This window comes from Helicobacter pylori (genome assembly GCF_003636935.1).
GTDB lineage: Bacteria > Campylobacterota > Campylobacteria > Campylobacterales > Helicobacteraceae > Helicobacter > Helicobacter pylori_CH.
On sequence record NZ_MVVH01000010.1, the window covers coordinates 1 to 56,628 of the forward strand.

General features: G+C 39.0%; 41 protein-coding genes and 8 pseudogenes. 12 read left to right on the forward strand and 37 right to left on the reverse strand.

Annotation, left to right across the window (positions count from 1 at the left end; translation table 11 throughout):
• Positions 1-349: 349 nt before the first annotated feature.
• From EAL87_RS06195 to EAL87_RS06270, 16 genes and pseudogenes are all read right to left on the reverse strand, one after another.
• A pseudogene (locus tag EAL87_RS06195) lies at positions 350-1,133 on the reverse strand (hypothetical protein).
• 73 nt (positions 1,134-1,206) lie between these two features.
• Positions 1,207-2,352 (reverse strand): transcriptional activator FlgR, encoded by a 1,146-nt coding sequence (gene flgR / locus EAL87_RS06200; protein WP_120913744.1) that lies wholly within the window; start codon positions 2,350-2,352, stop codon positions 1,207-1,209.
• The gene (locus tag EAL87_RS06205; RefSeq protein ID WP_162972671.1) at positions 2,349-2,822 is read right to left on the reverse strand and encodes a hypothetical protein; all 474 of its coding nucleotides are present in this window, start codon (positions 2,820-2,822) and stop codon (positions 2,349-2,351) included. The genes flgR and EAL87_RS06205 overlap by 4 nt, the downstream gene beginning before the upstream one ends.
• Positions 2,822-5,302 (reverse strand): DNA topoisomerase (ATP-hydrolyzing) subunit A, encoded by a 2,481-nt coding sequence (gene gyrA, locus EAL87_RS06210; protein WP_120913748.1) that lies wholly within the window; start codon positions 5,300-5,302, stop codon positions 2,822-2,824. Before gyrA ends, EAL87_RS06205 begins: the two co-directional genes overlap by 1 nt.
• A 15-nt stretch (positions 5,303-5,317) precedes the next feature.
• Entirely contained in the window at positions 5,318-5,704 is a 387-nt protein-coding gene (locus EAL87_RS06215) for a diacylglycerol kinase (protein WP_120913750.1), read from the reverse strand.
• On the reverse strand, positions 5,697-6,725 hold the full coding sequence (locus tag EAL87_RS06220; RefSeq protein WP_120913752.1) for a hypothetical protein: 1,029 nt from the start codon (positions 6,723-6,725) through the stop codon (positions 5,697-5,699). Before EAL87_RS06220 ends, EAL87_RS06215 begins: the two co-directional genes overlap by 8 nt.
• 20 nt (positions 6,726-6,745) lie before the next feature.
• Positions 6,746-6,928, reverse strand: a pseudogene (locus tag EAL87_RS06225) (DUF262 domain-containing protein); the annotation flags it as partial.
• A gap of 186 nt (positions 6,929-7,114) precedes the next feature.
• Positions 7,115-7,615: an acetone carboxylase subunit gamma gene (locus EAL87_RS06230; protein ID WP_001846809.1), complete on the reverse strand. Its 501-nt coding sequence runs from the start codon at positions 7,613-7,615 to the stop codon at positions 7,115-7,117.
• 16 nt (positions 7,616-7,631) lie between these two features.
• Positions 7,632-9,929 carry a hydantoinase B/oxoprolinase family protein gene (locus tag EAL87_RS06235; protein ID WP_120913756.1) on the reverse strand — a complete coding sequence of 766 codons (2,298 nt, stop codon included), beginning with the start codon at positions 9,927-9,929 and terminating at the stop codon, positions 7,632-7,634.
• An 11-nt stretch (positions 9,930-9,940) separates the two neighbouring features.
• Entirely contained in the window at positions 9,941-12,082 is a 2,142-nt protein-coding gene (locus EAL87_RS06240; RefSeq protein WP_120913758.1) for a hydantoinase/oxoprolinase family protein, read from the reverse strand.
• A 230-nt stretch (positions 12,083-12,312) separates the two neighbouring features.
• Positions 12,313-13,314 (reverse strand): lipid A deacylase LpxR family protein, encoded by a 1,002-nt coding sequence (locus EAL87_RS06245; RefSeq protein ID WP_000465207.1) that lies wholly within the window; start codon positions 13,312-13,314, stop codon positions 12,313-12,315.
• Positions 13,315-13,439: 125 nt separating this feature from the next.
• Positions 13,440-14,804: a TIGR00366 family protein gene (locus EAL87_RS06250; RefSeq protein WP_120913760.1), complete on the reverse strand. Its 1,365-nt coding sequence runs from the start codon at positions 14,802-14,804 to the stop codon at positions 13,440-13,442.
• 20 nt (positions 14,805-14,824) lie between these two features.
• Positions 14,825-15,448 (reverse strand): 3-oxoacid CoA-transferase subunit B, encoded by a 624-nt coding sequence (locus tag EAL87_RS06255; RefSeq protein WP_120913762.1) that lies wholly within the window; start codon positions 15,446-15,448, stop codon positions 14,825-14,827.
• Positions 15,445-16,143: a CoA transferase subunit A gene (locus tag EAL87_RS06260; RefSeq protein ID WP_041051366.1), complete on the reverse strand. Its 699-nt coding sequence runs from the start codon at positions 16,141-16,143 to the stop codon at positions 15,445-15,447. Before EAL87_RS06260 ends, EAL87_RS06255 begins: the two co-directional genes overlap by 4 nt.
• 18 nt (positions 16,144-16,161) lie before the next feature.
• Positions 16,162-17,337 (reverse strand): acetyl-CoA C-acetyltransferase, encoded by a 1,176-nt coding sequence (locus EAL87_RS06265; RefSeq protein ID WP_120913814.1) that lies wholly within the window; start codon positions 17,335-17,337, stop codon positions 16,162-16,164.
• A 270-nt stretch (positions 17,338-17,607) separates the two neighbouring features.
• Positions 17,608-18,420, reverse strand: coding sequence for a 3'-5' exonuclease (locus EAL87_RS06270; protein ID WP_120913764.1), 813 nt, complete (start codon positions 18,418-18,420; stop codon positions 17,608-17,610).
• A gap of 136 nt (positions 18,421-18,556) precedes the next feature.
• Here EAL87_RS06270 and feoB point away from each other — a divergent pair, with 136 nt between their 5' ends.
• Both feoB and EAL87_RS06280 read left to right on the forward strand, forming a co-directional pair.
• Positions 18,557-20,485, forward strand: a complete 1,929-nt coding sequence (gene feoB / locus EAL87_RS06275) for a ferrous iron transport protein B (protein ID WP_120913816.1) — start codon at positions 18,557-18,559, stop codon at positions 20,483-20,485.
• Between the two features lie 250 nt (positions 20,486-20,735).
• Positions 20,736-23,039 (forward strand): TonB-dependent receptor family protein, encoded by a 2,304-nt coding sequence (locus tag EAL87_RS06280; protein WP_120913766.1) that lies wholly within the window; start codon positions 20,736-20,738, stop codon positions 23,037-23,039.
• A gap of 38 nt (positions 23,040-23,077) precedes the next feature.
• On the opposite strand, the gene fliP is transcribed toward EAL87_RS06280, so the two are convergent.
• The gene (gene fliP / locus EAL87_RS06285; protein WP_001210302.1) at positions 23,078-23,824 is read right to left on the reverse strand and encodes a flagellar type III secretion system pore protein FliP; all 747 of its coding nucleotides are present in this window, start codon (positions 23,822-23,824) and stop codon (positions 23,078-23,080) included.
• 35 nt (positions 23,825-23,859) lie between these two features.
• A pseudogene (locus EAL87_RS08390) lies at positions 23,860-23,955 on the reverse strand (flagellar biosynthesis protein flip); the annotation flags it as partial.
• Between EAL87_RS08390 and glmU the strand changes: the two are divergent.
• The 7 genes from glmU to EAL87_RS06325 all read left to right on the forward strand — a co-directional run bounded on the left by glmU (position 23,912) and on the right by EAL87_RS06325 (position 32,924).
• Entirely contained in the window at positions 23,912-25,213 is a 1,302-nt protein-coding gene (gene glmU, locus EAL87_RS06295; RefSeq protein ID WP_120913768.1) for a bifunctional UDP-N-acetylglucosamine diphosphorylase/glucosamine-1-phosphate N-acetyltransferase GlmU, read from the forward strand. The pseudogene EAL87_RS08390 and the gene glmU overlap by 44 nt on opposite strands.
• Before the next feature lie 186 nt (positions 25,214-25,399).
• A complete protein-coding gene (locus tag EAL87_RS06300; RefSeq protein WP_162972673.1) occupies positions 25,400-25,750 on the forward strand; it encodes a pantothenate kinase in 351 nt (116 codons plus the stop codon).
• Between the two features lie 23 nt (positions 25,751-25,773).
• Entirely contained in the window at positions 25,774-26,244 is a 471-nt protein-coding gene (locus EAL87_RS06305; protein ID WP_120913772.1) for a hypothetical protein, read from the forward strand.
• 170 nt (positions 26,245-26,414) lie between these two features.
• Positions 26,415-28,781 (forward strand): ribonucleoside-diphosphate reductase subunit alpha, encoded by a 2,367-nt coding sequence (locus EAL87_RS06310; RefSeq protein WP_120913774.1) that lies wholly within the window; start codon positions 26,415-26,417, stop codon positions 28,779-28,781.
• A 61-nt stretch (positions 28,782-28,842) separates the two neighbouring features.
• Positions 28,843-29,790 carry a Gfo/Idh/MocA family protein gene (locus EAL87_RS06315; RefSeq protein WP_120913776.1) on the forward strand — a complete coding sequence of 316 codons (948 nt, stop codon included), beginning with the start codon at positions 28,843-28,845 and terminating at the stop codon, positions 29,788-29,790.
• Positions 29,791-29,904: 114 nt separating this feature from the next.
• Positions 29,905-30,672 carry a sulfite exporter TauE/SafE family protein gene (locus EAL87_RS06320; RefSeq protein ID WP_120913778.1) on the forward strand — a complete coding sequence of 256 codons (768 nt, stop codon included), beginning with the start codon at positions 29,905-29,907 and terminating at the stop codon, positions 30,670-30,672.
• Positions 30,673-30,734: 62 nt separating this feature from the next.
• Positions 30,735-32,924: an HsdM family class I SAM-dependent methyltransferase gene (locus tag EAL87_RS06325; RefSeq protein ID WP_120913780.1), complete on the forward strand. Its 2,190-nt coding sequence runs from the start codon at positions 30,735-30,737 to the stop codon at positions 32,922-32,924.
• 12 nt (positions 32,925-32,936) lie between these two features.
• Here EAL87_RS06325 and xerH read toward each other — a convergent pair whose 3' ends face one another.
• The 19 genes and pseudogenes from xerH to mqnE form a co-directional block, all read right to left on the reverse strand.
• Positions 32,937-34,004: a tyrosine recombinase XerH gene (xerH, locus tag EAL87_RS06330; protein WP_120913782.1), complete on the reverse strand. Its 1,068-nt coding sequence runs from the start codon at positions 34,002-34,004 to the stop codon at positions 32,937-32,939.
• A gap of 200 nt (positions 34,005-34,204) precedes the next feature.
• Positions 34,205-35,377 (reverse strand): pyridoxal phosphate-dependent aminotransferase, encoded by a 1,173-nt coding sequence (locus EAL87_RS06335; RefSeq protein ID WP_120913784.1) that lies wholly within the window; start codon positions 35,375-35,377, stop codon positions 34,205-34,207.
• A 158-nt stretch (positions 35,378-35,535) separates the two neighbouring features.
• Positions 35,536-36,348 (reverse strand): outer membrane protein, encoded by an 813-nt coding sequence (locus tag EAL87_RS06340; protein WP_000714970.1) that lies wholly within the window; start codon positions 36,346-36,348, stop codon positions 35,536-35,538.
• 53 nt (positions 36,349-36,401) lie between these two features.
• Positions 36,402-36,612, reverse strand: a pseudogene (locus tag EAL87_RS08395) (hypothetical protein).
• Positions 36,569-39,067 (reverse strand): annotated as a pseudogene (locus EAL87_RS06345) (SIR2 family protein). The pseudogenes EAL87_RS08395 and EAL87_RS06345 overlap by 44 nt, the downstream one beginning before the upstream one ends.
• A 34-nt stretch (positions 39,068-39,101) precedes the next feature.
• Positions 39,102-39,353 (reverse strand): annotated as a pseudogene (locus EAL87_RS06350) (restriction endonuclease); the annotation flags it as partial.
• A 77-nt stretch (positions 39,354-39,430) separates the two neighbouring features.
• Positions 39,431-40,720 (reverse strand): (Fe-S)-binding protein, encoded by a 1,290-nt coding sequence (locus EAL87_RS06355; protein ID WP_120913786.1) that lies wholly within the window; start codon positions 40,718-40,720, stop codon positions 39,431-39,433.
• Positions 40,717-42,090: an oxygen-independent coproporphyrinogen III oxidase gene (hemN, locus tag EAL87_RS06360; RefSeq protein WP_120913788.1), complete on the reverse strand. Its 1,374-nt coding sequence runs from the start codon at positions 42,088-42,090 to the stop codon at positions 40,717-40,719. The genes EAL87_RS06355 and hemN overlap by 4 nt, the downstream gene beginning before the upstream one ends.
• On the reverse strand, positions 42,090-42,605 hold the full coding sequence (locus EAL87_RS06365; RefSeq protein WP_120913790.1) for a DUF2603 domain-containing protein: 516 nt from the start codon (positions 42,603-42,605) through the stop codon (positions 42,090-42,092). Before EAL87_RS06365 ends, hemN begins: the two co-directional genes overlap by 1 nt.
• A 37-nt stretch (positions 42,606-42,642) precedes the next feature.
• Positions 42,643-43,740 carry a chorismate synthase gene (aroC, locus tag EAL87_RS06370; RefSeq protein WP_120913792.1) on the reverse strand — a complete coding sequence of 366 codons (1,098 nt, stop codon included), beginning with the start codon at positions 43,738-43,740 and terminating at the stop codon, positions 42,643-42,645.
• Positions 43,737-44,456, reverse strand: a complete 720-nt coding sequence (gene rnc / locus EAL87_RS06375; protein ID WP_162972676.1) for a ribonuclease III — start codon at positions 44,454-44,456, stop codon at positions 43,737-43,739. Before rnc ends, aroC begins: the two co-directional genes overlap by 4 nt.
• A pseudogene (gene rnhA / locus EAL87_RS06380) lies at positions 44,413-44,899 on the reverse strand (ribonuclease HI). Before rnhA ends, rnc begins: the two are co-directional and overlap by 44 nt.
• Positions 44,900-45,910 (reverse strand): hypothetical protein, encoded by a 1,011-nt coding sequence (locus tag EAL87_RS06385; protein WP_120913798.1) that lies wholly within the window; start codon positions 45,908-45,910, stop codon positions 44,900-44,902.
• 10 nt (positions 45,911-45,920) lie between these two features.
• Positions 45,921-47,165: a peptidylprolyl isomerase gene (locus tag EAL87_RS06390; protein WP_120913800.1), complete on the reverse strand. Its 1,245-nt coding sequence runs from the start codon at positions 47,163-47,165 to the stop codon at positions 45,921-45,923.
• Positions 47,165-48,589, reverse strand: coding sequence for an Asp-tRNA(Asn)/Glu-tRNA(Gln) amidotransferase subunit GatB (gatB, locus tag EAL87_RS06395; RefSeq protein WP_162972677.1), 1,425 nt, complete (start codon positions 48,587-48,589; stop codon positions 47,165-47,167). The genes EAL87_RS06390 and gatB overlap by 1 nt, the downstream gene beginning before the upstream one ends.
• Positions 48,589-49,890, reverse strand: coding sequence for a M16 family metallopeptidase (locus EAL87_RS06400; RefSeq protein WP_120913804.1), 1,302 nt, complete (start codon positions 49,888-49,890; stop codon positions 48,589-48,591). Before EAL87_RS06400 ends, gatB begins: the two co-directional genes overlap by 1 nt.
• 5 nt (positions 49,891-49,895) lie before the next feature.
• Positions 49,896-50,957 (reverse strand): dehypoxanthine futalosine cyclase, encoded by a 1,062-nt coding sequence (locus tag EAL87_RS06405; RefSeq protein WP_162972683.1) that lies wholly within the window; start codon positions 50,955-50,957, stop codon positions 49,896-49,898.
• A 1-nt stretch (position 50,958) separates the two neighbouring features.
• A complete protein-coding gene (gene bamA, locus EAL87_RS06410) occupies positions 50,959-53,718 on the reverse strand; it encodes an outer membrane protein assembly factor BamA (RefSeq protein WP_162972679.1) in 2,760 nt (919 codons plus the stop codon).
• Positions 53,719-53,755: 37 nt separating this feature from the next.
• Positions 53,756-54,838, reverse strand: a complete 1,083-nt coding sequence (mqnE, locus tag EAL87_RS06415; RefSeq protein WP_120913820.1) for an aminofutalosine synthase MqnE — start codon at positions 54,836-54,838, stop codon at positions 53,756-53,758.
• Between the two features lie 299 nt (positions 54,839-55,137).
• On the opposite strand from mqnE, the gene EAL87_RS06420 reads away from it, so the two are divergent.
• From EAL87_RS06420 to EAL87_RS06430, 3 genes and pseudogenes are all read left to right on the forward strand, one after another.
• On the forward strand, positions 55,138-55,641 hold the full coding sequence (locus EAL87_RS06420) for a ferritin (protein WP_120913808.1): 504 nt from the start codon (positions 55,138-55,140) through the stop codon (positions 55,639-55,641).
• 14 nt (positions 55,642-55,655) lie between these two features.
• On the forward strand, positions 55,656-56,279 hold the full coding sequence (gene serB, locus EAL87_RS06425; RefSeq protein WP_120913810.1) for a phosphoserine phosphatase SerB: 624 nt from the start codon (positions 55,656-55,658) through the stop codon (positions 56,277-56,279).
• Positions 56,280-56,316: 37 nt separating this feature from the next.
• Positions 56,317-56,628 (forward strand): annotated as a pseudogene (locus EAL87_RS06430) (glycosyltransferase family 10 domain-containing protein); the annotation flags it as partial.

A 56,628-nucleotide genomic window follows, 5' to 3' on the forward strand; every position in this document is an offset into this window, starting at 1 on the left:
AACGATCAAAGCGTATATAGAAAATCAAGGTTAGTTTCACTTAAGGTTTTTATATAGTTCCTAGCGGAACTAAAGCATTCATCCCAAACACTAAAGATATTTGGGATTTCTGCTTGGGGGGTTTAAAGCCCCTAAACTCACTATTTTTAGTCCCACACCAAAATTATTAATAAGGCTTTACTATCATTAAGTGTTAATCATAAATTATAAAAAATACTAAAAAGTATTTTTAATAATCAATAGTAAAGAGCCTGATTTTAATGGCACGATAATTTTTGTAGCGCGATTTTAGGGGTTAAAAAATGACTTTTAATTTAAAAAAATAAGAAGATTAAAACCCAACAAGATTTTATTTATTATTGTTTTCCTTCCACATGATAATCGCCCAAATGGGATCTTTGCCGAGGAGGTTGCCAAACAAAGGCCCTCTCAACAACTCGTAAAACACCTTGCTTGTTATTTTAACGGCTGTCTTCTTTGAGTCTTTAAGATATTTGGGGAATTGCATTTTAACTTCTCTGTCAATCATAGAACCCCACTTTTTATAGCGGAATTTGGTTACAAATTCCGTTCCTCGTATCCGCTCTATTTTGTAACTCCTAAACCCAACCCCCAAATACTTCCCCATCAACCACTCAATGTTGTAAGGCTCTCTATCCAAAAAACGCCTGATATTTGCAGAATTGGTTTCATAATATGTTGTAGGCTCGCCATTTTCAAGCAAATCAGCAAGAGTGGTGTTGTTATTGTCAATCATAGGGGGCGCATAAAACCCTAAACACTCATCAACCCCTAATTCCTTAACGATAAACAATCTGCAACTGATAAAATCACCATCCTTATCGTTAAGAACATCAATGATTTTATAAGAGCTGCCATACCCGTAATAGATCGAGTGAGGTTTTTGTGGTTCTTTATTAGCCTTTAATCCATTAAATTCATCAAAAATACCCGCCATGAGATCACCATCATTTGCTAAAGCGGTTTTTGCTATTCAATCTAACCATCGTTTCCTTATTCAACTGAACAACAACTCCGTTAGTCTCTTTATCCACTCCAACACCAATCACTCTATAGCCAAATCTATCCACTCTTTCACTCAATTTGTTACACAACAAACCATGCAATTCCATGAAATTATAGCATGATCACTAAAACTTATTAAACTTATCTGGTTGCAGATGATTTATAAAGAAGCCCTACAAACTACCTTTCCAAAAACAAATCTTTCTCTTGGATTTCTGCTCCTTCGCTTAAAATCGCCGCTCTTTCCACGACGCCTAAAAGCTCTCGCACATTCCCATGCCAAGAGTATTCTAAAAGGCGTTTTGCGGCGTTTTTTGAAAAAGATTTTGGCCCCAAATGATAAGCCTCGCACACTTCTTTAAGCTTGATTTCAGCAATGGGTAAAATCTCTTCTGTCCTCTCTCTTAAAGGCGCGATAGTTATAGGCACGATTTGCAAGCGGAAAAACAAATCTTCTCTAAATTCTTTTGAAGCGATTTTTTCTTTCATGTTAGCGTTGGTGGCGGAAATAAAACGAACATCAATTTTAACGCTCTTATTATCCCCAAGGCGCGTGATTTCTTTTTCCTGAACCACTCTTAAAAGCTTGCTTTGCAATTGAACGGGCATTTCAGCGATTTCATCTAAAAAGATCGTGCCTTTATTAGCGCTTTCAAAAAGCCCCATTTTAGGAGCTGTGGCGTCCGTGAACGCCCCTTTTTGATACCCAAAAAGCTCGCTTTCTAATAAATGCTCTGGGATAGCGGACATGTTGATCGCTATAAAAGGGTGTTTAGAGCGCTGCGAATGCTGGTGGATGAAATGAGCAAAAATCTCCTTACCCACCCCGCTTTCGCCTAATAGCATGACATTAGCGTCCGTGCTTGCGACTTTTAAGGCTTGCCGTTTGCTTTCTTCTAACGCTTTTGAAGCGGCTAAAAAGCTGTGTTTGTGTGGTTTTTTTAAGGGTTTTTCTAAAGGGTGTTTTTTTTGAAATTCTAAAACTTTTTTGGTGCGATAGATGGACTCTAAAAGCAATTCTGGTTTAAAAGGCTTTTGGAAAAAGTCTTTCACGCCTAAACGAATGGAATCAATGGCTTTATTCAAAGTCGCGTTACCGGTAATCACAATGGATTCGTATTTGCCTTCTAAAAGGCGTAAAAATTCTAAGCCGTCCATATGGGGCATGTTAATATCCGTGATGACTAAATCAAAGCTTTCATCAAGTTTCGCTAAAGCGTCTTTAGGGTTTTTAAAACTCACAATCTCTAAATCGTCTTGAAGCTCAAAAAAAAGCTCCAGACTTTTACGCATGTTAATATCATCTTCTACAATGGCGATTTTCATTCTTCTTCCTTTCTAAAAATATCTAAAAACAGTGCATCTCCCACTAAACTCGCTCTAACGCTTAAGGCTTTGAGGTCAAGAATGCTTGTGGTAGTGGTGCCGTTTTTATAGCTGTGATCATAATGCGTGATAATAACTTGGCTTTTTAAAATGCAGTCTATGACTCGCTCTTTTTCTTTTTTTAACGCTATTTCTAAAAGGAAGCGTTCTGATTGTGTTTTAAGTAGGGGGTCTTTCAAATTAGGTAAGTTGCGAGTAATAATAGAGCAATGATAATCTAAAACATAGGGGGCTGTTTTGATGCGGCTAATTATAGGTTTAGAGATGGAATACTCTTCGCCCATCACTCTAGAATCAACGATTTTCAAGCGATACGAAATTAAAAATTCTTGATCTTCTAGGGGGCTGAGAGCATGCAAAGAAACCCCTAAAAAATAAAATAAAAAATAAAAGAATGAAAAGAAACGCATCACTCAAATAATTGTGTAGGAGGGTTTTCTAAATTTTCTGGCTCTTCTTCTTTAGGGCAAGAATTGACATACATGACTTTATCGGCGGTGTTTATGAGTTTTACCCCACTAGCGTTTCTTCCGGTTTCTCTAATGTCTTTAATGGAAACTCTAATCATTTTCGCACTCGCAGTAAGGATCATCAAATCCAGGTTCTCATCATCCACGCTGATAACGCCCACCAAATTACCGGTTTTTTGAGTGAGCTTCATGCCAATGACCCCCTTACCTCCACGAGATTGCTCTCTATACGCTTCGGCTAGAGTTTGCTTGCCAAGCCCGTTCTCGCTCACGCTCAAAAGCTTGTTGCTATCATCGTTAATAACGACCGCACTGACAACAAAATCATTTTCATTCAATTTAATACCCCTAACCCCATGAGCGCTTCTTCCCATTTCGCGCACATCTTCTAAAGGGAATTTAATGAAAGTGCCCAAATGCGATGCGATGAGCAAATGCTTAGCGTTTTTATCCACTATTTTTGCACTCACTAATTCATCATCTTTATCTAAAATAATCGCTCTGACACCACAACTCCTGTTGCTCCCAAATTCGCTCAAATTGGTGCGCTTCACCACGCCATTTTTCGTGAAAAAAGCTAAAGAGCGTTCATCGCTAAAGTCTTTGGTGCTTAGAGTCGCCATGATCTTTTCATCCGGAGCGAGCGAGATTAAATTCACAATAGCTTTACCCATAGCGATCCGGCTCGCTTCTGGGATTTTATAAACTTTCAAATGATACAACTGACCTTTATTAGTGATAAAGAGCAAAATATCATGCGTGTTAGCCACAAAAAAGCTTTCAATGAAATCGTCTTCATAAGTGCTGCCTGAAAGCTTGCCCTTACCGCCACGACTTTGCTTTTCATAGGCTTTTAAATCCACTCTTTTCACATAGCCTTTATAGCTCATGCTCACCACCATAGGCTCATTAGCGATCAAATCTTCTATATCAATATTTTCATACGATTCTTGAATTTCAGTGCGTCTTGGAGAAGAAAATTGCTCTTTGACTTCTAAAAGCTCTGTTTTGACGACTCCATTCAGGCGATCTTCGCTCTTTAAAATGCCATTGAGATCATCAATAAGTTCTAGCAAGTTTTGGTATTCTTCTTTGACTTTATCCCTTTCAAGGCCTGTTAAGCGTTGCAAACGCATTTCTAAAATGGCTTTGCTTTGGATTTCACTCAAAGTAAAACGCTCCATTAAGGCGTTTTTAGCCACTTCTGGGCTTTGGCTTGTTTTAATGAGCTGCACGATTTCATCAATATTGTCTAATGCGATCAAATAGCCCTCTAAAATATGCGCTCTGGCCTTAGCCTTTTCCAATTCAAAAATCGTGCGTCTTATAATAATGGTTTTTCTGTGGTTTAAGAAAAGGCGCAACAACTCTAAAAGCGTGAAAATCTTAGGCTCTTTATTGTAAATAGCGAGTAAAATGATGCTAAAAGTGGTCTCCATGGTGGTGAGTTTGTAGAGGTGGTTTAAGACAATTTCACTCATCGCGTCTCTTTTTAATTCAATCACCACTCTAATGCCCTCTCTATCGCTCTCATCGCGCACTTCACTAATGCCTTCAATTTGTTTTTCTCGCGCTAAATCGCTGATTTGTTCCACTAATTTGGCTTTATTGGTTTGAAAAGGCATTTCATCTAAAACGATGATTTCTTTATTTTTCGTCTTTTCCACATGCACTTTGGCCCGCACTTTCACGCGCCCTCGCCCCATTTTATAGGCTTCAATAATACCCGCCTTGCCATAAATGATCCCACCAGTAGGAAAATCAGGCCCTTTGACAAATTCTAAGATTTCATCTAATCCAGCGTTAGGGTTTTCTAAGACATGCGCTAAAGCGTCTATGATTTCATCAATCCTGTGAGGGGGGATAGAAGTCGCCATCCCTACAGCGATCCCATTAGCCCCATTGACTAAAAGGTTAGGCAGACGGCTTGGTAGAATATCTGGCTCTTTTAAGGTGTCATCATAATTAGGCACAAAATCAATGGTGTCCTTATCAATATCCCTTAAAATTTCTTCACTCGCCTTAGTCATTCTGGCTTCAGTGTAACGCATCGCTGCAGCGTTATCGCCATCAATAGAGCCAAAGTTGCCCTGCCCATCCACCAATTCCAAACGCATGGAAAAATCTTGCGCCATTCTCACTAGTGCATCATAAACCGCATTATCGCCATGGGGGTGGTATTTACCAATCACATCACCCACGATCCTAGCGCTTTTTTTGTAAGCGACTTTGGAAGTAAGGCCTAATTCATGCATCGCATACAAAATACGCCTGTGCACTGGCTTTAAGCCATCTCTAGCGTCTGGTAAAGCGCGCCCTATGATCACGCTCATGGAATAAGCTAAATAGCTCTCTTCAATAGAAGAATCAATCCCCACTTCTACAATATTTTTTGTTTCATTGACTAAACGATCTTGCATGTATCTCCCTAAAATTTAATTAAAATAAAGCGTTAAAAGATAACGCCCCCAAATCAAAGCCCAAAAAATAAGCCCTATCAACTGGGCTGAACTGGCCATGTCTTTAGCCTTTTTGGCTAAGGGGTGGAACTCTGTACCAGTGAAATCCACAGCCTTTTCAATAGAGCTATTGATTAGTTCAATCACCACTGATAAAAAACAAGGCAAAATCAATAGCCCCCATTCTAAAAAATCTTTAGCTAAATAGCTCGCTAGAACGATGCAAAAAAGAGCCAAAATGACAATTTGCCTGAATGCACCCTCTTCAATCCATGCGCATTTAAGCCCGTCTTTAGAATAAAAAAGGGCTTTAAAAAGGCGTTTAAACCCTTTAGCTTTGGGCGGGACTTTGAAATCACTCATGGCTTATTTTGTAAGATTGAAAGAAATTCACGCTAAGGTTTTCTAACAGGGCGTTAAAAGTCAGCTTGGTGTTGTCTTGAGCTTGGGCGTTAAGAGCGATTCGGGATCGTTTGTCTTTAGCCATAGAAACAAAGGCTTGCAACAATCCTTTAAAATTTTGTTGGAGCTCTGCATCGTCTTTAAAACGGGATTGGAACAAGGCCATAAAATATTTTTCTAAAGAAGCTAACGCGCTTTCATAAGAGACGCTAGGGGTTTGAGAACGCAAGCTAAAATAAGGGGAAAAAAAGCCCAAACTCTCTTTATTTTGGTGATAAAAAGACTCTAAAACATTTTTAAGATGGCGTGCTTGGATAGAAACACTCAACTTTGGCGCTGAAAAACGCAGTTTGTCTTGCAACTCTTCTATGGCCTTAGCGTCTTTAGAATTTAAGGTTTTAAAAATATTTTTAAGGGAGAGATTTTCTTGCGCCTCCATTAAACCCTCTTGAAAAAAAGTGTAAGCAAGGATATTCTCTGCATTAGTCAAATCGCATTTTAAATTATCGTTTAGGGTTTTTTCATCTAAAGCGTTGAATTTTAAAGAGCAATTCAAGCGCGTGGGTTTCATTTTTTCCAATAAGGCATTCAAGTCTTTTAGGGGGATTTGATGGATTTTTTGCTGAATATCTTGTTCTAAAATAGGGGATTTGATTTGAGAATGGATAGAAAGAATAAGAGAGCTTTTATCCAAAGAATCGAGCTTAATACTCAAATTTTTAAAATCCATAATAGGGGAGTTTTGAGAATCTAAAAAACTCAGCTCTTTAGAAACGCATGCAATTTTAAAAAACCCTTCACATTCAAAAGGAGCGCCCACAATCCCCATGCCCTTGATATGGGGGCGTTGATCCAAATAAGCGTTAAGATAAGCGGTTAAAGATTTTTTAACCGACATGCTAGTAAAGAAGATAAACACCCCCAAAAGCACGCAAATTAAAGCCCCGATAACCACCATCCAAGACATGAATTTTTTAGTCAAAAATACCCTTTATTTTATTGAAGCATAGTGATGGAACCCATAAAATGCGTTTTCTTGTTTTGAAAGATATTGACAATATCTTGCAGTAATTTTTCACGATTTCCTCTCTCCCAAGTAGTGTAATTTCGCTGGTATAAAGAGACAGAAAATATCACACTTGTTAGGGCAACAAAGTCGTTAGGGGTGCCTTGTGTTATTTTCATAGCTTTTCCTTTTGAGTGTGATTAAAATTATACCGAGTATTAAACCAAAAAAAAAGAAAAAGAGCTTGAATTTTTTAATTTGAAGCTAAATTTGTTAGGATTGAATAAATCCGCTTGAGTTGGACTAACCCAAGCTTTTTAATGCCAAGAGGCATAAAGCCTCTTCACAAAAAGGATTGAGCGGTTTTAGCGTCTTTCTGGGGGCTGTATGCCTAGCCAATCTTTATAAAACGCCTCTATATCAGGCTCAAAATCATGGATCACAGGATACCAAGGAGTTGGAGCTTCAACATCTAAAAGGATGCCGCAATCTGGGCAAATATACTCCCGATACACTTGCCAGTTAGTATCACTGGCTAAGAGTTTAGGATACACCTCTTCCATTTTTTCTGCTGTATCGCGCACATAGATGTTTGCATGCAATTTCCAATTCTCCTCTGGAGCGCAAAACGCATGACCGCATGAACACTTAATAACCCACTTCTTTTGAGGATCTTGCACCACAAACAAATGCGGCCCCAAGGGTAAGACGATTTTGTCATCAAAATCTACCTTATCTTGCAACACCTTCAAATACATTTGGAATCTTTCATGATCTTTAGGCATGCTCAGCATTTTTAAGACAGTGTTCCAATCCAAGTTCCCCTCTACTAAATTTTTAATTTGTTCTTGTGTGTATTTTGACATGACCATTCTCCTTTCTTTATTTCTCATCAACCAACAGAACTGTGCGCACATCAGGCAATTTGCTCAAATCCATCCTGTATTTAGATCCATAGGTGAATACGCCAAGCTCATCTTCTTTTACAGTCCAGCTCTTTGGCAAGTTCCAAAATGTTTTAAAATCGTTTAAAAACTTGGGCGAGAGATCAAAGCTAGTCGCATACATGTGCTTAACCTGTTTGGAAGCCTCTTTTTCAAGGATAGCGTTTCTTTCTTGCTCCATCCATTGTTTTACCGGTATGGATCTAGCCTTTCTGTTTTCAAGAATTTCTTTTCTTCTGGCTTTCGTTTTGGCTTCATCTCCTACCCACACGCCGTCTTTATTTTGACTCACCACCGCGCCATAAACCTTGTAAGCGTATTCTGGCAATAGCTGTTTGCTGTTGAGATCTTCTAAAATCGCATTCAAATCCCTTTCAATCGGATCGCCAAATCCAGGACCGCCTTTGATGTAGTTCAAATACAAGTCGTAATTGTCAAAGCAGTTCTCGGTGGTGATGCATTGCTTATCCCTTTTGACTTGAGACGCATGAGAAATGTGCTTTTCATAATCTCGATCCGTTGGGTTAAAATCGCCCCCCAAAGGCAAGCTAGCGTTATTTTTAATCCTGTTTTTCAAGTCGGTGTTGTGCGCTTCAAACCTATAGCCACTAGCCGCTGGATAGCCCCCCATCATACCCCAATCGCTATTCATATAGCCATTACCCATAAAGAACATGGTCCAATCATGCGCGCCCCACACCATTCTTAAGGTTTCAAACCCGTTACCGCCTCGATATTTCCCATACCCACCGGTATTGGCTTTGACATTCCTGCCTAAATAAAGAAGAGGTTCTGCCATTTCCCAAATTTCAACATCGCCCATATCGCCTTCTGGATTCCAAATAGCCGCTGCGTGATTCAGGCCGTCTTTTATCGCGCAAGCTCCAGTCCCACAAGAACTCGTCTCAAAGCTATTCACCGCATGGATTTCTCCATCCTGGTTGATACCACCGCCTTGCAGCCAATTGGAAGTGTTAGCGTTCCCGGAATTGACCTCTTCTAAATACCCTCGGCTGTAATACGCTTGAGACAAGCCTCTCCACAAAGCGCTCCAGCCTGATACTAAGAAGTGCCACGCATAAGCATGCCCGGTGCGTCTGTCATCTGGATTCATCCAAGTCCCTTTTTTGAGTCTGAATTGAGTCGCAAAATAAGCGCCATCGTTGATGCGAGAAGTGGGTATCAATGTTTGAGTCATCATCACCCAAATACCGCTAGTAAAGGACACTTGGTTGCAATTGAAAGAGTGCCATCCCCACCTGGACGCGCCATCAAAATCTAATTTCCATGTAGCGTCTTTATTGATAGTGATTTCCACAGGAGAGTGCATGATTGTGTCTAGCTTAGCAAATTCAGAGCACACGCCAATATCTTTATGTGCATAAGGCACATCCACAAACGCTACCTTTCTATACTTGCCCGGTATGGTCATGGATTTGATCCTAGAGATAAGGCCTCTCCTCCCCTCTTCAATCACCTCATCAATAAATCGCATGTAAGAATCAATGCCGTCTTCTTTAATGACTTCCATCACTAAATCCCTAATCATATGGCATCCTGCAATCCTAGTCCTTTCATCTAGAATCCAATATTTAGGCGTTCTTACCGATCTTTGAGATTCATGCAACCAATCTTTAAAGCTCTCATCATTCGCTCCTGTCTTACGGCAAGTGATCATGTATCCATCCCCAAATCTTTGAACCTGTCCAGTGCTCATTGATCCTGGAGTAACCGAACCGGTATCAATCACATGCGTAACACCGCCTACCCACCCAATCAATTTTTCATCGTGAAAAATAGGCACAAGAGTCATAATATCGCATGGGTGCACATTCCCAATCGCGCAGTCGTTATTGGTGAAAATATCCTTGTCATTGATGCCTGGGTTATCTTCCCAATTATTCTCTACCATGTATTTGATAGCTGATCCCATAGTCCCTACATGGATAATGATACCCGTAGAAGTCAGCACGCTATCGCCCACAGCGTTATAAAGCGTGAAGCACAATTCCCCCTCTTGCTCAACAATAGGGCTTGCCGCAATCCTTTTAGCTGTTTCTCTGGCATGCACGATACCGCCTCTTAATTTAGAGAACATTTTCTCATAACCGATCGGATCTCTTTCTTTAAACTCTAGTTTTTTGAGACCATTATAATGCCCTGTTTTTTCTGTCCTGGCTAGGATTTCACCTCTAGCTTGTTTTAAAGTTTTGCCGTTTTTCAATAAATTTGCCATTTTGAACTCCTTTATTTAATTTCTTTCAAGTGGAACAATCGGTGTTTGTCTAGTCTTGTCGCAAAGCCTTTGGGTATCACGAAAGTGGTCGCATCTGATTCTACGATCGCAGGCCCTATGACTTCATTTCCAGGCAGTAATTTTTCCATTTGCCACACATCTGCATCCACCCATTTCTTATGACGATAGAATTTTCTAACGCCTATTTTGGCTTCTTTTGGGGGCGTAGTGCCATGCTCTTTTTCAACCGGAATCACAGGTTTTTGCGTAGCCACAACACCACGCATGATCACACCGGTCACGCTAAAACCAAGCTCTGGCGAACACGCTGATTCAGAATAAACACGAGCGTAGGTTTTTTCATATTCTTTGACAATTTCTTCCCAATCAGCCACGCTTGCAGCTTTTGATACAGGAGAAGTGATCTCTAAATCATTCAATTGCCCCATATACTGCATCCTGTATCCAGGTCTTAAAATCACATCTTTTTCAGAGAATCCATTGATCTTGAACTCCTCAATCACTTTGAGAGTCAATTCATCCCATGCGTCTTGAATGATCTTGCATGCTTCTGTTTTTGACTTGTCTGAAGAATACTGCGGAATGGCAATATCCACGCTCTTATCGTATCTGTATTCAAAATCAGCGCAAGCGCAACCAAAAGCGCTAAATCCAGCCGCCCACGCAGGCACTACCACATCCTTAAACCCTAAACCTTCTGTATAGCCATAGGTATGCACAGGCCCCGCGCCACCATACGAAAAGCACACAAAATCAGACGGGCTATACCCTTTAGCGCTAATATTGGATCGCAAGTATTCTTTAAGCTCTAAATCAAGCAGCTCAATCACGCCCGCAGCCGCATCTTCTACGCTAATGCCTAGCGGATCAGCGATTTGCTCTTTAATGTGTTTTTTAGCCCTATCCACATCTAATTTGATCAAACCGCCTAAGAAATTATCCGGGTTCAAATAGCCTAAAACAATGTGGCAATCGGTTACCGAAACCGTGTCTAACCCGCTGTCTTTCCAACAAGTGCCAACTCTATACCCCGCACTGTCAGGCCCTAGTTTGACCGATTGGCTGTGCGGATCAATGCGCACAAAACTCCCAGCACCCGCACCAACGGAATCCATAGCCACAAGCGGTAGAGATAAAACAAGGCGCGCCATATCAGGGTCAGAAGCGATATTAAAATTGCTCTTAACGATAAGCGCCATATCAAAGCTCGTGCCGCCAATATCGCTGCATGCAATATTGTCATAACCAAGCGTTTCGCCCAGCAATTTAGATCCAATCACGCCTCCAATAGGGCCGCTCACAATAGTCCTAGCGAGTTCTTTAGCTTTCCAGCTAATGGTGCCTCCATGCGTTGCCATCACACGAAGATCAAATTTAGCGCCATGCTCTTTGAAGCGGTTGCTGACTTTAGAGAGGGTTTGTCTGCTTGGCTCAGCCGCATAAGCTTCTAAGATAGTGGTGTTCATTCTGTGGCTTTCTTTTCTTTGAGGGTAGTAATCCACAGAAGCGAATACAGGAATATTTTTACCCAATTTTTCAATTTCTTTTAACGCTATATCTCTAACGATCCGCTCGCTTTCAGCGTTTTTATGAGATTGCAACAAGCAAATCACAATGGCTTTCGCGCCTGCTTCTAAAAGCTCCTTAACAGCCATTTTTACCTCTTCTTGGCGCACTGGGATAACCACTTGCCCCTTGACATCGGTTCTTTCTGTAACGCCTCTAATCCTTTTTAAAGGAATCAGCGGATCATCATACTTGTGCGTGTTGATATGCAATCTTTCTTCTAGCGCATACCCCAAATAGGATTGCAACGCCCTACCCATAGAATGCATTTGCTCAAAACCCTTATTGCAAATCAGACCCACTTCCATCCCACGCCTTTGGACGACCCGATTGAGCATCGCCGTGCCAGAATACACGCAAGTGACCAACTCTGGATAAACCTTACTGACATCTGATTTCCAATGCGATAAAGCGTCTTGTGAGCTGTTATAAATAGCTAAACTCTCATCTTCTGGGTTGCTTTGGGCTTTACCGACTACGAAACTGCCATTTTCTTTCACAAAAAACGTGTCCGTCATGGTGCCACCGGCATCAATACCCATCACCTGAACTCTTGCGTCTTTCATTTAGACTCCTTGTATTAAAGTGTTGCTCAAGGCAACCTATTAGAAGTATAGGACAGATTGTAAAATGGAAATCGTTTATTTCAAAGTTGTTTGTAATAAGGGAAAATTTGGTGTAATAAAGTGAAAAGTAGTAACAAATTCATTCAAAACGCTACCGATATTCATCTTAAATTACCCAAAAATATCATATAAATATCATATAGGAATAAAAATATTAAACTGATATTAAATCAAAAGGCGAAATTCAATTCTAATGTGCCGATCTGGTGGTGCTTAGGCTGGGATTGAAAGGTTTTACTAATATCAGTGATCGTAAAAGCCACCCTAAAGCTACGCCACATCATAGCCGCTCCTATTTCACTGGCATAAACAAAGTATTCCAAATTAGCAATGCCCCTAGTTTCAGGGCTATTGCCTTGAATGAAGATGTTAAGGGGTTGGAAGCGCCCAAAAGCCCCTACAAAAAAATAGATAGAAAATTTATCGCTATAAGGCATGCCCCCATCAAAAGCGGTATTGACCTTATTGACACCATAATCAGCGTCCAGGTTATACCCAGCCCTAAAGAGCGAGCCGAGTTGGAAATAATCCCTCGCATTACCCAATTCCACATTAAACCCAGGCATTAACTCCATAGAAAAAAAACGAGTCTTTAAAAGGGGGACTTTTTTGAGCAATTGGTAGTGCAATTCAAAGATAAATTCGTTTTTGAGCTGTGTGTTCCAGCCATAAAATTGGGGGTCATGACCCCATTTATGAATGAGACGCTGCGTTTGAGCGGCCAAAGAATCTTGCCCTGTCGTGCCTAAAGAAAGCGTGAACAACTCCATGAAAGTTTGATGGCGGTTATACACATTCAAATTCACCCGTAAATACCCCCCATAAGGGTGGTTGTCATGCAAATGCACCAGTTTTCTGTTTTTAAGTGAGGGGGTATACATGTCTTGGGCGAGAGAAATGCCAAAACGAGTAACCCTAGGGCTTTTATTGAAAAAACCTAAATACGAAGTCCATTTCATCGCTTTATTTTTAGAAAAATCAAATTCTTTAGTAGAAAAGCCTATTTGATTGCCTGCGGTATAATACTCATCAATGTAAGGGTTGATATAACCATCATTTTCGGTCATCAAATTGATAGAATAGCGTTTAGAGGGCGTTAATGGGGTAAGAATATCCTCTTTTGCCCATGCAAACGTTCCTAATAATAAACATAAAATAAATTTAAAAAACAAAACACTTCCTTAGGTTATTATGGGGGTTATTGTAACGAAATAAGGCTTAATTACAAGAGCGTTTAAAGGGTAAAAAGAAAAACTTTTACCCCATTGAAAAGAGCGTGGTTTTAGGCATAAAAAACTCACACTAAAAAATAAAACACCCCGCACACGACTAAGCCTACAAAAATTAAAGTCAAAACGCAATAGCCCATAATATCTTTAGCGCCCAAACCTGCAATGGCTAAAGCGGGCAAAGCCCAAAAAGGCTGTATCATATTCGTCCAAGCGTCTCCCCAAGCGATAGCCATAGAAACCACGCCCGGATCCACTCCTAAGCTTTGCCCAGCTGGGAGCATGATAGGAGCTTGAATCGCCCATTGCCCTCCGCCAGACGGGATGAAAATATTGACAATCCCCGCGCTCAAAAAAGTCATGAGCGCGAAAGTTTTTTCATTAGCGATGTGCGTGAAGGCTAAAGAAAGCATTTGCGCTAAAGAATGACCCCCCACGCTATGGCTTGCCATCATCCCCATAATCCCGGCATAAAAAGGGAATTGCAATAAAATCCCAGCCACGCTCCTAGCGGAATGATCGATCGCTTTCACATAAGCTAAAGGGGTTTTATGGAGCAAAATCCCTAAAAAAAGGAAAATCGTATTGACAATGTTTAAACTAATCCCTCCTCCTTTAAAAAAATAAATACCCAGATACCCAAAACCCAAAAAAACCAAAAGATAAGAAAGCAAAGCGCTGTTTTCCAAAAAATGCGCGATCGTTTTGTCTTGTTGGTGATCAATGAGTTCTGTTTCTTTGTATTCGTCTTTTAAAAGCTTTGGATCAATCTCAACGATTTCTTCTTTTTTAGGGTGGATCATTGCCATTAAAAAGGGTAACCCTATAAGAATGATCCCTATAATGATTAAATTATAAGCAGAAAAAATCGTCTGACTGATAGGGATAGCTTTTTCAATCACCCCAGCGCTTATTTTGGACAGATCTTCATTTTGGGTGGCAACGCTTAAAGGGATAGAGCCGGATAAACCCCCATGCCAGATGACAAAACCCGAATAAGCGCTAGCGATAAGCAGCCTGTAATCCACCCCTTTAACATTTTTGGCGATCTCTTTTGCAAAAATCGCGCTAATCACCAAGCCAAACCCCCAGTTGATCCAATTAGCGATTAACGATAAAAAAGTAACTAGCAATAAAGCCGTATAATACCCTTTAGGTAAAGACGCCAAGTATTTTAAAAGTTTTTGGACTGATTTAGCGCTAGCTAGAGCCTGACCCAACACCAAAATAAGAGCCATTTGCATAGAAAAACCCAAAAGCGTCCAAGCACCATTCCCCCAACTAGAAATGACAGACGAAGCGTCTTGTCCTGTCAAACAATAAACAAGAACAAACACGACAAACGATAAAAGAGTGACCAAGACAAAGGAGTCCGGCAAACATTTAGACGCTAAAAACACGCACGCTGAAGTCAAATGCCTTAATAAAAACATAAACACACCCCTTTTATAAGCTATAGGTGCACTTCAAATTCAGCTTCTGTTTTTTCTCTCACTTGATTAAGGCTGACCCCCTCTTGCAATTCCACTAATTTCATGGCGTTATTGGAAAATTCAAACACCGCTAAATCCGTTATCAATTGATGCACCACGCCTTTTCCCGTTAAGGGCAATGAGCATTCTTTTTTTACTTTAGACTCCCCGTATTTGTTGCAATGCTCCATGATGACAATCACTTTTTTAGCGCCATGCACCAAATCCATAGCCCCTCCCATGCCTTTTATGAGCTTTTTAGGGATCATCCAATTAGCCAAATCCCCATTTTGCGAGACTTCCATCCCCCCTAAAATCGCTAGATCAATATGCCCCCCACGAATCATCGCAAACGAATCCGCGCTATTGAAAAACGAAGCGCCCGGCACCACGGTTATGGTTTCCTTTCCTGCATTAATGAGATCCGCATCAACGCTTCCCTCTAAAGGGTAAGGACCAATCCCTAACAGCCCGTTCTCGCTTTGGAAAACGATATTCATCCCGCTCACTTCATTAGCCACAAGCGTGGGCAAGCCTATCCCTAAATTCACATACATGCCCTCTTTTAGTTCCTTTGCCGCTCTTTTAATGATAGCCTCTCTCATTTTGCGCTCCTTGTGGTGGTTTTTTCTATCCGTTTTTCAAATTTCTCGCCCTTATAGATGTGCTGTACATAGATTCCTGGCAAGTGTATTTCATCTGGGTCTAATTCCCCGGCCGGGACAATTTCTTCCACTTCAGCGACGCATATTTTTGACGCCATCGCGCACAAGGGGTTGAAATTTCTGGCCGTTTTTCTAAACACCAAATTCCCAAGAGTGTCGCTTTTATAGGCTTTGATAAGCCCATAATCGCCCGTTATCGCTCTTTCTAAAATATACTCTTTGCCGTTAAATTCCCTTGATTCTTTGCCTTGAGCGATCAAAGTCCCAACACCGGTTGGGGTGTAGTAAGCGGGTATCCCAGCCCCTCCAGCGCGCAAGTTTTCAGCCAAAGTGCCTTGCGGTGTCAAAACGACTTCAATTTCTCCATTCAGCATTTGCGATTCAAAAATCTTATTCTCCCCCACATACGAAGCGATAATCTTTTTAATCTGCTTTTTTTCCAAAAGAATGCCAAGCCCAAAGTCATCAACGCCGCAATTATTGCTCACGACAACCAAATCCTTAATGCCTTTCTTATAAATGTAATCAATGGCGTATTCGGGTATCCCACACAGCCCAAAACCGCCCACTAAAATAGTGTCTCCGTCTTTTAACCCGCTCAATGCTTTGTCTAAATCGGTTATAACCTTGTTCATCTCATTCTCCTTATTTTTTTATTTTTGTTCAACTACCACTGATAGCCCTTGACCGCCGCCCACACACAACGACGCGCAGCCCACGCCATGCCCGCTCCTCTTCATTTCATGCAACAAAGTAACTAAAATTCTAGCGCCGCTCGCGCCAATAGGGTGGCCAATGGCTATCGCGCCTCCATTCACATTCACGATATTGGGGTTTAATTCAAGCTCTTTTAACACGGCTAGGCTTTGCGCGGCAAAAGCTTCATTGAGTTCAAAAAGATTGATGTCGTTGAGATTCATTTTGACATTTTTAAGGTTGTTTTTAATAGCGATACTAGGGCATATACCCATTATATCCGGACTGCAAGCCCCCAAACCAAACCCCTTGATAGTGACCATGGTTTTTAACCCCAATGCTTGCGCTTTTTTAGCGCTGCATAAAATGATAATACTCGCGCCATCATTGATCCCTGATGAATTTCCTGCCGTTACCGATCCGTCTTTTTTGAAAGCGGGTTTGAGCTTTGCAAGGGATTCTAGCGTCGTGTCTCTAGGGTATTCGTCTTCTTTAAAAACCACCACGCCTTTTTTATTCGCTATTTCAATAGGCGTGATTTCTTCTTGGAATTTCTTTGCATTAATGGCGGCTCTTGCTTTGAGTTGCGATTGGAGCGCGAAATTATCTTGATCTTCTCGGCTTATGTGGTATGCTTGAGCGACATTATCAGCGGTGATCCCCATGTGGTAATTATTGAACGCATCCCATAATCCATCATGTATCATGGAATCTATCATGTTCGCATTCCCCATTCTTTTCCCCTCTCGCATGTCAAACGACAGATAGGGCGCTGCGCTCATGTTCTCCACGCCACCGCACACCACCATCTCATCGCGCCCAAGCATGATGCTGTCATGCGCTAACTGGATAGCTTTCATAGACGATCCGCAAACCATATTGACGCTGAAAGCGTTTCTGTCATTAGGGATACCGGCGTCTAGTTGGATCTGTCTGGCGATATTTTGACCCAAACCAGCGCCTAAAACATTGCCTAAAATGACAGAATCCACATCGCTAGGCTTAAGAGCGCTCGCATTCAAAGCATCTTTAAGCACGCAAACACCCATTTCTCTAGCACCCACATTCTTTAGAGAGCCTAGAAAACTCCCTACAGCGCTTCGCTTTGCCGCCACTATAACCACTTCATTCATGTCTTTGCCTTTAATTGATTTATTAGTCATAGTATCACTTTTAGATGATTGACGCCCTAACAGGTTGGATTTTGTTTTAGGTTTTGTTTGAGATTGAGGGTGATCCGTTTATTTTTTTCTCAAAAATATTATTCTTATCGTTCAATGGTTATTGCACAATATAGTTTTAAGTGGGGGATCTAAAATCAAGCAGATATACACTTTAGGCTCATGTTTCTCTAACGCTTTAAAAAATTTCTTTCTAAGCAGTCTTTACCTAGTTTCAGGGTTTTAAATAAACTCCCTAATTTCTTTCTCTAAAGCGTTAGTAAAAACGCTTGAATAGGATTTTTCCTTAGGGAATTTGGCTAAAAAATCATTCAATAGCCCAAGGTATTGCTCCTTATTTAAAGCCCCTTTTAGCACTTCGTATTTTAAAAAAAGCCAGTAAGTGTTAAGCACATCGCTCTGACAATAGCTATCAATAATCTCCTTTTTTTCCTTTTGGCTTATCTTAGGGTTGTAATAAATCGCATGCACTAAATCCCCGCTCACATCAAATTTACCAGGAATATTCGTCATAGAGCAAACGCCATTCAAATTCAACCCCCTGACGGATCCATAATGGCTCAAGCTATCCATTAAATCCAAATGGAACTGCTCGCTATAACGCGCGCGGTAATTCTCCCATTTGTTTTCTTGGCTGTAAAAAGCGTCTAAAGTTAAATTGTATTTAAGGGCTTTGAGCGTGAGTAGGGGTATATCAAAACCTCTGCCATTGAAGCTTATTAGGCGCGGTTGCTTTTCATTAAAATATTTGAAAAAGTCCTCTAAAAGCTCTTTTTCGCTTGTAAAATCCTCTTTATTCTCGTGTTTTTGACCAAAATTCCCCACTTTGATAAATTGCCCGTAATCATCGCCAATGACTGCTGCAATAGAGATAATTTCATGCAAATAAAGGGGCAAAAACTCGCTCCCGCTTTTTTCTTTTTGCTTTTCAAAACTCCATTCACAGATTTTTAGCGCATCGTCTTCTTTTAATTGAAAATGCTCTTTACACAAGCTTATATTAGGAATGGTTTCTATATCAAACACGCACAACATCACACGCTCCTTTCGCATTTTAACATTCTTGTCTCGCTTTTATTATATAACAATTAGTCTTATAGCGCTATAGTGCTAACTTTTAATCTAAAAACGATATAACTAAAAATTAAAAAACTTATTTGGAGAATTGGAAGTGAAAGAAATCACTATCGCTCTTGTGGGCCAACCTAATGTGGGGAAATCGTCCCTCATCAACGCTTTGAGCAACGCCCATTTGAAAGTGGGGAATTTTGCTGGGGTTACCGTGGATAAAATGGAAGTGGGTTTGATCCATAAAGAGCATCAAATCACTATCATTGATTTACCGGGCACTTACGCGCTCAATGACTTCACCACTGAAGAAAAGGTTACTAAAGATTTTTTAGAAAAAGGGCAATACGATCTCATTCTCAATGTGGTGGATTCCACCAATTTAGAGCGTAATTTAGCCTTAAGCATGCAGCTATTAGGCACGAATAAAAAAATGCTTCTTGCGCTCAACATGTGGGATGAGGCGCAAAAAGAAGGCATTAAAATCAATACAGAAAAGCTTTCTCAAGAATTAGGGGTTGTGTGCGTGCCAACAAGCGCAAGATCCAAAGAAGATCGCTTGAATACCGAGCTTTTATTAGATGAAATTGTCAGGCTTTATTCTCAAAACACTACAAACAATGAAAGCATAAAAGTCCCGTCTCAAAGCTTTAAGGAGTCCCTAAAATACAGCCAGAGCGCTCAAAGAATCGCTAAATTAGTAATCAGTGAAAACAAGCAAAATGCGAGTTTTGAACACACTTATAAGATTGATAAGATTTTAATGCACCCGCGTTATGGGATTTTCATTTTTTTAGGGTTTATGTTTATCATTTTTTCCTTGAGCTTTTTAATAGGGGGGGGAGTGCAAAAAGCGCTTGAAACAGGGTTTAAATTTTTGAGCGATGGCATCAAAGAAAATGTGGCTAATGAAGATTTAGCGTCTTTGGTGGGTGATGGCATTATTGGGGGAGTGGGAGCGACGGTTTCATTTTTGCCTTTAATTGTGGTGTTGTATTTTGGGATTTCTTTACTAGAGACGACAGGCTATATGAGTAGGGTAGCGTTTTTACTAGATGGGATCTTGCATAAATTTGGTTTGCATGGGAAGAGCTTTATCCCTTTAATCACCGGTTTTGGCTGCTCTGTGCCTGCTTACATGGCGACAAGAACCTTACAAAATTATAACGAACGATTGATCACGCTTTTTGTGATCGGGTTTATGAGCTGCTCGGCGAGACTCCCTATTTATGTGCTGTTTGTAGGCTCGTTTTTCCCTTCTTCAAGCGCGGGGTTTGTGCTGTTTTGTATTTATATTTTGGGGGCGGTTGTGGCGTTAGTGATGGCCAAATTACTCAAATTAAGCGTGTTTAAAGGACAGACTGAATCCTTTATCATGGAAATGCCCAAATACCGATTTCCCAGTTGGAGAATGGTCTATTTCAGTATCTACACCAAATCGCTTTCCTACCTAAAAAAAGCCGGGACTTACATTTTAGTGGGAGCGATTTTAATCTGGTTTATGTCTCAATACCCTAAAAATGATGCGGCTATGAAAACTTATAAACAAGAAAGCTTGTTAGTGAATAAGGATACCACTCTTTCAAGCGAAGCTAAAGAAGAAAAATTAAAAGAATTAAAAACGGAATTGGATAAAAAGAACTTAAAAAATAGCATTGTAGGGAGAGGGGGGTCGTATTTAGAAAAAGTCTTTAGCCCTATGGATTTTGATTGGCGTTTGAGCGTCTCGCTTGTAACCGGATTTATGGCTAAAGAGGTGGTGGTTTCTACTTTGGGGGTGTTGTTTTCTTTAGGGGATCAAAATGAAAAATCTGACGCTTTTAGAGGGATCTTAAGAAAAGAAGTCAGCGTGCCTAGCGGGATCGCTTTTATCGTGTTTGTGATGTTTTATATCCCTTGTTTTGCAGCGACCATTACTTTTGGTAGGGAAGCTGGGGGGATAAAGTTTGTAGCGTATTTATTCATCTTCACAACCGTTGTAGCGTATGCGTTTTCCTTGATAGCTTTTTATGCAACTCAAATTTTGGTTTAAAGGCTAGCCATAAAGGGTTTTAAACCCTTTATTTATTTAAAATTCCCCCATTAGAAATATTAAAAAATTTTTATTTTTCTTTATATCCTAATCTTTTCTATAAACATTCGCATCAATCGGCATTTTTTTGCCAAAAAAGTCATTAATTTAATTTAAATAATAATTGTCTCAAAATTTAAGCTAAAAGTAAGAATAGTTATTATAAATTTCACCTTGTTGTAAAAAGAAGCATTTTCATAAAAGGTGGTAAATGAAAAGAATTTTAGTCTCTTTGGTTGTTTTGAGTCATAGCGCGCATGCTGTAAAAACCCACAATTTGGAAAGGGTAGAAGCTTCAGGGATAGCTAACGATAAAGAAGCGCCTTTAAGCTGGAGGAGCAAGGAAGTCAGAAACTATATGGGTTCTCGCACGGTGATTTCTAACAAACAACTCACTAAAAGCGCGAATCAGAGCATTGAAGAAGCTTTACAAAATGTGCCAGGCGTGCATATTAGAAACGCTACGGGTATTGGAGCTGTGCCTAGCTTTTCTGTTAGGGGTTTTGGTGGGGGGAGTTCGGGGCATTCCAATACGGCTATGGTTTTAGTCAATGGGATCCCTATTTATGTCGCGCCCTATGTTGATATTAGCATTCCTATTTTCCCTGTAACCTTTCAATCTGTGGATCGAATCAGCGTAACCAAGGGTGGGGAGAGCGTGCGTTATGGCCCTAATGTTTTTGGCGGTGTGATCAATGTGATCACTAAGGGCATTCCTACCAAGTGGGAGAGTCAAGTGAGCGAGAGGGCCACTTTTTGGGGCAAATCTGAAAATGGGGGCTTTTTCAATCAAAATTCTAAAACCCTTGACAAGAGCTTAGCCAATAACATGCTTTTTGACACTTACTTGAGGACAGGGGGCATGATGAATAAGCATTTTGGGGTTCAAGCCCAAGTGAATTGGCTCAAAGGGCAAGGGTTTAGATACAACAGCCCTACAAACATTCAAAACTACATGCTAGATTCATTGTATCAAATCAATGATAGTAATAAGATCACTGCCTTTTTCCAATACTATAATTATTTTATGGCAGACCCCGGATCTTTAGGCATAGAAGCGTATAATCAAAATCGTTTTCAAAACAACCGCCCTAATAACAATAAAAGCGGGAGAGCGAAGCGATGGGGAGCTGTGTATCAAAACTTTTTTGGGGATACCGATAGGGTAGGTGGGGATTTCACTTTTAGCTACTATGGGCATGACATGTCAAGGGATTTTCAATTTGATTCTAATTTTTTGAATGTTAACACTAATCCTAAATTAGGCCCTGTTTATACGGATCAAAATTATGCAGGATTTTTTATCTTTGATCATTTAAGGCGTTATATAATGAACGCATTTGAGCCTAATTTGAACTTAGTTGTCAATACCAATAAAGTTAAGCAAACTTTTAATGTGGGCATGCGTTTTATGACAATGGATATGTATTTTAGATTGGATCAAAGCACATGCGAAAAAGCGGATATTTTTAATGGGGTGTGCCGTATGCCTCCTTTTGTCCTTTCTAAAAAACCCAGCAACAATCAAGACTTGTTCAACAACTATACAGCGGTATGGTTGAGCGATAAAATAGAGCTTTTTGATTCTAAATTGGTGATAACTCCAGGGCTTAGGTACACTTTTTTGAACTACAACAACAAAGAGCCAGAAAAGCATGATTTTTCTGTGTGGAATATTACAAAAAAGCGTCAAAACGAATGGAGTCCCGCCCTTAACATTGGCTATAAACCCATGGAAAATTGGATATGGTATGCGAACTACCGCCGCAGTTTTATCCCCCCACAACATACAATGCTAGGCATTACTAGGACTAATTACAACCAAATTTTCAATGAAATTGAAGTGGGGCAACGCTATAGTTATAAAAATCTGTTGAGTTTTAATACCAATTATTTTGTGATTTTTGCCAATCGTTACTATGCGGGAGGCTATAGCCCGCAGCCTATTAACGCTAGGAGTCAAGGGGTGGAATTAGAATTGTATTACGCGCCCATTAGGGGTTTGCAATTCCATGTGGCTTACACTTATATTGATGCGCGCATCACTTCTAACGCTGATGATATTGCTTATTATTTTACAGGCATTGTCAATAAACCCTTTGATATTAAAGGGAAGCGTTTGCCTTATGTGAGCCCTAACCAATTCATATTTGACATGATGTATACTTACAAGCACACGACTTTTGGAATCAGCAGTTATTTTTATAGCCGTGCTTACAGTTCTATGCTCAATCAAGCCAAAGATCAAACCGTGTGCCTGCCCCTAAACCCAGAATACACAGGGGGGCTAGAGTATGGTTGTAATTCAGTGGGGTTATTGCCCTTGTATTTTGTGTTGAACGTTCAAGTAAGCTCCGTTTTATGGCAAAGCGGTAGGCATAAAATCACCGGGAGTTTGCAAATCAATAACCTTTTTAACATGAAATATTATTTTAGGGGGATTGGCACAAGCCCTACAGGGAGAGAGCCAGCACCAGGGAGATCCATTACAGCGTATTTGAATTATGAATTTTAAACTGCTTTCAAGCTTTTATAGCTTGAATGCTTTTAATATCAAACCATTTTAAAACTCGCTACTAAATTTTCGGTCAATAAATTAAACCCATCTACCAGAATAAACACTAAAATTTTAAAAGGTAAAGAAATCATTACAGGCGGGAGCATCATCATGCCCATCGCCATTAAAATAGAGCTGATAACCATATCAATCACCAAAAAAGGCAAGTAGAGTAAAAAGCCGATTTGAAACGCTGTTTTCAACTCGCTTATCATAAATGCCGGGATCAAAACGCTCAAACTCACCTCATCAGGGGTTTTAGGGTTAGGGAGGTTTCTGATCCTAAAAAAAAGCGCTAGATCCTTTTCTCGTGTGTTTTTAAGCATGAATTCCTTGAAAGGCAGAGCGCTTTTTTCAAACGCTTCGGTGTAAGAAATCTTTTTATCCATATAAGGCTTAATCCCTGTATCATAAGCCTTTTTCAAACTGGGTTCCATGATAAAAAAAGTCAATATCAAAGAGAGCGAAACTAGAATTTGAGTGGGTGGGGTTTGTTGCGTGCCTAAAGCGGTCCTTAAAAAAGAAAACACCACGATCAAACGGGTGAAACTCGTCATCACTAAAATCAATGACGGGGCTAAAACTAAAAGCGTGAGCAGGGCGATGACATTAAGGGTGGTTACAAGCTGTTTAGGATCATTAGGAGCGTTTAAAGAGAGATTGACGCTAGGCAGCGCACTATCAGTGCTCATTAAAGGGCATATTAAAGGGCAAATGAGAATTAAAAAAATGAAAAAACGCAAAATTCTAGCCTTAAATCTTTGATGAAACGAAGTCAAATTATAAGATAAGGCATGTTAAAATTCCCTAAAATAAGTTTAAGGATTTTAATGCTTTCTGTAATCATACTGGCCGCTGGTAAAGGCACTCGCATGCACTCTAGCCTACCCAAAACTTTACACACCATTTGTGGGGAGCCTATGCTATTTTACATTTTAGAGACGGCTTTTTCAATCAGCGATGATGTGCATCTTATCTTGCACCACCAACAAGAACGCATTAAAGAAGCGGTGTTGAAGCGTTTTAAGGGCGTAATCTTTCACACTCAAATCGTGGAAAAATATTCAGGGACAGGTGGGGCTATCATGCAAGAAGATAAAACGCCTATCCCTACAAAACATGAGCGGGTTTTGATTTTGAATGCGGACATGCCCTTAATCACTAAAGACGCTCTCGCCCCCTTATTAGAAAGCCATAATAACGCCATAGGCTTACTCCATTTAGCTGACCCTAAAGGTTATGGGCGCGTTGTTTTAGAAAACCATCAGGTTAAAAAGATTGTAGAAGAAAAGGACGCTAATGATGAAGAAAAAACCATTAAAAGCGTGAACGCTGGCGTGTATGGGTTTGAAAGGGAGTTTTTAGAAAAATACTTGCCCAAGCTCCATGACCAAAACGCCCAAAAAGAATACTATCTCACGGATTTAATCGCTCTAGGGATCAATGAAAACGAAACGATTGACGCTATTTTCTTAGAAGAAGAGTGTTTTTTAGGGGTGAATAGCCAAACAGAAAGGGCGAAAGCTGAAGAAATCATGCTAGAAAGACTGAGAAAAAACGCCATGGACTTGGGGGTAGTGATGCAATTGCCTAATAGTATTTATTTAGAAAAAGACGTGAGTTTTAAGGGGGAGTGTGTCTTAGAGCAAGGGGTGCGTTTGATTGGGAATTGTTTGATAGAAAACGCGCGCATTAAGGCTTATAGCGTGATAGAAGAGAGTCAAATTATTAATAGTAGTGTGGGGCCGTTTGCCCATGCGCGCCCTAAAAGCGTGATTTGTAATAGCCATGTGGGGAATTTTGTAGAGACTAAAAACGCTAAACTTCAAGGCACTAAAGCAGGGCATTTGAGCTATTTAGGGGATTGTGAGATAGGGAAAAACACAAATATAGGGGCTGGCGTGATCACTTGCAATTACGATGGTAAAAAGAAACACCAAACGATCATCGGTGAAAATGTTTTTATAGGGAGCGATAGCCAGCTAGTCGCCCCCATAAATATCGGCTCTAACGTTTTAATCGGCAGCGGCACCACCATCACTAAAGACATTCCTAGTGGGTCGTTGAGCCTTTCACGCGCCCCTCAAACTAACATTGAAAACGGGTATTTTAAGTTTTTTAAGAAATCTTAATTTGTTTAAATAATGAAAAATCCTAAAATATTATAATCATTTACTTTAATTCTGTAATTTGTGTAGAAACAAAACACTCATTGAGCTTTTTGTGATATTTTACTGATTTGTAACAATGCTTTTAAATAGGGTTGTGGTATAAATATTCTCATCAAGGTGTGCCAAACATGCCTTGAATCTCAATTTATGAAAGGATTTGTTATGAGTGGATTAAGAACATTTAGTTGTGTAGTGGTTTTATGCGGTGCAATGGTTAATGCGGCTATAGCTGGTCCTAAAATAGAGGCAAGGGGTGAATTAGGTAGATTTTGGGGGGGAGCTGTTGGAGCTGGAATGGGTGGTGCAATGGGTGGAATGATTGGGTCTCTTGGAGGTCCGTGGAATACTGTGCTTGGTGCAGGCATTGGTGGTGGAATAGGGGCATATTCTGGAGCTGAAATAGGCGATAGGGTAGAAGATTTTATCCGTGGCGTTGATAGAGAGCCGCAAGCTCCAAGAGAACCCACCTATGATCGTCATTTCGTGTATGATAGGTAGTTTTGGGCAAGAAAGGAGAGAGCATGAATGTCAAAAATCGTTTGAGCGATTGGGAATATCAATGGGCAGTGGCCATAGTCTATGCGGGATGCATATCCACATTTCCTTATGGCCAAGGCGCTGTCGATCCACTTTTTAGCCCTAAAGATAGTTATTGTGCATGGCTAACAATCTTAATAGCGGCTTTGTTGTCTAACCTTTTATTTGACCCACGAGGCAGGGATTGTTATAAATCTTTCCAAGTAAGATACCCTAGGTTTCTCAAAGCCATTTTTAAGGCTAGGTTTTTTGGTGCGTTTCATGACGCTGTGTTAGGGGCAAGACTAAGGGATTTTTATATGATGCTTTTAACAATGCCCTTTGTTGCCGCTATCCATGAAATTTCAGTGTATTGCGGGCATCCTAGCAATCTCCTTATAGAGGGTTTGGTTATGCTTGGCTTTCTTGTGTGTTTTGGGATTTGTTGTAGGCTTTGCGCTAAATTAGGGTGGTGATTTAACCCAAATGGCATTAAATGGAGGGGGTATAAAAAAATTAAAAAACTTTAAAACTCATTCTCATTAATAAAACAGATCCAACTTGAACTTTTCTTTTTCTTAAGTTTTTTATTGATACAATTCCAAATTTAAAAACAAACGATTTAATTCAAATTTAAGGAAACATTTTGATTACAGTGGTTAAACGAAACGGGCGCATTGAGCCTTTGGACATTACCAAGATCCAAAAATACACTAAGGACGCTACGGACAATTTAGAGGGCGTGAGCCAAAGTGAGCTGGAAGTGGATGCGAGGTTGCAATTCAGGGACAAGATCACTACTGAAGAAATCCAACAAACTTTGATTAAAACCGCTGTGGATAAAATAGATATTGACACGCCTAATTGGAGCTTTGTCGCCTCAAGGCTTTTCTTGTATGATTTATACCATAAAGTAAGTGGTTTTACAGGATATAGGCATTTGAAAGAGTATTTTGAAAACGCTGAAGAAAAGGGCCGCATCCTTAAGGGCTTTAAGGAAAAATTTGATCTAGAGTTTTTAAATAGCCAGATCAAGCCTGAAAGGGATTTCCAATTCAATTATTTAGGGATTAAAACCTTGTATGATCGCTATTTGTTAAAAGACGCTAACAATCACCCTATTGAATTGCCCCAACACATGTTTATGAGCATTGCGATGTTTTTAGCGCAAAACGAACAAGAACCCAATAAAATCGCTTTGGAATTTTATGAAGTTTTAAGCAAATTTGAAGCGATGTGCGCGACCCCCACTCTAGCGAACGCTCGCACCACCAAGCACCAGCTAAGCTCATGCTATATTGGCAGCACGCCGGATAATATTGAGGGGATTTTTGACAGCTATAAGGAAATGGCGCTGTTGTCCAAATACGGCGGAGGGATTGGCTGGGATTTTTCTTTGGTGCGATCTATTGGGAGCTATATTGATGGGCATAAGAATGCGAGCGCTGGCACGATCCCTTTTTTAAAAATCGCTAACGATGTGGCGATTGCGGTGGATCAATTAGGCACACGGAAGGGCGCGATTGCGGTGTATTTGGAAATTTGGCACATTGATGTGATGGAGTTCATTGATTTAAGGAAAAATAGCGGCGATGAAAGGCGGAGAGCGCATGATTTATTCCCGGCTCTTTGGGTGTGCGATTTGTTCATGAAAAGGGTTTTAGAAGACGCGATGTGGACTTTGTTTGACCCTTATGAGTGTAAGGATTTGACTGAGCTTTATGGGCAGGATTTTGAAAAACGCTATTTAAAGTATGAAAAAGATCCTAAAATCATTAAAGAATACATTAACGCTAAAGATTTATGGAAAAAAATCTTAATGAATTATTTTGAAGCCGGCTTGCCTTTTTTAGCCTTTAAAGATAACGCCAATCGGTGCAACCCAAACGCTCATGCAGGAATCATTCGATCCAGCAATCTATGCACGGAGATTTTTCAAAATACTGCGCCTAACCACTACTACATGCAAATAGAATACACCGATGGCACCATAGAGTTTTTTGAAGAAAAAGAGTTGGTAACGACAGATAATAATATCACTAAATGCGCTAACAAGCTCACTAGCACGGATATTCTTAAGGGCAAGCCAATCTATATCGCTACTAAAGTCGCTAAAGACGGGCAAACGGCGGTGTGCAATCTAGCGAGCATTAATTTAAGCAAAATCAACACTGAAGAAGACATTAAAAGGGTTGTGCCGATCATGGTCAGGCTTTTAGACAATGTGATTGATTTGAATTTCTACCCTAACCGCAAAGTCAAAGCCACCAATTTGCAAAATAGAGCCATAGGGTTAGGGGTTATGGGTGAAGCGCAAATGCTCGCAGAACACCAAATCGCCTGGGGGTCTAAAGAGCATTTAGAAAAAATTGACGCTTTAATGGAGCAAATCAGCTACCATGCGATTGACACGAGCGCGAATTTAGCGAAAGAAAAAGGGGTTTATAAGGATTTTGAAAATTCAGAATGGAGTAAGGGGATTTTCCCCATTGATAAAGCCAATAATGAAGCCTTGAAACTCACCGAAAAAGGGCTTTTTAATCACGCTTGCGATTGGCAAGGTTTGAGGGAAAAAGTCAAAGCCAACGGCATGCGTAATGGTTATTTAATGGCGATCGCTCCCACTAGCTCCATTTCTATTTTAGTAGGCACAACCCAAACGATTGAACCCATTTATAAGAAAAAATGGTTTGAAGAAAATTTGAGCGGGCTAATTCCTGTCGTAGTGCCTAATTTGAATGTAGAAACTTGGAATTTTTACACATCAGCCTATGATATTGACGCTAAAGATTTGATTAAAGCAGCGGCCGTGCGCCAAAAATGGATCGATCAAGGCCAAAGCATCAACGTGTTTTTACGCATAGAAAACGCCAGCGGTAAAACCTTGCATGAAATCTACACGCTCGCTTGGAAATTAGGACTCAAATCCACTTATTATTTGCGCAGCGAAAGCCCTAGCATAGATGAAAAAAGCGTGCTGGATCGATCGGTGGAGTGTTTTAATTGCCAATAATATAAGCTTAAATAAGCTAATCTTTGCTAAAATGAGATTTAAAATGATTTAAGGAAGATGAATGCTTTTTGCGATGATTGGTTCAGGGGGGTTTATCGCTCCCAAGCACTTGCAAGCGATTAGAGATACAGGGCATTTTTTGGATTGCTCTTTTGATATTCATGATAGCGTGGGGGTTTTAGATGAGTATTTCCCACAATCAGAGTTTTTTACCAATATTGAAGATTTTGAAAAGCATTTAGAGCAATCTAAGGCTATGGGTAAAGAAATCAACTATTTGAGTGTTTGCACGCCCACGCACACGCATTTTGATCACATCCGTTTCGGGTTAAGAAACGGCATGCATGTGATTTGTGAAAAACCCTTAGTTTTAGACCCTGGCGAAATACAAGAATTGAAAAATTTGGAGGTGAAATACCAAAAAAGGGTGTTTAGTCTTTTACCCTTGCGCTTGCATTGCGACACGCTGGCTTTAAAAGAAAAAATTAAGAGCGAATTAGACAAAAACCCTGAAAAGGTGTTTGACATCACGCTCACTTATATCAGCGTTCAAGGGAAATGGTATTTTTCTTCATGGCGAGCGGATGTGAATAGGAGTGGGGGGCTAGCCACTCAAATGGGAGTGAATATCTTTGACACTTTATTGTATTTGTTTGGAGGCGTTAAAGACAAGGTTATCAATAGAGAAGAGCCTGACTGCGTGTGCGGGATACTCTTTTTAGAGCATGCCAAAATAAGATGGTTTTTTTCCATCAATCCAGAACACATGGGAGTGGCTAAAGAAAAAGTTTATCATAAAATGATCCTAGAGGGCAAAGAAGTCAATCTCACGCAGAGCTTTGATAACCTGTATATAGAAAGCTACAAACAGATTTTAGCTCAAGGGGGGTTTGGCTTGGATGACGCTATGGCGTCTGTCAAATTGGCTTATGAATTAAGAAACCTCTCTCTTAGCGAACCCAATAATGATTCGCATGTTTTGTGTTGCAAAAACAAAACAGACCAATAAAAGCATCACTTTTAAAGGCGTTGTTTAGGGGGTTTTGGTTATTTGCATTTGATTAAAATGGGGTTATTTTTAATTTTCTTTTAAGAGGGGTTTTTTACTTTTTTAAGGGTTTTTATGGATATTTATGCGTTATACATAGCGATAGGGCTTTTTACGGGCATTCTATCAGGGATTTTTGGCATTGGTGGGGGGATGATCATTGTCCCTATCATGCTCGCAACCGGGCATTCTTTTGAAGAATCCATTGGGATTTCCATTTTGCAAATGGCGCTTTCATCGTTCGTGGGATCTGTTTTGAATTTCAAAAAAAAGTCGCTTGATTTTTCTTTAGGCTTGTTGATAGGGGTAGGGGGGCTGATAGGGGCGAGTTTTAGCGGATTTGTTTTAAAAATCGTTTCCAGTAAAATTTTAATGGTTATTTTCGCGCTTTTAGTCGTGTATTCTATGATCCAATTTGTTTTGAAACCCAAAAAAAAAGATTTGATAGCGGATACTAAACGCTACCATTTGCAAGGTTTGAAATTATTTTTAATTGGCGCGCTCACAGGGTTTTTTGCTATCACTTTGGGGATTGGTGGGGGGATGCTCATGGTGCCTTTGATGCATTATTTTTTAGGGTATGATTCTAAAAAATGCGTGGCGTTGGGGTTATTTTTCATTCTGTTTTCTTCTATTTCAGGAGCTTTTTCTTTAATCTATCACCACATCATTAATAAAGAAGTGCTTTTAGCAGGGGCGATTGTGGGCTTAGGATCAGTTATTGGCGTGAGCATTGGGATTAAATGGATCATAGGGCTTTTGAATGAAAAAATGCATAAAGCTTTGATTTTGGGGGTGTATGGTTTGTCGCTATTGATTGTTTTATACAAACTCTTTTTTTAACCTTTATTTCTAAAAGATAAACATTAAGACTGATATATAAATTTGAATAGGAGTGAGTTGAAGTGAAAAAAGATGAATGTGAAATCGTTAAGGAATTTGAAAGAAAATTAGGATTAGTGAATCAAACCGATGGGACTCGCCATATCTACAAAAAACCAAGCAATGAATCAATGGCGACTAAACCTGATGGGTATTTTTTTTATGAGGGGGTAACTTTTATTTTAGACGCTAAAGCAACTGGTAAAAAGTTCACCAACCAATTAGAAGATTACATGAAATTAGAAAAGAATAAGAATTTTGTAGGTTTTAAATATAATGGAAGGGTTTTTGAATGTTATATCAATGGAGAACTTAAAGAAGAAGAAACAGAAATTCAACCTAAAGAATATTATACGCAAAAATATTTTTCTACAAAAATTAGCAATGAAAACATGGTCAATAAAAGCGCTAAAAAACTTGCAGACATGTTTAGATCATCAGGGATCAATAAGCAAATCAATGTGCCTTTTATAGGGGCTTGCCTATTGTGTAAGCAATATGGCATAGATATAGATACAACATCTACAAAAACCATTATTCGTTCTATACAAATAGGATTAGAAAATATCATAGATGATAAACAGCCTTTAGAGAGAAAAAGGAAGAAAGAGTTTTTAAAAATCACTTTGGGGGACTCTACTTTAAATAAAGCCACAGATTCAAATTTGCGAGATATTTTCAGAGAAATTGAAACTATTTATCATTTTATCAATATTTCTTATAAAGATGCTCTAGGGCATGATATTATGAGTAACTTTTTAAGGATTTTTAGGCGGTGGAATTCTGTAGATGCTAATGAAAAAGGCGAAGTTTTTACACCTGAACATATCGCTGATTTGATGTATGATTTAGCAGAATGCAGTTGTGAAAATTTTATTCTGGATCCTGCATGTGGTAGCGGAACTTTTTTAATTACTGCCATGAATCGCATGTTTAAAGAGATTAGCCATCAACCAAATAGCGATGAATTAGCTAAAACCATCAAAGAAAGCCGAATTATTGGTATAGAGATTAATGATTTTAACGCTACTTTAGCGGGTATTAACATGATGTTGCATGGCGATGGGGCGAGTTATATTTATAATGAAGATTGTTTTAAAAAACTTAAATCTCTTATCAACATCTATGATAGAGTGTTAATGAATCCACCCTTTGCTCTAACGACTAAAAAAGAATTGGAATTTGTCCTAGAAACTTTAAACTATCTAAAAGATGGTGGGATATTAGCGAGTATCTTACCTAAAACTTGTTTAAAGGGTAAAGATAGTAAGGAATTATTAGATAAATGTTTGAAAATAAGCGATTTAAAAGTGGTTGTCTCTTTGCCAAGCGATTTGTTTCAACCCAATGCAGGAGAATGCACGGCGATTGCCATTTTTCAAAAGACACAAAAGCCTCACAATTCCAAAACTTTATTGATAGATTGCAGTGATGATGGGTTTAAACTTAAAGATAGCAATAGAGAATGCGGTCCTTTTTGGAGTCAAATCAAGCATGAAATATTAGAAGCGCATAAGGGGAATTATGATGAATTAAGAGCGATTGAAGTAAAAATCAAATCCAGTGATGAAATCCTGTTTGAAGCGTTCAGTTCGCACAGACCTTTAGACATTTCTAAAGACACCTTTAAAAAATATTTGAAAGAAAAAATAGCCAGCTCAATCTTTTGTTATGATACTTTAGAACAAAATTTTCATTTTACTCTTACCAAAAATTTAGAAGAGCCTGAATACGCTCGCTTTAAAATCAGTGATTTATTGTTAAAGGTTGGTAATGGTGGTGAGAAAAAGTCTATTGACAGAACGCTAGAAAATAAATTCATTCAAGGTGTGCCGTTGGTAATCGCTAAAAAGGATAATAACGGCATTGGAGGGCTTGTTAGAAAACCAAGCCTTATATTTAAGGATAAGTTTTGCATTGTTACAAAAGGTAATGGGGGGGGGAAGACTTTTTATTTAGAAAAAGAATTTTGTGCAACCACTTTAATCATGATTTGTGATTTAAAAGAGCCTTATTTTTCTATGGATAAATTTGCAAAATTTTATTTAAGCGTTGTTATTTCAGAACGTTTGTTCAAAACTGTTAGTGAAGGCCGCACCATTAATGAGATTCCTATTATTGAAATTAAGCTTCCTATTAGAAAAGATTCTAGCTTGAATACAGAATTTATGAGTGATTTTATTAGGCAATTTGAAATGGCTAAATTTCTTTAAAATAGAATTTTTTCAATTTTCTTCCCAAATGCTCGCCGCTTCTTTTAAACGCTCTTTGTCAAAATGCGTGTAAATCCTGCTCGTATTCAAGCTCGCATGCCCTAGAGCTTCTTGGACTAAAATCAAATCATGGCGTTTTTGATAGAGCAAGGTCGCAAAAGAATGCCTTAACATGTGCGCCCCATTTTTCTCTCGCCTGAGTCCGGCAAAATTGATGATGCGCTCCACTTGCTTATACAAATAAGCTTGCGTTAAAGCGCTGCCTTTTTGGTTACAAAACAATAAATCGTTTTTAACGGGATACAATTCCCTTTCTGTGAGCCATTCTTTCAAAAGGCTCTCAATATGGAAAGCTTTGAGCATCACCGCTCTGTATTTATCGCCCTTACCTTTAATCAAAATCGTATAACAGCCATTTTCTAAAGTGAAATCCTTTATTTTAAGCTGTAAGGCTTCATTAGAACGCATGCCTGTAAAAACGATGATTTTAATGAGCAGGCGGTTTCTTGCGCGCACTTTAGCGGACATTTCTATTTTATCAATGCTCTCTAAAAATTTTTCTAATTCTTCGTTATTCAAATGAGTAGGGAGCTTATTACCTGCGCTTTGATTGACTCCACTGATGTTTTTAAGCGTGATATTATAGATATAAGATTTTTCATTTTCATCTTGATTTTGCTTGTCTATATAGCTAAAAAGCCCTAACAGGGCGATCCGGTAATTTTTCTTAGTGGCTAAACTCAAACCTCCGGTATAAATACTCAAAAATTCAGCCAACATGACTTCATCTATGTTTTTGAGCGATTTTAAAGAAAGCTTTTGAGCGTATTCGTAAAATTTGAGTAGGGGCAATGCATAGGTGTTGATACCTAGTAATCCGGCATTACGGGCTTTTTTGCAAACTTTTTCCAATTGGCTTGAGCTGCGCACTTGATTGAGTTCGTTCAAGCATTCAAAAACCTTGTTTTGGTCTTTCACTTGGGAATTAGACAGGCTCGTGCATTTGTAACGCAAAAAGCGCCCAATCCATAACAAAAGATTTTCTATAGGGTCGTTTAATTCTTCTAGGGGGTGTTTCATTTAGGGTTTAGTTATCTATTTAAGTTAATTGTTGTTGCTATCAAATCTTATTGTCATAATTATTCCTTAAAATCTATTTTAGTTATGAAAACTGCACTTTTCAAACTTTTAGATCAAACTATTATACCACGCTACGCCACTAACTACACTATAAAATTCCAAACAAGATTAAAATCCCCCCCTTTAAATAAAAATTCTTTTTATCCCTTTGATTTGACAAAACGAGCGATGCGTTCAATCCCCTTTTCAATCTGCTCTTCTGAGCATGCAAAAGACAAGCGAACATAGCCTTCTAAGCCAAAAGCCTTTCCAGGCACTAACGCCACGCCTTCTTTTTCTAACAACTCATGGCAAAATCGCATCGAATCCCCCCCACAAAGACTGCCAATGTTGATAAACAGATAAAACGCCCCATCAGGTTTTAAAGCACTCAGCCCTCCAATCGCATTGATTTGTGCGTGGGCTAAATTGCAACGCTTCTCAAAAGCCTGACGCATCGTTTCAATTTCTTTATCCACTAACCCCTCAAGTGCCACAATAGAAGCCATTTGCGTGATAGAATTGATATTGGAAGTGCATTGGCTTTGCAAGTTATTCATCAATTTGACTAATTTTTTATCCTTGCTCGCTGCATAGCCCATACGCCAGCCTGTCATCGCTACTGACTTGCTCAAGCCGTTAATGGTAATGGTGCGTTTTTTCATCTCTTCACTCACCGCCGCACAAGAAACAAACTCCCCTTTATAAACAAGCTTTTCATAAATTTCATCGCTAAGCACCCAAATTGGAGTGTCTTTTAAAACTTCGCCTAAAGCCTCTAATTCCGCCTTACTATAAAGCATACCGGTAGGGTTTGACGGAGTGGTGAGAATGAGCATTTTCGTTTTGGGGCTTAAGGCGTCTTTAAGCTGCTTGGGGGTGATTTTAAAATGGCTTTTTTCATCGGTTTGAATGAATTTGCTCACTCCCCCACTATATTTCACAAGCTCAGGGTAAGTTACCCAAAAAGGCACAGGGATAACCACTTCATCGCCCTCTTCAATTAAGGCTTGAATCGCATTGAACAGGCTTTGCTTAGCGCCATTGCTCACCAGAATTTCACTCGGTTCATAATCCAAGTTGTTCTCTTTTTTCAATTTAAAAGCGATCGCTTTGAGTAATTCAGGGATCCCAGCCACCGGCGTGTATTTGGTAAAGCCGTCGTTTAGGGCTTTTATAGCCGCATCTTTAATCGCTTGTGGGGTGTCAAAATCAGGCTCGCCCGCTGAAAAACTTAAAATATCTTTTCCTTGCGATTTCAATTCTTTAGCGAGCGTGCTGATAGCGATCGTTGTGGATTCTGAAAGGGATTGGATTTTAGAGGAATATAACATGCTTAATCCTTGTTAAATTTTTGGACTATCATAACATGATCAAAAAGATTTTAATTCTAATTTTCAAAAAACTTTTAAAAACGTTTCAAAAAAAAGCGGTGGTCTATGCAAGAAAACTCTAATTGAAAATTCAATTAGAGAAAAACAAGCGTTTTAAATCAGAAATTGTAACGATACCCCACATAAAGGCTGTATTGACGGCGGTAAGTGAAGCTCAAATTCCCATGGTTAAAATAATAAACATTGATAGTAGGAATCTTCACGCCAAAGTCAAATTCTTGGTGCCGGCCAATATGGGTGCGAATCCCTAAATTAAAAAGGAATTGGAAAATCGCCGGATCAAGGCTATAGGAGGTGTGTTTGTAAGGGCTTTTAGTTTCCAAAAAGGCCCCTGTCGTATTACCCCAAGAGTTACCCGCAATTTGAGCCCCAAAAAAGAATCCAAAACTCGCATCTTCTTTATTAATGACATTATATAAAGTGTCAATACCCACACCATAAGTGAACATGTCAGACAGATTGCCCATTGTCCCTACTTTGGTCGCGCATGGCTGGTGAAGCTCGCACACCCCACCATTATCTGATGTCAAAGCGTTCGCTCCAAACACGGCATGCCCATAATCCATGAAGCCGTAATAACGTGCACCAAACCATCTCTTCTCCCCAAAAAACTGCTTATAACCCACAGTAAGCCCTAAACCTTGCATAACGGCCAGATAGTCGGTTTTACCCACAGGGAATTTAGGATAGTTAAATTCACTGCTTTTGGGAGGGTTTTTAACGCTTTGCGAAGCCTGACCGACCTGATAGCTAATCCCCAAATACCAAGCGTTTTTCTCGCCTTTCACTGCTTTATACTCTTTTGGCTTTTCCAATTGTTTTTGCACTTCTGTGCTACCTTCTGCTGCCAAAAGACTATGACCTAACACTACCGATAAACAGAGCGTTTTAAACACTACAAACTTTTTCATACAACATTTTTCCTTCTAAAAGTCTACATTTCGTATAATAATAACATAATAATCTATAAAAAACCTAAATTCTTAAGAAAAATACCCCTAAAACTTAAAATTTTAAATTTTCTAAGGGGTTTTAGCGGTTTTGGCTCTGCGATTTTTCTGTTTTTGGGGGATTTCTTAATAAAGTTTAATAAACTTCCAATGTTTTAAACAATGAGTATTAGGAAATAATCTATTCTTTTTTAAAACTATTCTCACAATCTTTAAGCAAAGCAAGCATCCTATCAAGTGCATCTTCTTGCATTGCTTGTTTAAGTAGTTGATCTTGAATAGGTTGTTCATTATTGAACTTTTTCGTTGTTTCTCTATTCATGTATTTATTTTTTAGTTCAAAGAATATTTTTTGATACTGCTCGCTATTTAAAATGCATATTCTGTGCATGTTGTATGTTAGAAGTAAATAGGCTTTATCTTCTTGTATTGTCTTTCTATTTTGATTCTTTTCCCAAATATTGAGCAAAAATTTTTTTACATTTTGATTGACGCCATCGTTATTCTTCGTAATGGGAAATAAATCGCAAATGAGAAAATTGGAAATGAATATCTGTGTGTCATTAGGAAGTTCCATTGTTTTTTTAATGAGCGTATTAATTAGGGCTTGTTGTATGGGATCTAGCTCAATATTATATTGTTGCAAAATGTAAAGCAAATTTTGCATACAGGGTGAACCTTGTAGAATCATTAAATATCCTCCGAAATTCTCAGTTAGTTTCTTAACAAAAGAAAAGAGAAGACGACACAAAGAAAACTTGATCTCTGTTTTAATTTCCATTTTAAATTTATTCCATTGTTTTGTAATGAAGTATCTCATCGAATCGTAACCATTCCGTAGAATGTCTTCATCTATTTTTTCTCTTGACATATTTCAACAATAGCGTCAAATGTATTCTGATCCAACTCTATCCAAGCGCTTAATACCAAAAAATTCTTAAAAAGTCTGCTAAATTCAGTTTCAAATATATCAATATTAACAAATTGAAAAGAAATATTTTTAAAAATCCCTATCAAGTCAATATCCTTTTCTGTTTTAAAAATAATGTTTGTTTTTTGAAAATATTGATTGAGTTTTCGCATTAGAGTTTTGTTATCAAAATATTTCAAGATGCAGTAAATTTGTTCTGATTTCAAAGTAATCGGTATTGCTTCATTATTGTTTCTTCTTTTTTCTTGGATTTGATATATTACTAAAAAAGAAAAGAATATTTCAATCATTTGTTCAAAAAATTTCTCTTGATTTCCATTAATAATAAGAAAATGGAAATATTCTAATAGGGTTTTTTTGAATATTTTATCAGCTTTAGTTTGATTGCTATTGAAACTAAAAGAACTATCACTACTGCTCCATATTTCTAAGTCTTTTAGTACTTCTTCTTTTAGCTGGTAGGCTTCTATCAAGTTGGTATCGAGTGTGGTGCCAATATCTCTAATATGTTTTAACTGCTCTCTTTTATAAAAAGGGAGTTCATAAAAACTCTCATTTAGATCTATTAATATTCTTTCTTTATGGTAGGTTTGTAACCTTTCCATTTCTTTATCATCAAATCTATCATAAGACAATGTCATATTATACATATTATACAGACTAATATACCAAACATCATAGTTTCTTTCACGAAAGGCTTGTTTAGAAGTTATTTTTAATACTTCAAAGGCTTGAATGCCTTTTCTAAGGTGATAGAATAAAAACGCTTTTTCTAACTCATTAAGAACGCTAGAGCTTTTTAGTGATATTTCATTAATTCTTTTTTTCATTGCTTCATAATTAAAATTAAAAATCATTCTTCTTAGCTGCTTGGTTGAATAAAAGATTGTGTTGTAATTTTTAGAAATATCTGTGGGTTTAGCTTTTATTTCTTTTAGAAATTTTATCAGCTCCTCATAATGTCCTTGTTTTCCAGAATGTTCTTGGGTATAAAGAATGTGAATGTTTTTATTTTTGTAAAATTCAAATTCAATCCTATCAAATTCTTTGGCTGTTTTAATAAAATAGATTGGTTTTACACTTTTTGAGTGAGAATTTACCCAAGAAATAACTTGCTTTACATTTTGATCGCTCAATGAGTAGCCAAGCAAAATCACTGTATCCGTTGAAAAAACTCCTTTAATATAGTTTTCAATCAAAGGGAAATGCTTACTATATTCTAGATAATCTTGGATAATCTTGATCTTTAAATACAATATTGTTTTCATCTAAACTTCCGTGCATTTTAATAAACTTTGCAAAGCCGGTTGAACTCCCAATATCCTTATCGCTCTTTATGATATTGAAAAATCTTCCCTCTTCATTGATTGCTTGCTCAAATAGATTGTCCCAATTTGTTGTGATTAGATTTTTAATATTTAATTTGACAATTCCCAAATGCAAATCATTTGGCTTTGCGTTATTAGGGATTAGAGATTTTAAAGTTTGGTAATAAAAACTTTCTCCAAATTGATTGTAAAATTTTTCTGCAAGAACAAGATAATCCTCATTTTTTTTAGTATCACCATAAATTTTAGTATCACCATAAAGACACTTTTGAAGCTCATTGATCAAATCACCCCATTTAGGCAATTTTGATTCAGCACTTATTCCGGCTCCTGCAAATATGCTTAAATAGTTTTCATTGTGAGCTTTCCTAATATTGTCTATTGATGCCTTAATAAACTCTTTGTATTGTTGGTTATTCACTCAAACCTCTTTTCACTGATTTTTTCTATCAAACTTGATGGAATTTGCATTGCACGGCGATGTATTCTTTTGAAGCCGTTTGAATGACTATATCAATCCCCCTATCGCCTTCATTATTCCTTAATTCCCAATCGTTCCAAAGCTTAATAGACTCGTATTCGTTAGCGCTGTCATGCTCTAATAAAAAATGCTTAGAAACTTTTTCAAACCAGCTCCCTTTATCGTGTGAGTTAGGTATGGCTTGCAATTTTTCTTTAATGAATTTATAGGCGCTGATTTCTTGCATTTTTCATTCCTTATAGTGGCGTTATAAAGTTTTACATTATATAAAAAGATGTTGAAAAATGGGGTTAAAAAGGCTTTTTATTCAGCACTTTTTAAAGCTTTAGCGATGAGTTCTAAAGGGTGTGAAAAAGAGGGGGTGTTAGGGTCATCTAAAGACTTTAGGGCGTTGTTTAATTGCATGTGGCATGCCCCACATTCTGCGCTCAAAATTTCGGCTTTGGTGTCCATGATTTCTTTAGCCCTAAGAAGCCCCACTTTTAAAGAAAACCCCGCCTTTTCGGTTTGCATCGTAATCCCCCCAAAACCGCAACAATTGTCCGGCATTTCTTTAATTTCATAATGCGAATTGAGCAAACTCCGCACTTCTTTATGAGCGTTTAGGGTTTTTTTGGCATGGCAAGGGTTATGATAAGTGATAGCCTCTTTTTTTCCTTTAGGGATTTTTTCTAAAAGACTTTTTAAAGGGGTGTGTTTCTCTAAAAACACGCTCGCAAGATAGATTTTAGGCGTGATTTTTTCCAAGCGCTTCACATACAAATCCCTATCTTTTTCGCCTAAAAACACCTTGTAATAATCGTTAATAAGCATGCTAGCGCATGTGGCTTCAGGCACGATGATCGCATCCACTTCATCTAAATAGCTTTCAAACCATTCAATGTTTTTTTTCACTAAAAAAAGCGTGGTGTCTTTATCGCCGGTAAAATACGCAGGGGCTGAGCAGCATTCTTGCTTAGGAATGATCGCTTGAATGTTGAGTTTTTCTAAAATATACAACAAGCTTTCCCCCACTTGCTGGTAATGGTAATTGCTCAAGCACCCTATAAAGATCGCCACTTTTTGAATGGGGTTTTCTAAAGGCTTAACTTCTGCATGCTTTTGTAAAAAACTTTTTTGATTTAAGGGAGGCAGTGCGCTTTTTTTAAAGCGTTTGAATAAGCCTTTAAACGCCGCTCTAGGCTCTAAACTATCCCCTACTTGCTTGAATATACAAGGGGCTAAAAAATGCACCACCGAAAACACCCTATCCATTTTTTTGCGGTTTTTTAAAAGAGAAAAATAGGATTTTTTATACCAAGCGATGCCGTGCTTTTGAGCGATTTTTTCTCTGGCTTTTTCTATTAAAGTGTCTATGGGCAAATGAAAAGGGCAAATTTCCACACAAGCGGTGCATAAAAAACAAGTTTCTAAAAGGTGTTTTAAATTCGTGTCTAATGGGAGCTTGTTTTGAGCGTTTAGACGCATCAAATCTAAAAAGCCCCTAGGCGAAGTCGCCTCGTCTTTATGAATGCGGTATATGGTGCAACCTGGCACGCATTTAGCGCATTTAACGCAAGCGTCCCCTACTTCTTCAAAAATATTTTCATTCATAGCGTTTTACTGAAATGTTTTTCGCCCCCACGCAAATACGCGTCAAACTCCATAGCCATGTTTCTTACGAGCATGCCCCCTGTTCTTGTCATCTCAAAGCCTTTAGAATTGAAAGAAAGCAAGCCCGCTTCTTCATAATGCTTTAATTTTTCTAATTCTTTTTTAAAATGCGCTTTAAAATCAATAGAAAATTTTTCTTCAATTTTAGAGTAATCCAGTTTTAAATTACTCATCATTTGCATGATCACTTCTTTTCTTAACGCATCTTCTTGACTGAGCGCTACGCCTCTTTCTACCGGTAAATGCCCCAAATCAAGGGCTTTTTCATAGTGGTGCAAATCTTTGTAGTTTTGCGTGTAATAATCGCTCCCTTCGCCAATGCTTGTAACGCCAATGCCAATGGTTTGAGTGAATTTTTTCGTGGTATAGCCTTGAAAATTACGGCGTAACTCCGCTTTTTGAAGGGCTAAATACAATTCGTTATCGCTTTTAGCGAAATGATCCATGCCTATCATTTGGTAGTTGGCTTTTTCTAAAAAACTAATCAGAGCCTCTAAAATCTCTAATTTGTCTCTAGGGCTTGGCAATAAGGTTTCATCAATTTTACGCATCGTTTTTTTCACCCAAGGCACATGCGCGTAATTGAACACCGCTAATCGGTCCGGATCCAGTTTCAAAACTGACTCCAAGGTTTTTAAAAAACTTTCTTTAGTCTGGTTGGGTAAGCCATAAATCAAATCAAAATTAATGGATTTGATGCCGTAATTTCTAGCGAGCTTCACGGATTCTTGAACCATTTCAAAAGGCTGGATTCGATGAATGGCTTTTTGGACTTCAAAATCAAAATCCTGCACCCCAAAACTCAAGCGGTTAAACCCCCTATCAAACAAGGTTTGCATGTGTTCTTTAGTGAAATGCCTAGGGTCAATCTCACAACTCATTTCAATATCTTGGCTGAAATTAGGGAAAACTTCTTGAATGCTTTGCGTGATCTCATCTAATTGAGGGGGCGAAAAAAAGGTCGGCGTGCCGCCTCCATAGTGGAATTGCGCCACTTCTCTGTTGGTATCCATGGCGTTTTTTAAAAGGGCGAGTTCTTTTTTAAGGTAGCTGATATAACGGACTTTTTTCTCTTCTAAACTGGTGTAAATGACTGAACAAGCGCAAAAATAACACGCGCTCCTGCAAAAGGGCAAATGCGTATAAAGCGATAAAGGCATGGGGTTTTTGAGATGGTCATGGTTAAAAAACGCCGTTTTCAAGCTCTCTTCGTTAAAATTTTCTTTAAACTCCACCGCTGTGGGGTAGCTGGTGTATCGTGGACCGGGCTTGGAATATTGTGAAAATTTTTCAAAATCAATGGTTTGCATTAAAAATTTTCCTCATCGCTGTTGTCAAAATTTTCAAAATTATTTTCATTAAGAGGGGGTTGTTTGAACATGTTGTCAAAATTAAAGAATAAATTAGGGTGTTCTTTTTTGATTTGTTTGACAAAGTTTAAGGTGTTGATATTGGGCAAATTCCCGTCTTTTTGGCGTAAATTTTCTAACAATTGCAAAGAAACCTCGCGCACATCTTCAAAATCAATCGGCACTTGGGTGATAATATCCCTTTCTAATTCCGCCCTAAGCCTAGCTTCAAAAGCCTTTCTGGCGTTTTCTGCCAAAAGAGAGATCACATTATCCGGCACCAAAACGTAATTTTTATCTTCTTCATCAGAAATAAAATAGGCTTCATTTTTTTTAAACGCCCCTTTTTCTAACTCTAAAAGCATTTCATTAGTGCTGATTTTTTTGAGAAAGGCTCTGTTTTTTTGGGTGGTTAGGCTATGGATAAGTTTTTGCGATTTGGTTTTAGAAACTCGTTTTTTAGGTAATTTTTCCACTTTATATCCTTTTTAAGCTGATTGTATCCAATTTCGTTTAATTCTCATTATAAATCGTTTTTAAATACTCTATTTTTGAAGTCAAATTGAGTAATACCATATCGGCTAACACTAACGCTAACAAACTCTCGCACACCACGCTCCCTCTAATCGCAATGCAAGGATCATGCCTACCCTTTAACAAGCATTCGCATTCATTGCCCTTAATGTCTATGGTTTGTTGAGGTTGGAAAATACTTGGCGTGGGTTTGAAATGCACCTTAACAATGATTTCTTCCCCATTGCTCATGCCCCCTAAAACCCCTCCGCTATGATTGCTCAAAAACCCTTTTTGATTTATTAAATCATTATACTCTGAGCCTTTTAATAAAGAGCTTTCTACCCCCTTGCCTATTTCAACCGCTTTCACCCCGTTAAGCCCCATCATTACTTCAGCGATTTTAGCGTCTAATTTAGCGTATAGCCCTTGACCTAATCCAATGGGGAGCTTTTGATTGGTTTTTATGCTCCTTGCTCTAATCAAAGCCACGCCCCCGATGCTATCGTGGTTTTTGATAGCGTTTTGAATGGCTGTTTTTTGCGCTTCTTCTTGTTCTTCATCTAGGGCAAAAATCTCGCTTTTTAAGGCGTGATTGAAATCGTAATTTTTGGCTTCAATGCCCCCAATTTTAATAATCCCGCTTTCACAAACAATACCAATTTCTCTTAAAAGCATTTTAGCAAACGCCCCAGCAGCCACTCTTATAGCGCTCTCTCTGGCCGAACTCCTCCCCCCACCTCTAAAATCCCTAATGCCATATTTATGAAAATAAGTGAAATCCGCATGACTAGGCCTGAAAAGGTTTTTAACGTTATCGTAATCCTTGCTCCTAGCCCTTTGGTTGTGGATGAAAAACCCTATGGGCGTCCCTGTGCTAAAATCTTCAAAAACCCCGCTTGTTATTTCCACTTTATCGTCTTCTTTTCGTGGCGTAATGAAAACGTTCCTCCCCCCTTGGCGGCGCTTCATTTCCTTTTCTAATAACGCATAGTCTATTTTAATCCCGCTAGGCATGCCGTCTAATACCCCCCCTATCACATCCCCATGCGATTCCCCAAAGGTCGTGAGCCTTAAAAAACGCCCCAAAGTGTTCATTTTGCTTCCTTAAGTTTTTGGAGCGCTTGATAAGCGCATTGCTGTTCGGCTTCTTTTTTGCTTTTGCCTTTAGCGGTCGCATACATTTTATCTTGAATGTATAGAGCCATTTCAAATTCTTTATGGTGGTCAGGGCCTTTTTCTTGGAGTAATTGGTAAGTGGGGATCACGCAAAATTGCACTTGGGTTAATTCCTGTAAAGCGGTTTTATAGTCCATAAACAAATGCTCCAAATCCAAACGCTTGTAAGCGCGATTGAGTAAATTTTGCATGATCTTACGCACCTTAGCTAACCCTGCTTCTAAATACACCCCGGCCATTAAAGCCTCAAAAGCGCTTGATAGAATAGAGGGTTTTTCTCTCCCTTTAGAAATTTCTTCAGAAGAAGAGACGTGCAAATAATCTTGTAAAAAGATTACTTTCGCTAATTTAGTAAAACCCTGCGCGCTCACAATAGAAGCCCTTAATTTAGAGAGTTTCCCCTCATCGTATTGGTAGAATTTATGGTATAGCAACTCCCCTATCACCAAACCCAACACCGCATCGCCTAAAAATTCCAAGCGCTCATTGTTTAAAGCGAGCTTGCATGATTTATGCGTTAAGGCTTGCTCCAATAAACGCTTGTCTTTAAAAGAATACCCCAAAGCTTTTTCTAGCGTTGCATAAGGGTTATTAGGCGTTATGTAAGGGCTGTTTTGAGAGCGTTTGTTTTTCATCATTTTTCCCTTTAAGTGGTCGTTTTGACCCGTTTTTGCGCCTCTAATTTAGCGAGGCTATCGCATCGTTCATTTTCGGCATGCCCGTTATGCCCCTTGATCCAAACAGCCACAATCAAATGCCCTTTAGAGACTTCTAAAAATTCTTTCCATAAATCCACATTTTTGACTTTAACAAAATTCTTTTTTTGCCAGTTAGCTAGCCACACATTGATCGCTTGGCACACGTATTGCGAATCGCTATAAAGCGTGATATGGCATGGGCGTTTTAAGATTTTCAATGCTTCATTCAACGCTCTTAATTCCATGCGGTTATTCGTGGTGAATTCTTCGCCCCCACTGATGGTTTTTTCTTTATCTTTATAGCGTAAAATCGCCGCGTAACCGCCTGGACCGGGATTGCCTAAAGAAGAGCCATCGCAAAAAATTTCAATTTCTTGCATTCAATCCACTCCCATGGCATGCGTTTTTCTAGAAATTTTAAGCACCATATCCATAAACGCTAACTGATAACACACAGGACACCTATAGCTTTCAAAAGGAAAGATTTGTTTGCAATGCTTGCAACGGTATTCAAAAGTCAGATGCGCTTTTATAGGGCTATGCAATAAAGCACGTAAAACCTCTAATTCAAAGATTTGACAAAACTTATTATCTAAAAGCAGCCCTTGAGATCGCGCGATGTCTTGCAAAAGGGCATGTTTTTCTAAAATAAAAGCAGGAATATTCATATCCCATAAAAGATCGATCATGTTTTCTAAACGCTCGGTTTTATCAATCTCTTGCCAAAAAAGATTTTCATCATAAGATTTTAAATAATTCAAAGCGATTTTTTTCAAATCTGGCGAATTTTTTGCCACATGCAAGATTTTACTCGCATCTTCTTTATTTTCTATTAAATGCATGAGATAAAGGTAATTTTTAATCGTTTCAATTTCAGGTACTTCTAATTCTTCCAAACATTCCAAAGTTTCTAAAGCCTTTGAATAGTCTTTTTCTAATTCATACGCATGCAGAAGTTTCAACAACGCTTCCACATTCCTTGGGGAAAAGCGCAAAATTTCTTTCACGGTGTCTTTTGTTTTTTGCAAATACCCCACGCTAAAATAATTTTCAGCTAATAAATCTAAAACAGCGATTTTTTCTTCATCTTTTAAGGGGCGATTCAAAAGCCCTTTTAAGATTTCAATACTCATTTCTATGTCAGCGATTTTAGAATACGCCCTGGCTAAAAACATCAAACTGGAAATTTTAGCATGCTTTAAAAGCTCGTCTAAATTCTCATTGCTCGCATAAGCGTTTTGATTCTGGGCGAATTTTTGTAAAAATTTTTTGTTTTTCTTTTGGGTGAAATACGCCCTAGCCTGTTCTAACAAAATAACAAGAGCGATAATAAAAGTTAATAAGGCGATAGAAAATAAAGAATCTTTATAGAAGAAATTGAAATGTTGCACAATCTAAAAATCACTCTCTAATCATCACAATCCTAGACTTAACGCGCAACTTTTCAAAATGCTCTTCTAAAATCTTATCTTTAGATTCTTCCACTAATTTTTGAGCGATAAATTGCTTGGCCTGACTGAAACTCACTTCATTTTTACCCTTTTTTTCCTTGATATAAAAGGTGATAAACTGCCCTCCACCTCCATTCATAATGGGCGTAAAAGAGCCTTCAGCATGAGAAATAAAGACTTGAGCGATTTGAGGGTTTAAGGTTTTCATCTCTATCTTTTCATTAGCCTTAGTTACCCCTGGAATTTCCAAATTAGGGTCTGCCATAGCCCTTTCTAAATCTTCTTGACTCGTTGAAGTGTAGCGCACGGTTTCCACTTCAGTGGGGATACTGAATTGCTCCTTGTGCTTGTTGTAATACTCGCGCATTTTAGTTTCAGAGCTGGTGTCCACATTCGTGAGCAAGATATTACGCAACAATTCTTGCATTTCTAAATGCTCCTTAAGCTGCTCTCTATAGAGTTTATAATGCCCCTCAGCCATAAGCATTTGTTTGAAATGGTCCAAATCCATGCCTTGTTGTTGCGCCATCATCGCCATTTCTTGGTCTAATTTGTCGTCATCTACATGGATTTTTAAGCGCTCGATTTCTTGGTTTTTAATGCGTTCAGCGATCAAACGATCCCTGGCTTGAGCTTTGCTCACTTTAGATTTTTCTTGCTCTTCTTGGATTTGATACAGCGTGATAGGCGAGCCATTAACGAGCAAAGAAATGCCCCCTACGACCTTATCTTCAAGAGTGTTGCTTGTAGCGTCATTAGGATTCCCAAAAATGGAATTGAATTGTGAGCCAGGGCCTGCTCCTTTATTTTTTTCAAGAGTTTGAGAGGTTGTCTCTTTTTCTTCAGGTTTTGGTGCATTGCTTTGAACGCCTTTATTTTGAACGCCTTTAGCACTCTCTTTGATTTTAGGAGGCGTGATCTTTTGAGCCGGACTTTTAGCGTCCCCATGATGGACTTCTGCTCTGGGCTTTCTTTTGGCTTTTATTTCTTTCTTTTCTTCGGTATTTTTCTTTTCTTCTTTATTTTTCAATTCCTTATTCTTTAGTTCTTTATTTTTCAATTCTTGGCGGATTTTTTTATCCAAAGAAGAATCTCGCTTCTTCCCTTCTAAGGCTTCCACTTTAGATTCAGGCTCTGCATAAACGATCCTAATAAACAACAAAGCCTTCAAAACATAAGAAAAAATTTTCCTCATCAACCCAATTTCTCTTTCAAAATAGCATTCACCACGCTAGGATTAGCGCCTTTTAAATTTTTCATCGCTTGCCCTACAAAAAACCCAAAAAGCTTGTCCTTACCGCTTTTGTATTCAAGCACCTTATCAGCGTTGTTTTTAAGCACCTCTTCTATCGCTTTAACAATCGCTTCTGTGTCATTGACTTGAGACAGGCCCATTTGTTCAATGAGTGCATCCACATCGCCCCCTTGCTCTTCTAAAAGCTTGTCTAACACGTCTTTAGCGCTCTTGCCTGAAATCTTGCCCTCATCAATGCGTTTGGCTAAAGCACCCAACATGTGAGCACTAACCCCGCAATTTTCTAAAGTGGTTTCGGCTTTCAAGCGCCCTAATAATTCCACGCAAAGCCATGTTACGCTCGTTTTAGCTTTAACCCCAAGATTAAGCATGCTTTCAAAATACTCTGCCAATAAAGGATCGCTCACCAATAAATTTGCATCGTCTTCTTTGATGTTAAAATCTTTCATGTAGCGGATTTTTTTCGCGCTAGGCAATTCATTGATCTTTTGAGCTTCTTTTAAAAGCGCTTCATCAATAAAAACAGGATACAAATCCGGATCTTTAAAATAGCGGTAATCCGCTGATTCTTCTTTATTGCGCATAGAAAGGGTGATCCCTTTGGCGGTGTCAAAAAGGCGCGTTTCTTGAACCACCTCTTCATTATAACGCCCATTTTCCCACGCCGCGCTTTGGCGCTCTATCTCGTATTCAATCGCTTTAGCAATGAATCTAAAGCTGTTTAGGTTTTTAATCTCCACCCTCGTGTAAAGCTTTTCATCGCCTTTGGGTCTAATGGACACGTTCGCATCGCACCTGAAATTCCCCTCTTGCATGTTCGCATCAGAAATCCCTATAAAACGCACGATAGCATGGAGCTTTTTCAAATACGCTATGGCTTCTTCACTATTTTTCATGTCCGGCTTACTGACAATTTCTAATAAAGGGGTGCAAGCGCGGTTCAAATCCACTAAAGAATAACTGCCCTCATGGATATTTTTACCGGCGTCTTCTTCCATGTGGGCCCTTTCAATACGCACGATTTTTACGCCCTCTTTGGTGTCAATTTCTAATTTCCCATCGCTCACAATAGGGACTTCAAACTGCGAAATTTGATAAGCCTTAGGCAAATCAGGGTAAAAATAATTTTTCCTCGCAAAAAGGGAATTTTGGTTGATATGAGCTTCAAGGGCTGTGCCTAACTGGATGGCTTTTTTAACCACTTCTTTATTCAATACCGGTAAAGCTCCCGGTAAGCCCAAACACACAGGGCATGTGTTAGAATTAGGGGATTGTCCAAAGCTTGTAGAGCAAGAGCAAAAGATTTTGGTTTTGGTGTTGAGTTGGACATGGACTTCTAGCCCGATTACAGCTTCAAATGGCATTATTTGTCCTTACTCTTTTTATTGCTCACAATAGCAAAAGTCAAGTCGTTGATTTCGGTGTGGGCTTTAATGAAATCATTGATCTCTTTCAAACTCATTTTTTGGATTTGATTGAGTAGCGTTTGGTTGAAATCTAAAGGCAAACCTAAATAAAAATAATTGTAAGTGGTGTTCAAGCGGCTAGAGATCGTTTCATTCCTTAAAGGCTCAGAGCCTAGTAAAAACTTTTTAGCGTCGTCTAATTCTTGTTGCGTCATGCCTTTTTCTATAAATTCTTTAACGATTTTTTTAACCAAGGCAACGCTTTTAGCTTGAGTGCTGAGCTTGGTTTGCAAATACCCGCTCGCAAAATGCGCCACTTTAGAAAAATTAGAACGGATATACACGCTATAAGCTAAGCCCTCTTGAACCCTGATTTTTTCCATTAAACGAGAGCCAAACCCCCCACCAAGCACAAACATCATCACTTTAGATTTCGCTAAATCCTGTTTTAAATCCTTGATTTTAAAGGGCGCGCCAAAATACACGAAAGCCTGTTCAGTGTCTTTATAAAGGATTTTTTCGCTCTTTTGATTACTCGCTTCAAAATAAGGCTCATTATACGCTTTACCTTGCGGCAAGAAATTAAGGGCGTTATTCAAACGCTTAAGGGTTTGATCGATTTTCAAATCGCCCCCAAGCACCACCACGAGCTTATTGAGTTCAAAGACCTTAGCAAATTGCTGTTTCAAATCGTCTAGCTTGATTTTTTGGAGACTCTCTTTAGTGCCTAAAGAAGCGTTAGCTAAAGGGGTGTTAGCAAAAAGTTCTTGTTTTAAAGTCAGTTTAGCTAGATAATCAAAATCGCTTTCTTTTTGTAAAAGTGCGGCTAACATTCTCGTTCTGACTTTTTCTAAAGCGTTTTGCGTGAAATTAGGGGATTTTAAAAGCTCTTTTAAACGCGTTATGGCTTCATCTTCGTATTCTTTTAAAAATTCTAAAGTGATTTGCAAATCTTCTGTGCTGGTATCCACATTCAAACTGATCGCTTTTTGCTCTAAAAGTTGCGCAAATCCCACCGCACCAAGCTCTTTAGTGCCTTCGTTTAAAACTTGTGCGAATAGTTTCGCCAAACCTAACTGATCTTTATCGCTTAAACTCCCACCCCCTCTAAAAGCTAAATGGATAAACCCCATGGGCAACAAATGGTTTTCTTCATAAATCACAGGGACTTTAGCTTGATTGATTTCTTGGTGTGTCAAAGCGCTCGCTTGTAACCCCATAAAAACTCCTAATAATAAAATGATTAAAATTTTTTTCATGCTGTTTATACCTTTGCTTTAGCCGGATAACGCTTTAAGATTTCATAAGCGGTGTTTCGTTTAGCCGCCACGCTCCCAATGTCTTCAATAAGCTCTATCATTTCCGCTTCATTCATGCAAAAACTCGTCCCGGCCGCTTTCACTACATTTTCTTCCATCATCACGCTCCCTAAATCATTCGCTCCAAACAATAAGGCTAACTGCCCTATCATAGAGCCTTGAGTAACCCATGAGCTTTGTATGTTTTGAATGTTATCTAAAAAAATCCTACTGCATGCCAAATAGCGTAAATACCGATTGGAACTCGCTTTTTTAATGCTAGGGATTTCTTCTTTTAAAGGGGTGTTGTTGGGCTGAAAGCTCCATAAAATAAAAGCCCTAAAGCCACCGGTTTCGTCTTGCAAATCGCGCACTCTTTGTAAATGCTCCACCACGTCTTCTTCATTATCCACGCTCCCAAACATCATGGTAGCCGTGCTTTTAATCCCGCAAAGATGCGCCATTTTATGCACTTCAATCCACCGATCACTGCTCAATTTTTTAGGAGCGATCACATCGCGCACCCTATCGCTTAGTATTTCTGCTCCCGCTCCTGGAATGGAGCTTAAACCGGCGTTTTTCAACCTTTCTAAAACTTCTTTTAAAGACAATTTAGAGATTTTAGAAATGTAATCAATTTCAACCGCGCTAAAACCATGAATGGTAATGGTGGGGAATTTTTGAGCGATATGGCTGACTAGATTCTCATAATAATCAATCTTTAGCTGCGGGTGCACCCCCCCTTGAAAAAGGATCTGCGTGCCGCCAATAGCGAGCAATTCTTCAATCTTTTGATCAATTTCTTCATAGCTCAACACATAAGCGTCTTTTTCTTTTAAGGTGCGTTTGAACGCGCAGAACTTGCAATCCACAAAACAAATATTGGTGTAATTGATATTCCTATCCACAATAAAAGTCGTCAAGTTTTCAGGGTGCAAGCGTTGCTTCACTCTCAAAGCCCTTTGCCCCAATTCTTTCAAGGGCGCGTTTTTCATTAAGTCTAAAATTTCTTCTCTGTTGGTGCGCATTTTAAAACCTTGTTCCCATAGAAAATTCAAAGTGTTGTGTGTAATCGTCCATGTTAGGGTTAAAGCATAGCCCTTTACATTTCTTGCCATTGCCATCGCCCCATTGGTTGAAAAACGCTATAGGGAAAATCAACACCAAAGGCCCCATGGGCGAAATCCATTCAATCTGCAAGCCTGTAGAAGCCCTCCAAGTCGCTCTTTCAAATCCAGCCCCTATAACGCCATAATCTTTAAAATTCGCCGTCGTGACGGGAGCGTTATAGAAGAAACTCCCCCTAGTTGGGGTTTTAAAGGTTAAGAAACCAAAGTCAAAAAACCATGCTAAACGCATTTTAGCCGCTTTTAACACCCCATAGCTCAATTCAGTAGAAGCGGTGAAAATCCCATCGCCTCCAAGCCACAAGCCAAACTCATCTTTAGGCGTAACTGAGCCGTTTCTAAAGCCTCTCACCGTGGTTACGCCCCCCATGTAGAAAGTGGAGTTCAAGGGCAAGTAATCATCGGTGTTATACCTAAAGATATAACCTCCTTGCGTTTTAAAGCGAGCGATCAAATCTATCAATAAATATTTTTGCAAATGGTGGTAAGCGGCGAATTTACCATAGACTTTGGTGTTACGGACATTCCCGCCTAACCCGTTCCACGAATTGAGCGTGCCAGAGCTTGGCAAGCCAGACATCGTTGCATAGGAGCTAAAGATAACCCCATTTCTAGGGAAATAATAATCATCGGTGTTGTCATAGCTCACATCAAGGGTGAAAGAGCTAGTAATAGGCGTGTGGTAATCCCTATCCCAAATACCTTTTATTTCTGGTGAAGTGGTGATCGCTCCAGGGCTAGAACAGCTTTCAGGTTGTAAGGGGGTTTTACCGCCTGATAAGCGGTTGATAATCACCGATGCGGGGGTAGAACATTGCCTTGGAGAAACCACTTCATTAACAGAGGAATAATAGCGGTTGTATAGAGGGCTGCTGAAACCAAGGAGTTTGGTAACGTTCAAGTTATACCCTAAGCTCACATGGGTTCTGTTACCCAGCATGCGCCCAACATTCACCCCAAAGCCCCCGCCTTGTTGGATGTATTGGTAGCTTATCCTGTAATCCGCATAAAGATTGATCGTAGAGCTATACCAGCTGTCAAAAATCCTTGGATTGCTCAAGCTCAAATTCCCGGCAAACATACGCCCCGCTCCTTTTGGCATGCCCGGATAAGATCTGCCCCCCCCTGTAGCGATGTTAGCATACAAGCTCATGCTTTGGCCGGTCCCAAAAAGGTTTCTTTCGCTCACGCTCCCATTAAGCATAAGCCCTCCATAAGAGCCATAGCCTAACCCAAATTGCAACTGCCCAGTGCGCCCCTCTTCCACGCTCACTAATAAATCCATAAGCGAGCTATTCACCCTTTTTTCTTCAATTTTGACTTTAGAGAAGAACCCTAAACGCCTTAAAGAATTTTCGGAATTTCTCAGTTTGGTCAAGTTGTATTTATCCTTAGGCCCTAGTAACAATTCCCTTCTAATGATCCTATCGCTCGTGCGCTGATTCCCTGAAATGATGACATCATTGATATGCACCATATCGCCCACTTCAATACGATAAATGACTTTCACAAGCCCGTTTTTTTCATCCTTATCCAAGTCTGGCTTCACCACCGCAAACGCATAACCTTTATCAGCGATTTCGGTTTTTAGGATTTGCGCATCCGCTCTCAAATGCTCAATATTAAAAACATCTTTTCTTTTAACTTTAAGGGCTTTTTCTAATGTTTTTAAGGGGACTACCGGGTTGTCAATCTCTATTAAAATGTCTGAAATCCTGTATTGGATCCCCTCTTTGACTTTATAATGAAGCTTAGCGTCATGAGTAGAAAAATCCGTTTTCAAAAAAGGCGAAGAAATATGAGCGTCCAAATAACCCCTACGCATATACACATCTTGGATACGCATAGAATCGTATTCTAATTGATCTAAACGCAATTTCCCATCATTCAAGCCCCACATCCAGCCCATGAAATCTCTTTGCTTGTTCGCGCTCAAAGATTCAATCATGCGGCGTTTTAATTTCGCGCTTCCCTCATAAACGGATTGTTTGATATAAATACTATCCCCCCTATTCACATCAAACACGATCAATAACGCGCCCTCACTGACCTTTTCTGTGCGCACCTCCACCACGCTCCCATAATAGCCCTGCCCCTCTAAAGCCGTTTTTAAAGCCGTTTTAGCATGCTCTAATTTTTGCTCATCAAAGGTGTCGCCCTTTTTGATCCCCATTTGGGATTTTAAGCCGTCTTTTTCCTTTTCAGTCCCATAACCTTTGATTTCTACCCCGGCAATCCTGGCTTTTTCATCAAAATGAAACTCTAGTATACCGCCTTCAAAAGTGGCATAAACGTCTTTAAAATACCCTTGATTGAACAAAGCTAAAACGGCGGTGTCTATTTTTTTAGAATCCACAATATCGCCCACACGAATCTTTACAATCTCATTAGCGAGCATGTCAGACATGTAAGAAAGCCCAACATAAGAAATGGACTTGACTTTCATTTCTTTAGGCGTTTGATTGGATTGGGAGATTTCTTTTTGAGCTTCATTTTTTTGAGCTTCGGCTTCTTTTGGAGGAGTCAAATCGTTTGGTTTAGAGCCGTTGTCCTCTAAAGCTTCAACGCTGGTATTCATACATGCGAAAACAAGAGAAGATAGAATAAATTTTTTAATACTGATTTCCTTAATAGATTTTAGCTTGAGTGTTGTTAGTAGCATTATTATAACTGATCATTCTTAAAAACGCTAAAAATTATTAAAATTTCTGTATAAAATTATACAAACTATCCCTTTCTACCGCAACAAAACCAGAATCCTTGATTTTAAATATCAAATCTTCTTTTTCTAAACCATGCCGGCTCTTCGCACCGGCCGCGCTTTGAATGCTCTCTATTTCTATCGTGCCGTCTAAATCGTTAGCGCCAAATTCTTGAGCCACTAAAGCCAAATTCAAGCCCAAAGTCGCCCAATAAGCTTTAATGTGGGGGATATTGTTTAAAAGAATGCGGGATATGGCGATGGTTTTTAAGATTTCTATTGCGCTAGGGGATTTTTCCACTTTCAAATAATTGTTTTCTTTTTGATACAATAAGGGGATAAAAGCGTTAAAACCCCCTTCTTTATTTTCTACTTTAGTTTTAGGGCTTTGGATTTTTTTGATTCTTAGCATGTGATCGATGCGATGGATTTTATCTTCAATATGCCCAAAAAGCATGGTAGCGTTACTCATTTTGCCTAATTTGTGCCAGTAAGCATGGATTTCTAACCACCGAGAAGATCCCACCTTACCACTACAGATTTTACGCCTAACTTCTTCATCAAAAATCTCCGCCCCCCCACCTGGCATGGAATCCACCCCAGCTTTGAGCATGTCTTCTAGCACCAATTCAAAAGGTTTGTTGAATTTAACACTTAAAAAATGCACTTCTGCGGCGGTCATGGCTTTTAAGTGCAAGTTAGGCATTTCTTGTTTGATGGTTTCAAACACCTTTAAATACCATTCATAGGAGTAATTAGGGTTATGCGCGCTCACGATATGGACTTCTTTAATCCCTTTATTGTAGGAGTTTTTAACCTTTTCTAGGATTTCTTCTAAGCTCATTTCATAAGGGTTGGGGTTTTTTCTGTGGGCTGAGAAAGCGCAAAATTTGCAAGCGTCCGCACAAATATTGCTAGGGTTTAAATGCCTATTGACATTAAAATACACGATTTTTTGGTGCATGTTCTGGCGCATGCGATCCGCTGCTTCCCCTAGCGTGTATAAATCATAATCATAAAGCTTCACTAATTCTTTACTTTCAGTAATTTGATTGTCTAATACTTTTTCTAAAAAGTCCATGGTTAAATTGCCTTTCATTTTAAAGATAAACATTGTAGCATTTCTAGATTGAAGAATGCTTTTTATATATTATATAAAAATATCCCTTTTAATCCCCCCTATTGATACCAACCCCCTTTTTTTGACATAATTCTCATTAAAGTGATTTTTATGATAAAATCTAAGCTTTATCAAGCCATTAGCTGGCGTTCTTTCTCATTTTTTGCAAGTTTTTAAAAATTTTCATACTCTTGTTTACTTTTTCATTATCATTTATGCTATAATTATGGGACAACTTAAACCAACACAAAGGAGATACTATGTTATCAAAAGACATCATTAAGTTGCTAAACGAACAAGTGAATAAGGAAATGAACTCTTCCAACTTGTATATGAGCATGAGTTCTTGGTGCTATACCCATAGCTTAGATGGTGCGGGGCTTTTCTTGTTTGATCATGCAGCTGAAGAATATGAGCATGCCAAAAAGCTTATCGTTTTCTTGAATGAAAACAATGTGCCTGTGCAATTGACTAGCATCAGCGCCCCTGAGCATAAGTTTGAAAGTTTGACCCAAATTTTCCAAAAAGCCTATGAACATGAGCAACACATCAGCGAGTCTATTAATAATATCGTCGATCACGCCATAAAAAACAAAGATCATGCGACTTTCAATTTCTTGCAATGGTATGTGGCTGAACAGCATGAAGAAGAAGTGCTTTTCAAGGATATTTTGGATAAAATTGAGTTGATTGGTAATGAAAACCATGGCTTGTATTTGGCTGATCAGTATGTCAAAGGGATCGCTAAAAGCAGGAAATCTTAATTTTAGGGTATTGGGTGCAAAAACTAGCCGTCTTTGATTTTGACTCCACGCTAGTCAATGCTGAGACGATTGAGTCTTTAGCGAGGGCGTGGGGGGTGTTTGATGAAGTGAAAACAATCACTTCGCAAGCTATGAATGGCGAGACAGATTTTCATAAAAGTCTTATTTTAAGGGTTTCTAAACTCAAAAACATGCCCTTAAAACTAGCCAAAGAAGTTTGTGAAAGTCTGCCTTTATTTAAGGGGGCGTTTGAACTCATTAACGCCTTAAAAGAGAAAAATTACAAAGTGGTTTGCTTTAGTGGGGGCTTTGATCTAGCGACCAATCATTACAGGGATTTATTGCATTTAGACGCGGCTTTCAGTAACACGCTAATCGTGGAAAATGATACCTTAAACGGCTTGGTTACCGGGCATATGATGTTTTCACACTCTAAGGGCGAAATGCTCCTCGCCTTGCAACGCTTATTGAATATCAGTAAAGATCGCACTTTAGTGGTGGGCGATGGAGCGAATGACTTGAGCATGTTCAAACATGCCCATATCAAAATCGCTTTCAACGCTAAAGAAATTTTAAAACAGCACGCCACGCATTGCATCAATGAGCCTAATTTAGCCCTAATCAAGCCTTTGATTTAAAAAAATTTTTTTGTAAAATTCCTTTAAAAGGATAGCCATGTTTCAGCCCCTATTAGACGCTTATATAGACAGCACCCAAATAGAAGAGACAACCCATAAGCCCCCATTAAATATAGCCCTAGCCAATTGGTGGCCTTTGGATAAAAGAGAAAGCAAAGGGTTTAGAAAAAAATTTATTTTATATTTCATTTTAAGCCAGCATTACACAATCACTTTACACCGAAACCCTAAAAAACCCGCAGACATCGTTTTGGGTAACCCCCTTGAAAGAGCCAGAAAAATCCTATCCTACAAAAACACTAAACGAGTGTTTTACACCGGCGAAAATGAAGTCCCTAATTTCAACCTC

Coding starts and splice junctions, on each gene's coding strand:
- flgR (WP_120913744.1), bottom strand. CDS start 2,352: ATGAAAATCGCCATTGTAGAAGATGATATTAACATGCGTAAAAGTCTG.
- EAL87_RS06270 (WP_120913764.1), bottom strand. CDS start 18,420: ATGTTGTGCGTGTTTGATATAGAAACCATTCCTAATATAAGCTTGTGT.
- aroC (WP_120913792.1), bottom strand. CDS start 43,740: ATGAACACTTTGGGGCGTTTTTTAAGGCTCACGACCTTTGGGGAATCG.
- EAL87_RS06320 (WP_120913778.1), top strand. CDS start 29,905: ATGGATATTTATGCGTTATACATAGCGATAGGGCTTTTTACGGGCATT.
- EAL87_RS06300 (WP_162972673.1), top strand. CDS start 25,400: ATGAAAGGATTTGTTATGAGTGGATTAAGAACATTTAGTTGTGTAGTG.
- gatB (WP_162972677.1), bottom strand. CDS start 48,589: ATGCCATTTGAAGCTGTAATCGGGCTAGAAGTCCATGTCCAACTCAAC.
- EAL87_RS06400 (WP_120913804.1), bottom strand. CDS start 49,890: ATGAAAAAAATTTTAATCATTTTATTATTAGGAGTTTTTATGGGGTTA.
- rnc (WP_162972676.1), bottom strand. CDS start 44,456: ATGAAAAACAAACGCTCTCAAAACAGCCCTTACATAACGCCTAATAAC.
- EAL87_RS06420 (WP_120913808.1), top strand. CDS start 55,138: ATGTTATCAAAAGACATCATTAAGTTGCTAAACGAACAAGTGAATAAG.
- EAL87_RS06205 (WP_162972671.1), bottom strand. CDS start 2,822: ATGCGTTTCTTTTCATTCTTTTATTTTTTATTTTATTTTTTAGGGGTT.
- EAL87_RS06340 (WP_000714970.1), bottom strand. CDS start 36,348: ATGAAAAAGTTTGTAGTGTTTAAAACGCTCTGTTTATCGGTAGTGTTA.
- bamA (WP_162972679.1), bottom strand. CDS start 53,718: ATGCTACTAACAACACTCAAGCTAAAATCTATTAAGGAAATCAGTATT.
- EAL87_RS06390 (WP_120913800.1), bottom strand. CDS start 47,165: ATGAGGAAAATTTTTTCTTATGTTTTGAAGGCTTTGTTGTTTATTAGG.
- EAL87_RS06235 (WP_120913756.1), bottom strand. CDS start 9,929: ATGGCAAATTTATTGAAAAACGGCAAAACTTTAAAACAAGCTAGAGGT.
- EAL87_RS06240 (WP_120913758.1), bottom strand. CDS start 12,082: ATGAAAGACGCAAGAGTTCAGGTGATGGGTATTGATGCCGGTGGCACC.
- glmU (WP_120913768.1), top strand. CDS start 23,912: ATGCTTTCTGTAATCATACTGGCCGCTGGTAAAGGCACTCGCATGCAC.
- xerH (WP_120913782.1), bottom strand. CDS start 34,004: ATGAAACACCCCCTAGAAGAATTAAACGACCCTATAGAAAATCTTTTG.
- hemN (WP_120913788.1), bottom strand. CDS start 42,090: ATGCAAACCATTGATTTTGAAAAATTTTCACAATATTCCAAGCCCGGT.
- EAL87_RS06230 (WP_001846809.1), bottom strand. CDS start 7,615: ATGTCAAAATACACACAAGAACAAATTAAAAATTTAGTAGAGGGGAAC.
- EAL87_RS06255 (WP_120913762.1), bottom strand. CDS start 15,448: ATGAGAGAGGCTATCATTAAAAGAGCGGCAAAGGAACTAAAAGAGGGC.
- EAL87_RS06355 (WP_120913786.1), bottom strand. CDS start 40,720: ATGAATGAAAATATTTTTGAAGAAGTAGGGGACGCTTGCGTTAAATGC.
- EAL87_RS06305 (WP_120913772.1), top strand. CDS start 25,774: ATGAATGTCAAAAATCGTTTGAGCGATTGGGAATATCAATGGGCAGTG.
- EAL87_RS06315 (WP_120913776.1), top strand. CDS start 28,843: ATGCTTTTTGCGATGATTGGTTCAGGGGGGTTTATCGCTCCCAAGCAC.
- EAL87_RS06260 (WP_041051366.1), bottom strand. CDS start 16,143: ATGAACAAGGTTATAACCGATTTAGACAAAGCATTGAGCGGGTTAAAA.
- EAL87_RS06280 (WP_120913766.1), top strand. CDS start 20,736: ATGAAAAGAATTTTAGTCTCTTTGGTTGTTTTGAGTCATAGCGCGCAT.
- gyrA (WP_120913748.1), bottom strand. CDS start 5,302: ATGCAAGATCGTTTAGTCAATGAAACAAAAAATATTGTAGAAGTGGGG.
- EAL87_RS06250 (WP_120913760.1), bottom strand. CDS start 14,804: ATGTTTTTATTAAGGCATTTGACTTCAGCGTGCGTGTTTTTAGCGTCT.
- EAL87_RS06265 (WP_120913814.1), bottom strand. CDS start 17,337: ATGAATGAAGTGGTTATAGTGGCGGCAAAGCGAAGCGCTGTAGGGAGT.
- EAL87_RS06215 (WP_120913750.1), bottom strand. CDS start 5,704: ATGAGTGATTTCAAAGTCCCGCCCAAAGCTAAAGGGTTTAAACGCCTT.
- EAL87_RS06335 (WP_120913784.1), bottom strand. CDS start 35,377: ATGTTATATTCCTCTAAAATCCAATCCCTTTCAGAATCCACAACGATC.
- mqnE (WP_120913820.1), bottom strand. CDS start 54,838: ATGGACTTTTTAGAAAAAGTATTAGACAATCAAATTACTGAAAGTAAA.
- EAL87_RS06405 (WP_162972683.1), bottom strand. CDS start 50,957: ATGCGCACCAACAGAGAAGAAATTTTAGACTTAATGAAAAACGCGCCC.